The following is a 56,575-nucleotide window of genomic DNA, read 5'->3' as shown; positions in this document are numbered from 1 at the left end:
GGCACGAACGTCCCGCCGCTGCCCGCCCCCGGTGTCTACGCCCGGCACAACGCCGTGGACATCGCGGGCCTGCTGCCCGACGGGACCCCGTCCGAGCTGACCGTCAGCAAGACGCTGCGCGAACGCGGCCAGCTCCGTGACGTGTCCACGCAGGCGCTCAACGACCTGCGGGCGCTGGAACAGCGCGCGGAGGAGCGCCTGGGGCGCACGGCGATCGAGCCGGAGACGTTCAAGCGGCCCGAGGAGGCGTCGAAGTGAACCCGGTCAACTACCTCTACCTCGCCGCCCTGCTGTTCACGATCGGCGCGACCGGAGTCCTCATCCGGCGCAACGCCATCGTGGTCTTCATGTGCATCGAGCTGATGCTGAACGCCTGCAACCTCGCGTTCGTCACCTTCTCCCGGATGCACGGCAACCTCGACGGCCAGATCATCGCCTTCTTCACGATGGTCGTCGCCGCCGCGGAGGTCGTGGTGGGCCTCGCGATCATCGTGTCGCTGTTCCGTACCCGCCACTCGGCCTCGGTCGACGACGCCAGCCTGATGAAGCTGTAAGGGGTCGGAAGAATCGTGGAGAACCTGATCGCGCTGCTCATCGCGGCGCCCCTGCTCGGAGCGGCCGTCCTGCTGGTCGGCGGCCGGCGCCTCGACCGCGTCGGCCACTGGGTCGGCACGCTCCTGTCGGCCGCCTCCTTCGTGTTCGGCCTGATCCTCTTCGCCGACCTGCTCGGCAGGGGAGCCGAACACCGCACGCTCGTCCAGCACCTGTTCAGCTGGGTCCCGGTGGCCGGCTTCCAGGCGGACGTCACCTTCCGCCTCGACCAGCTGTCGATGACGTTCGTGCTGCTCATCACGGGCGTCGGCTCGCTGATCCACCTGTACTCGGTCGGGTACATGGAGCACGACGAGCGCCGCCGCCGCTTCTTCGGCTACCTGAACCTGTTCCTCGCGGCGATGCTGCTGCTCGTCCTCGCCGACAACTACCTGCTGCTGTACGTCGGCTGGGAGGGCGTCGGTCTCGCCTCGTACCTGCTGATCGGCTTCTGGCAGCACAAGCCCAGCGCCGCCACGGCCGCGAAGAAGGCCTTCCTCGTCAACCGCGTCGGCGACATGGGCCTGTCGATCGCGATCATGCTGATGTTCACCACCTTCGGCAGCTTCGCCTTCGGCCCGGTCCTCGGCCACACCGGTGACGCCTCCGAGGGCAAGCTCACCGCGATCGGCCTGATGCTGCTGCTCGCCGCCTGCGGCAAGTCCGCCCAGGTGCCGCTGCAGTCCTGGCTCGGGGACGCCATGGAGGGCCCGACCCCGGTCTCGGCCCTGATCCACGCGGCGACGATGGTGACCGCGGGCGTCTACCTGATCGTGCGCTCCGGCGCCCTCTTCAACGCGGCCCCCGACGCCCAGCTGGCCGTCACCGTCGTCGGCGCGGTCACGCTGCTGTTCGGTGCGATCGTCGGTTGCGCCAAGGACGACATCAAGAAGGCACTGGCCGGTTCGACCATGTCGCAGATCGGCTACATGGTCCTCGCGGCCGGACTCGGCCCCATCGGCTACGTCTTCGCGATCATGCACCTGGTGACGCACGGCTTCTTCAAGGCCGGGCTGTTCCTCGGCGCCGGTTCCGTGATGCACGGCATGAACGACGAGGTCGACATGCGCCGCTACGGCGGCCTGCGCACGTACATGCCGATCACGTTCATCACGTTCGGCCTCGGTTACCTCGCCATCATCGGCTTCCCGGGACTGTCCGGCTTCTTCTCCAAGGACAAGATCATCGAGGCGGCGTTCGCCAAGGGCGGCACCGAGGGCTGGATCCTCGGCGGCGCGGCCCTGCTGGGCGCGGCCATCACCGCCTTCTACATGACGCGCGTGATGCTGATGACGTTCTTCGGCGAGGAGCGCTGGAGGAACCAACCCACTCGTTCCCCGGAGGCACCGAGCGCCGAGCCCGCCGCCGAGACCCGCGGCGAGCACACCGAACCGCACCCGCACGAGTCCCCGAAGGTCATGACGATCCCCATGATCGTGCTGGCCGTCGGCTCCGTCTTCGGCGGTGCCTTCTTCAGCATCGGCGACCGCTTCCTGCACTGGCTGGAGCCCGTCACCGGCCACAGCGAGGGCGACTCTCCGCTCAGCGCCGCCACCGTCACCGGCGCGACCATGGTCTGCCTGGTCATCGGTGTCGCCATCGCCTGGGCCCAGTACGGACGCAAGCCCGTCCCGGCCGTCGCACCGCGCGGCTCGCTCCTCACCCGCGCGGCCCGCCGCGACCTGCTCCAGGACGACTTCAACCACGTGGTCCTGGTGCGCGGCGGCGAGCACCTGACGCGCTCCCTGGTCTACGTCGACCACACCCTGGTCGACGGCGTCGTCAACGGCACGGCCGCCGGCTTCGGCGGCCTGTCCGGACGACTGCGCCGGCTCCAGAACGGCTTCGTCCGCTCCTACGCGGTCTCGATGTTCGGCGGCGCGGCACTCCTGGTCGCCGCGACCCTGCTGATGAGGGCGGTCTGATACCGATGTCCTTTCCTCTGCTGACAGCGACGGCGGCGCTCCCGGCCCTCGGGGCCGTCGCCACGGCCGCCGTACCGGCCGCCCGGCGCACCGCCGCCAAATGGCTGGCGCTGGTCGCCTCCCTCGCCACACTCGCCCTGGCGGTCACCGTCCTGGTCCGCTTCGACCCGGACGGCGCCCGCTACCAGCTCACCGAATCCCACGCCTGGATCCAGGACTTCGGGGTCCGGTACGAGCTGGGCGTGGACGGCATCGCGGTGGCGCTGATCGCGCTGACCGCCGTACTGATCCCGTTCATCGTCCTCGCGGGCTGGCACGACGCCGACCCGCTGGAGACCGGAAGCCGCCGCTGGCGCCCCACCCAGGGCTTCTTCGCGCTGATCCTCGCCGTCGAGGCGATGGTGATCATCTCGTTCGAGGCCACCGACGTCTTCGTCTTCTACATCTTCTTCGAAGCCATGCTCATCCCGATGTACTTCCTCATCGGCGGCTTCGGGGACCGTGCCCATGAGCACGGCGAGGAGACGGCGGCCACGCAGCGGTCGTACGCCGCGGTCAAGTTCCTGCTGTACAACCTGGTCGGCGGCCTCATCATGCTGGCCGCCGTGATCGGTCTCTACGTGGTGGCCGGGAACTTCAGCCTCCAGGAGATCGCCGAGGCCCGCGCGAACGGCTCCCTCCACATGGCGACCAGCACCGAACGCTGGCTGTTCCTGGGCTTCTTCTTCGCCTTCGCGGTGAAGGCGCCGCTGTGGCCGCTGCACACCTGGCTGCCCAACGCCATGCAGGAGGCCACCGCCCCCGTCGCCGTCCTCATCACCGCGGTCGTCGACAAGGTGGGCACATTCGCGATGCTCCGCTTCTGCCTCCAGCTGTTCCCGGAGGCCAGCAAGTGGGCGACGCCCGTCATCCTCGTACTGGCGCTCATCAGCATCGTCTACGGAGCGCTGCTCGCCGTCGGCCAGCGGGACATCAAGCGCCTGGTGGCGTACGCGTCGATCTCGCACTTCGGCTTCATCGTCATGGGCATCTTCGCGATGACCAGCCAGGGCCAGTCCGGCGCCACGCTCTACATGGTCAACCACGGCATCTCCACGGCCGCGCTGATGCTGGTCGCCGGATTCCTCATCTCCCGGCGCGGCTCCCGGCTCATCGCCGACTACGGAGGCGTGCAGAAGGTCGCCCCGGTGCTCGCCGGCACCTTCCTGATCGGCGGCCTCGCCACCCTCTCGCTGCCGGGCCTGGCCCCGTTCGTGAGCGAGTTCCTGGTCCTGGTGGGCACGTTCACGCGGTACCCGGTGATCGGCATCATCGCCACCTTCGGCATCGTCCTCGCCGCGCTGTACGTCCTCGTCCTGTACCAGCGGACGATGACCGGCCCGGTGAAACCCGAGGTCTCGGCGATGCCCGACCTCCGCGCGCGCGAGCTGGTGGTCGTCGCCCCGCTGATCGTGCTGCTGATCTTCCTGGGCGTCTACCCGAAGCCCGTCACGGACATCGTCAATCCGGCGGTCAAACAGACCATGTCCGACGTACACAAGACCGACCCCAAGCCCGAGGTGGAGGCGGCCAAGTGAGCGCAGCAGCCGTCCACAGCCTGTGGACAACCGCGGCCGAACCGATCTCGAAGATCGACGCGCCGAAGATCGAATACGGACAATTGTCGCCGACGCTGATCGTCATCGGCGCAGCGCTGGTCGGAGTGCTCATCGAGGCGTTCGTGCCGCGCAAGTCCCGCTACTACGCGCAGGTGTTCGTCTCCGCCGTCGCCCTGTGCGCCGCGTTCGCCGCGGTCGTCGCGCTCGCGGCCGACGGGTACGGCACCACGAAGGCGCACATCGCGGCCATGGGCGCGATCGCGGTCGACGGCCCGGCCCTCTTCCTGCAGGGCACGATCCTGCTGGCCGGCCTGGTCGGCCTCTTCACCTTCGCCGAGCGGCGACTGGACCCGGAGACACACGGCAACCGGGTCGACTCCTTCGCCGCGCAGGCCGCCTCCGTGCCCGGCAGCGACAGCGAGAAAGCCGCGGTGAAAGCGGGCTTCACCACCACCGAGGTCTTCCCGCTGCTCCTCTTCGCCATCGGCGGCATGCTGATCTTTCCCTCGGCCAACGACCTGCTGACGCTGTTCGTGGCCCTGGAGGTCTTCTCCCTCCCGCTGTACCTGCTGTGCGCGGTGGCCCGCCGCAAGCGCCTGATGTCGCAGGAGGCCGCGGTCAAGTACTTCCTGCTGGGCGCGTTCGCCTCGGCCTTCACGCTCTTCGGCATCGCGCTGCTGTACGGCTACGCGGGCTCGGTGTCGTACGCGCGCATCGCCCAGGTGGTCGACGGCACCGTCACCGACGTCGACCCCGCCCTGGCCAACACCATGGGCAACGACGTGCTCCTCCTGATCGGCGGCGCCATGCTCGTCATGGGCCTGCTGTTCAAGGTGGGCGCGGTGCCCTTCCACATGTGGACGCCCGACGTCTACCAGGGCGCGCCCACCCCCGTGACCGGCTTCATGGCGGCGGCGACCAAGGTGGCCGCGTTCGGCGCGCTGCTGCGTCTGCTCTACGTCGTCCTGCCCGGGCTGCGCTGGGACTGGCGGCCGGTCATGTGGGCCGTGGCGATCATCACCATGCTGGGCGGTGCGATCGTCGCCATCACCCAGACCGACATCAAGCGGCTGCTGGCCTACTCGTCCATCGCGCACGCGGGCTTCATCCTCGCCGGTGTCATCGCCACGTCGAAGGACGGCGTGTCGTCGGTCCTCTTCTACCTGGCCGGCTACTCCTTCGTGACGATCGGTGCCTTCGCGGTGGTCACGCTGGTCCGCGACGCGGGCGGCGAGGCGACCCACCTGTCCAAGTGGGCGGGCCTCGGCCGCCGCTCGCCCCTGGTGGCGGCCGTGTTCGCGGTGTTCCTGCTGGCCTTCGCCGGCATCCCGCTGACCTCCGGGTTCGCCGGGAAGTTCGCCGTGTTCAAGGCGGCCGCGGACGGCGGCGCGGCCCCGCTCGTGGTGGTCGGTGTGATCTCCTCGGCGATCGCCGCGTTCTTCTACATCCGCGTGATCGTGCTGATGTTCTTCAGCGAACCGAAGGCCGAAGGCCCGACCGTCGCCGTGCCCTCCCCGCTGACCATGCTGGCGATCGGCGTGGGCGTGGCGGTGACACTGGTCCTCGGTGTGGCGCCGCAGTACTTCCTCGACCTGGCGGGCCAGGCGGGAGTCTTCGTGCGCTGACTTCCTTCTCCGGCGGGCCGCTGCCCGGCACCCCCGTCCACCGGGGTGCCGGGCAGCGGTCTTTCCAGGTCACCGACCCCGGGGACGCCCGCGGCGCCTCCGCATCCGGGTGCCGCTCGTCACCTCATGTGACCGAGAGGCGACGTCGCGGAACGGCAAAGCCTGTGGATAACTCCGAGGCTGTCGGTGCGGACCCCTATCGTGGAGGCAGCGGTCGAGAGACGACACACGGGGGACCGGCGGGGGACAGGACGATGAGCGTGACGGGCGGAATCAGCGAGATGCCACAAGTGACCGAGGGGCCGGGCGCGGCCGACAGCGAGGCGCTGGCCACGCTGCACCGGGTCTTCGGATACGACTCCTTCCGGGGCGAGCAGCAGGCGATCATCGAGCACGTGGTGGCGGGCGGCGACGCCCTCGTCCTCATGCCCACCGGCGGCGGCAAGTCGCTGTGCTACCAGATCCCGGCCCTGGTCCGGCCCGGCACCGGCGTGGTGATCTCCCCGCTGATCGCCCTCATGCAGGACCAGGTGGACGCCCTGCGCGCCCTCGGCGTCCGCGCCGGCTTCGTCAACTCCACGCAGGGCTTCGACGAGCGGCGCACGGTCGAGGCCGAGTTCCTGGCCGGCGAACTGGACCTGCTCTACCTGGCCCCCGAGCGGCTCCGCCTGGACTCCACGCTGGACCTGCTCTCCCGCGGCAAGATCTCCGTCTTCGCGATCGACGAGGCGCACTGCGTGTCCCAGTGGGGCCACGACTTCCGCCCCGACTACCTCGCTCTGTCCCTGCTCGGCGAGCGCTGGCCGGACGTCCCGCGGATCGCTCTCACCGCCACGGCCACCCACGCCACCCACCAGGAGATCACCCAGCGGCTCAACCTGCCGACGGCCCGCCACTTCGTCGCCAGCTTCGACCGGCCCAACATCCAGTACCGGATCGTGCCCAAGGCCGACCCGAAGAAGCAGCTGCTCGCCTTCCTCCGGGAGGAGCACCCGGGCGACGCCGGCATCGTGTACTGCCTCTCGCGCAACTCGGTGGAGCGTACGGCGGAGTTCCTCACCGCCAACGGCATCGACGCAGTGCCGTACCACGCGGGCCTGGAGGCGGCGACCCGCGCGGCGCACCAGTCCCGGTTCCTGCGCGAGGACGGCCTGGTCGTGGTGGCGACCATCGCCTTCGGCATGGGCATCGACAAGCCGGACGTCCGCTTCGTCGCCCACCTCGACCTGCCCAAGTCGATCGAGGGCTACTACCAGGAGACCGGCCGGGCGGGCCGCGACGGCCTGCCGTCCACGGCCTGGATGGCGTACGGCCTGAACGACGTCATACAGCAGCGCAAACTGATCCAGTCCGGTGAGGGCGACGAGGCGTTCCGCCGCCGGGCCGCCGCCCACCTCGACGCCATGCTCGCGCTGTGCGAGACCGCCCGCTGCCGCCGCGGCCAGCTGCTCGCCTACTTCGGCCAGGACCCCGACGCCACCGCGGGCTGCGGCAACTGCGACACCTGCCTCACCCCGCCGGAGACCTGGGACGGCACGGTCGCCGCGCAGAAGGCGCTGTCCACGGTGGTGCGGCTGCAGCGCGAACGCGGGCAGAAGTTCGGCGCGATGCAGATCGTCGACATCCTGCTCGGCAAGCGCACCGCCAAGGTGATCCAGTTCGACCACGACCAGCTGTCCGTCTTCGGCATCGGCCAGGACCTCACCGACGGCGAGTGGCGGGGCGTGATCCGGCAGCTGCTGGCACAGGGGCTGCTCGCGGTCGAAGGGGAGTACGGCACGCTGGTGCTCACCGAGGCGAGCGGCGCGGTGCTGCGCAGGGAGCGCGAGGTGCCGTTGCGCAAGGAACCGAAGAAGCCGGCCGCCTCCCGGTCGCGGTCCGCCGGTGCCTCCGGAGGCACCGGCAAGGCCAAGGCCGCCGTGGCGGAACTGCCCGACGAGCTGCTCCCCGCCTTCGAGGCGCTGCGGGCCTGGCGTGCCGAGCAGGCCCGGGAACAGGGCGTCCCGGCGTACGTCATCTTCCACGACGCCACCCTCCGGGAGATCGTGACCCGGCGGCCCGGTTCGGTGCGGGACCTGGGCACGGTGAGCGGCGTCGGCGAGAAGAAGCTGGCGACGTACGGGGAAGGGGTGATCCAGGTACTGGCCTCTCTGGACGGAGCGGCACCGGCCGCCGACGCCGCCGCCGACGTGCCGGACGCCGACTGGCCCGAGCCCGCGGACGAGCCCGAGCCCGACGACTGGATATAGCCCGGCACGACCCGGCGCGGTGCGGGACTCACCACCCCCGCGCCGCGTAGGCCCGGACGTCCGCGTCCGAGTCGGCCGTGGCCGTGGCGAGGGCCGCGCGGGCCTCCGCCGAGGTCCGGTGCCGGCCCAAGGCCAGCACCGCCGCCTTGCGTACGTCGGCGTTCGGATCGGCCAGGGCCTTGGCGAGGGCGGGCACGGCCGCCTCGGCGGATGCGGCCGACAGCGCGGTCGCGGCACCGGACCGCACCTGCCAGGCCGGATCGGACAGGGCCGCCACGATCCGGGAGACGAGCGGCGGCGGGCAGCCGGTGGCCGCCAGCGCACCGAACGCGGCGCCGCGGACCAGCGCGTCACCGTCCCCGGTGAGCCGGTCCAGGGTGACGGTGAGCAGGTCCCGGTCGGAGGCGTCGAGAGACGCCGAGCCGACGGTGGCCAGGGCCTTGGCGACGGTGACCCGGACCTCCCGGGAGGGATCGTCCGCCGCACCCGCCAGGGGCCCGACCGCGTCCACCGAGACGAGCGCCCGTACGGCCTCCGTCCGGACCGCGACGTCGGGGTCGGCCAGCGCCGCCGCGAACACCCCGGACTCACCGAGCCGCAGCGCCCGCAGCACATCCAGGGCGGCGGCACGGACCACCGGGTCGTCCTGGGCGAGCGCACCGGTGAGGGCGGCGCCCAGGGCGGGATCGGGCGGCAGCGTCTCGACGAGCTCGCGCAGTGAGGCCGCGGCACTCGCACGGACCTCGGCATCGGGGTCGGCGAGCGCACCGGCGAGGGCCTGCCCGGTGCCGGGCGGCACGGTCTCGGTCAGCACCGAGACCGCCGTACGGCGGACCGCGGGATCCGGATCCGCCAGGTACGGGTCGATCGACGCGAGTTCGGGTTCGGCCTCGGCCAGCCCCAGCAGCTCCAGCAGCCGGGGCGAGGCGGAGCCCAGGGCGTCGGTCCGGCCGGCGGAGTCGGCGGCACGCGCGGACGTGGGCCCCGCGGCCACCGGCGCCACCTCGCGCGGCCCGGCCGTGGCCACGTCCTCGGGACGGACCTCGCCCAGCTGCCGGGAGGGACCGCCGACAGGCGTGAACTCCTCCACCGGCACCAGATAGGGAGCCACGGGCCGCGCCGTGAACTCCATCGCACCCGAGGGGGACTTGTGCAGATCGAGATGGTGGAACCAGGAGACGTCGTCGCGACCGGGATGGTCGAGACGCTCGTGATAGAGGCCCCAGCGGGACTCGGTACGGGCCAAGGAGGCGCGGGCGGCCATCTCCGCGCAGTCACGGATGAAGGTGACCTCGGCGCAGCGCATCAGCTCGTGCGGGGTGTGCGCACCCATCGCGGCGATGTCGGCACGCATCCGCTCGAACGCCTCCAGCGCGAGGGAGAGCCGCGCACCGGACTTCGGCGGTGCCACGTAGTCGTTCACGAAACGGCGCAGCTTGTACTCGACCTGGGTCTGCGGCGGGCCGTCCGGGTGACGCAGCGGGCGGTAGATCAGCTCGTGCGCCTCGCGCACCTGGTCCGCGGGAAGCTCACCGGCGTACGCCGTGTACTGGGCGGCGTCCGCGCCCGCCAGGTCGCCGAAGACGAACGCGCCGATCATGTAGTTGTGCGGGACGCAGGCGAGGTCACCGGCGGCGTACAGACGGGGGACGGTCGTGCGCGCGTGGTCGTCGACACGGACCCCGGAAGCCGAGTGACCGCCGCACAGGCCGATCTCGGAGATGTGCATCTCGATGTCATGGGTGCGGTAGTCGTGCCCGCGGCCGGCGTGGAAGGTGCCGCGGGTCGGCCGCTCGGTGGAGTGCAGGATGGACTCCAGGGCGGAGACCGACTCCTCGGGCAGATGGCTGAGCTTGAGGTAGACCGGCCCGCGGTCGCTGGCGACCTCGGCGGCGAACTCGGCCATCATCTGACCGGACCAGTAGTCGGAGTCGACGAAGCGCTCACCGTGCCGGTTGACCTGGTACCCGCCGAAGGGGTTGGCGACGTAGGCGCAGGCCGGCCCGTTGTAGTCCTTGATCAACGGATTGATCTGGAAGCACTCGATACCCGTCAGCTCGGCGCCCGCGTGGTACGCCATGGCGTACCCGTCGCCGGCGTTGGTGGGGTTCTCGTAGGTGCCGTAGAGGTATCCGGAGGCGGGCAGCCCGAGCCGGCCGCAGGCGCCGGTCGCGAGGATCACCGCGCCCGCGCGGACGGTGACGAACGCGCCCGTACGGGTGTTGAAGCCGACAGCGCCCACGGCCCGCCCCTCGGCGGTGAGGACCCGCACCGGCATCACCCGGTTCTCGATACGGATCCGCTCCCGCATCTCGCGCCGCCGCAACTGCCGGTACAGGACCTTTTTGACGTCCTTGCCCTCTGGCATCGGCAGTACGTACGAGCCGGAGCGATGGACCTGGCGGACCGCGTACTCGCCGTGCTCGTCCTTCTCGAACTTGACCCCGTACGACTCCAGCCGCTGCACCATCGCGAACCCGCGCGTGGCGGTCTGGCGGACGGTGGACTGGTCGACGATGCCGTCGTTCGCGCGGGTGATCTCGGCGACGTAGTCGTCGGGTTCGGCACGGCCGGGGACGACCGCGTTGTTGACGCCGTCCATGCCCATGGCGAGCGCGCCGGAGTGCCGGACGTGGGCCTTCTCCAGCAGCAGGACGTCCGCGCCGCGCTCGGCGGCGGTCAGCGCGGCCATGGTGCCGGCGGTGCCGCCGCCGATGACGAGGACGTCGCAGGTCAGCTCCTCGGCGTCGGTGACGGCGGGAATCTCCAGGGAAGTGGGCGCGGGGGTGGTCACCGGGATGCCTTTCAGGAGCCGAGCGAGGAGAGGACGGCGCGGCGCAGCGCCACACGGGCCGGGTCGTCGAGGGCAGCACGGTCACGGGGCCGCGGCACCTCGCGTACGGCGGACACGCGCCCGGAGCCGAGCAGGGCCACCCGGTCGCCGAGGAAGAGGGCCTCGTCCACGTCGTGCGTGACGAACACGACGCTCGCGCCCGTGCCGCGCAACACCTCCACCAGCAGGTCCTGCATGCCGGAGCGGGTCTGCGCGTCGAGGGCGCCGAAGGGCTCGTCCATGAGGACCGCGCGTGGACTGTCGGCCAAGGCACGGGCCAACTGGGCGCGCTGGCGCTGCCCGCCGGACACCCGGTGCGGCAACTGCCCGGCCTGCGCGGTGAGGCCGACCCGCGCCAGCCACGACGCCGCCCGGGACCGCCGCTCCGCGCGCGGTACGCCCCTGATGGCGAGCGGGAGTTCGACGTTTCCGCGCAAGGTCCGCCAGGGCAGCAGCGCGTCTTCCTGGAAGACGAGCGCGCGATCAGCCGACGGCCCGGTCAGCGGGCCGCCGTCCACTTCGACCGTGCCGCCCAGCGGCGGCAGCAGTCCGGCGAGCGTGCGCAGCAGCGTGGACTTGCCGCAGCCGGAGGGGCCGACGACGGTGAGGATCTCGCCGGGGGCGACCTCCAGGTCGACGTCGTCGAGGACCGGCGCGTCCGGGCGGCCGAGGGCGGCGGAGCGGAAGGCGAGCCGGGTGCCCCGGGGCGTCTTTGGTGCCGGCGCGGCGGGAGCGGTGACGGTCTCAGACGAGGTGCTCATCGCGGGCCTCCTCGGGGTCGTTCTGGCCCTGCTGCTCGGACTGGGCCTGCTTCTCGGGCTCGCCGTCGGGGCGAGCGGGGGCGGTGACCGGCCGGGGTGCGCGGGTACGGCCTGCGGGGACGTACGAGGTGCGGGGCAGCCAGTGGGTCAGCCGGCGGCCGAGGAGTTCCACGGCCGTCGAGGTGATCCAGCCGAGCACGCCGATCGTGACCATGCCGACGAAGACGCCCGGGTAGTCGACCACCGTGTAGTCCTGCCAGGTGCGGTAGCCGACCCCGTACTGGCCGGAGATCATCTCGGCGGAGATCACGCAGATCCACGACACGCCGATGCCCACCGACAGCCCGCCGAAGATGCCGGGCAGGGCGCCCGGCAGCACGACCGAGCCCAGGATCCGGAACCTGCCGCCGCCCATGGTGCGCACCGCCTCCTCCCAGACCGGGGTCAGCGCGCGGACCGCGTGCCGGGTGGAGACCAGCACGGGGAAGAAGGCGGCGGTGCAGGTGATGAAGACGATGCCCTGTTCGTTCGAGGGGAACAGGAGGATCGCGACCGGGACGAGGGCGATCGCCGGGATGGGGCGGACGACCTCCAGCACCGGGCCGAGCAGGTCCTCGGCCAGGCGGGAGCGGGCCACGAGCACGCCCGTCGCCACGCCGAGGACGGCCGCCAGCGCGAAGCCGCTCAGGATGCGGGTGAGGCTGTCGGTGAGGTCGGTCCAGTAGTCGTCGCCGGACAGCCGCTCGGCGAAGGCGTGGGCCACGTCGGTGACCGTCGGGAACTGCGAGAAACGCAGCCACAGGTCGACGTCCTGGCTGGTCAGCAGCTGCCACAGCCCGAGAGCGGCGGCCAGGGACGCCACCCGCAGGGCATACCGGGACAGGGGCTGCCGGATCATGAGGCCCGCCCCAGTGCCTCGCGGTACGACACCGTACGAGCACCGGTGTGGGCGGAGACGTAGTCCCGCGCGGTGGCCGGCGCGACGAAGGGCAGCAGCTGGTCGCCGTCGGCCACCCAGACCGCCTTGTCCGCGAACCAGAGGGTGCCGGTGGTGGCGTCGGGGACGTAGGCGGCGCGGATGCCGTCGGGGTGCGCGGCGAGGTGGGCCAGCAGTTGCTTCGGGGACGTGAAGGAGAGGGTCTTCTCGCTGCCCCGGGGCCACACCTCGCTCGCGGCCGGCGGGGGCGACGCGGTGAGCCGCTTGGCGTACGACGTGCCGAGGGCCTTCTTCACGTACCGGTCGTCGACGAACGAGTCCACGTCCACGTCACCGGTCAGCTGGGCGGCCTTCAGCACGGACACGTCCTGCTTCAGGGCGGAGACGAGCTGGGGCCGGAGCGCCGGGTCGAAGGTGGCGATGCCGTGAGCGCCGTTGTACAGGTAGACGGCCTCGGCGGGCAGGCCGGTGGCCTTGGCGACCTTCTCGGCGGCGGTGACGGGGTGGCGGTCGAGGTAGTCCGTCGCCTGGGCCTGGGCCTTGAGGAAGGCGGTCAGGACGGCCGGGTGCTGCCGGGTGAAGTCCTCGCGGGCGGTGACGCCGTGGAAGGTCGGCAGGTTCAGCTGGGCGCCGTCGTACAGCGCCTTCGCCTTGCCCTGGTAGGCGAGCAGGCCCGGCCAGGCGACGAACTGGGACAGCGCGTCCACGCTGCCGGCGGACAGTGCGGAAGCACCCACCGCGGGCTGCTGGTTGAGCTTGGAGATCCCTTTTTCCGGGTCGATGCCGGCGCGCTGGAGGGCCCGTACCAGGGTGCCGTCGGCGGCCGAGCCCACACTCGTGGAGACCTTCTTGCCCTTGAGGTCCTTCAGGGACGTGAGCTGGGAGTCCGGCGCGGTGACGATGGTGTTGAGGCCGCCGCGCAGGTTGTAACCGGTGACGGAGACCAGGTGGGTGGGGCGGCCGAGTTGCTTGCCGCGGGCCGCGTTGAGCAGCAGCGGGAAGTCCCCCATCGAGCCGATGTCGATCTTTCCGGCGGTCATCTGGGCGGTGATCGGGGCGCCGGTGGCGTAGTCCTGCCAGTCGACCTTGTAGGTGTGGCCGTCGTGCAGGGAGTCGAGCTGCTTCTCGAAGTAGCCGAGAGAGCGCAGCAGGGTGCCCGCGGTGACGGTGTTGATGGTCTTGGACTGGTAGCCGACGGTGACGGTGACCGTTGAGCTGCTGCCCGCCTCGGCGCTGCCGCCGCAGGCGGACAGCGGCAGCAGAAGTGTGGCGGCGGACAGGGCGACTGCCGTGCGTTTCATGATGGTGGTACCTCTCACCGCAGCAGGTAGGGCATGTTGACCGTGACGGCTCCGGTGGGGCAGCGCGCCGCGCACGGGCCGCAGTACCAGCACTCGTCGACGTGCATGTACGCCTTGCCGCTGCTCTCGTCGATGGCGAGGGAGTCCAGCGGGCACATGTCCACGCAGAGGGTGCAGCCGTCGATGCACTTCGACTCGTCGATGGTCACGGGCACGTCGGCCCGCTGGGGCGCCAAGGGCATGGCTGTCTCCAGGAAACGTGCAGGCAGGGGTGGTTACGACCGGTGCAGCAGGCCGCTCATGGTGATGCGGTCGCCGCGGAAGCGGATGAACTCCAGGTCGACGGGGCGGCCGTCGGCCAGGTGCGTGAGGCGCTCCAGCATCAGTACGGCGGCGCCACGCGGGGCCTGGAGCACGGCCGCGGAGTGGGCGTCCGCGTTCACCGCCTCCAGGGTGATCTCGGCGTGGCCGAGAGGCTGGCCGGTGATGGCTTCCAGGAGCCGGAAGACATCGGTGTTCTCGAGGTCGGCGCCGAGCAGGGCGGTGCCGATGTCGAGCGGGATGTAGGTGAGGTCGAGGGAGAGCGGGAGGCCGTTCAGGCGGCGCAGGCGTTCGATGTAGAGGACGTCGGCGCCGGCCGGTACGCGGAGGCGTTCGGCCACGGGGGCGGGTGCGGGGGCGGGGCCCATGGTGCGGACCTCGTTGGTGACGCGGCCGTGTTCGCGGAGGGTTTCCGCGAGGCCCATCAGACGGTCGAGCCCGTGCGGGTATTTCCGGGCGACGACGACGGTGCCGACTCCGGGCAGCCGGTCCACCAGGCCTTCGGCCCTGAGCAGGTCCAGGGCCTGGCGGACGGTGTTGCGGGAGGCGCGGTAGTCGGCGGCGAGGGTGGACTCGTGGGGGAGGGTGCCGTCCTGGAAGGCGCCGGTCAGGATCTGGCGGCGCAGCAGGTCGGCGAGTTGCCGGGCCCGGTCCGCTCGCAGCCGTCGCCTCGCGCGGTGGGCGGCGACGGTGGTCGCGGCGCCCTGCCCGGCGTGGTCTCGGGGGCGGTCGGTGGGTGGCATGGCTGGAACCATACCCATGGGGTAGGGAATGGCGTGTTGCTGGAGTGTTGCGCCAGCTGAGGGCCCTGTGAGCGGGCCGCTGAGCTGGGCTTTCATACGTCGCCGGGCAAGATCTGCCACCCGGCGGGGCTGTCAGGACAGGGCCGTCAGGCCTGGCGCGAAAGTGATCAGCAGCGGCAGCAGCGGCACCAGAGCGGCCACGGTCGTCGTCAGTGCCCGGTGCCGGCGCAGCAGCCGCGGCGGCGGCTCCAGCAGGCGGTCCACGCGCTCGCCGAGGAGGCGGCGGCTGGAGTCGCAGGAGAGGACACCCCGGTGCTGGTTCAGCTCGATCAGGGCGAGGGCCGTGGTGAGGTGCCCGCAGCGCCGGGACGCCGTGTCGTCGGCGGCCAGCTCGACCAGGCGGTGCGTCTGGTCGCAGAAGTGGGCGAAGAGCGGTACGCGCGGGAAGCCCGTGGCGAGTGCGGTGGACAGGTGGAGCAGCCAGTCGTGGTGGGCGCGGGCGTGTCCGCGCTCGTGGGTGAGGACGGCGTCCAGCTGGAGGTCGGTGAGGCGGTGCAGCGCCCCCGTGGTGACGACCAGTTGCGGCGGGTGGCCCGGCATCCACCAGGCGTCCGGGTACTCGTCCTCCAGTACCAGCATCGGCCCGCGTGCCGCCGGCAGTCCGGCCGGCAGCTCGGGGGCTCGCTCGCGCAGGTGTGCCCGGGCCTGGCCGCGGCTGCGGCGGGCCTCGACGAGTTCCCGGGCCAGCATCGCCGTCGTCCAGGCGGCCCCGCAGGCCAGCAGTACGGTGAGCGCGGCGGCCCACACCGGTGCGGTGGACAGGTCGTACGCGGCGGTGACGGCGGGCGGCGCGGGGGCGAACACGTGGTCGCGGACGGTGTGGAAGACGGCCGCCGCGCCCAGGACCAGCGCGGTCAGGCAGCACAGCAGGACGGTGGCGACCAGGCACTGCCACACCCACAGGGCGACCACGGGGTCCCGTTCGGGCCAGGCGGCCCGGGTCAGTGCGCGGGGCGCCGGCACGGCGGCCGTCAGGGCGACGACGCTCAGCAGGAGCAGGCAGACGGTCATGCCGGGGCTCCGGTTCCTGGTCGGAGAGGTGTGCGGGTGTCGGTGGTGCCGGTGCACGCGGCGCACGGGAGCGCGTCGCGCGCGATGTGTGGTGCGTGTCCTTGTCAGTATGACGAAGACGGCGGTGCGAGTCAGGTGCCGGCGGCGATCCGGGGGGCCGCGGCACGCGCGCGTGGGCGGCTCTCGCCGCGTCACACGCGCGTACCCGTACCCGTGCCCGGGGCGGTGTCGCCTCGGCCGCGGCTCAGCCGGCCACGACGCGCCCGCTGACCTCGCCCAGTCCGACCCGGTGGCCGTCGGCGCCGGGGGCCCATGCGGACAGGGTCACCACGTCACCGTCCTCCAGGAAGGTCCGCTTGCCGTCGGGGAGTTCGAGCGGGTCGCGGCCGTTCCAGGTCAGTTCCAGCAGCGACCCGCGCTGGTTCTCGGCCGGGCCGCTCACCGTGCCGGAGCCGTACAGGTCGCCCGTGCGCAGCGAGGCGCCGTTCACCGTCATGTGGGCGAGCTGCTGGGCGGCGGTCCAGTACATGGTGGAGAACGGCGGCTCGGCGACCACATGGCCGTTGATCGCGACGGAGATGCGGAGGTCGTAGCCGCCGGATTCCGCGCCGGGCGCGGCGTCGTCCAGGTAGGGCAGCAGGGGGTGCGTGCGCTCCGGAGGGGTCACACGTGCGTGTTCCAGTGCCTCCAGCGGGGTGATCCACGCCGACACCGAGGTCGCGAAGGACTTGCCGAGGAACGGGCCGAGGGGGACGTACTCCCAGGCCTGGATGTCGCGTGCGGACCAGTCGTTCAGCAGGCACAGGCCGAAGACGTGGTCCCGGAAGCCGTCGAGCGGGACCGGGCTGCCCAGCGGGGACGGCACGCCCACGACGAAGCCCACCTCGGCCTCGATGTCCATCCGGATCGACGGGCCGAAGACGGGTGCGGGGTCGTCCGGGCCCTTGCGCTGCCCGGACGGCCGTACGACGTCCGTGCCCGAGACGACGACCGTGCCGGAGCGGCCGTGGTAGCCGATCGGCAGGTGCTTCCAGTTGGGGGTGAGGGAGTCCGCGGCGTCGGGGCGGAAGATCTGGCCGACGTTGCGGGCGTGGTTCTCGGAGGCGTAGAAGTCGACGTAGTCCGCCACCTCGAAGGGGAGGTGCAGGGTCACCTCGGACAGGGGGTGGAACAGCGGCTCGACCGTTTCGCGGTGGGCCGGGTCCGTGACCCAGGAGGTGAGGGCGCGCCGTACGTCCGACCAGGTGGTGGGGCCGGCGGCCAGCAGGGGGTTGAGCGTGGGCCGCGCGAGCAGCTCGTGGTGGGGCGAGCCGAGCGCGGCGGCCGCGGCGCCCGCGTCGAGGACGTGGTTCCCGAGCCGGACACCGATCCTCCGCTCCGTGCTGCCGGAGGGCGAGAACACGCCATAGGGGAGGTTGTGCGGACCGAAGGGGTCGCCCTCGGGGACGTCGAAGGGGGGCATGGGGTACTGCCTCGCTCTCATCCGGGCCATGCATGGCGCTGCGTTCCATGTGGTCGCGCCACACGTTACGGCCGACCCGCGTGTCTTGGGCAGTGCCGCACGATCTGCTCGAAAGGTTGCTCGCACGATGTCTAAAGAGTTCGCAATGTCCGGATACGCCTTGTCGGAGGCGGCAATTCCGGCTTAGCGTCCTTTGGGGACACGGACGGGGTGGGTCCGTTCCAATGGGGGACACGTGGGGGGACCCGTGGCCGGAAACACCGTCAGCGTGCCCGTGGACGCCGACCGCGACGTACCGGGACTGATCGTCAAGTTCGGTGACTACCCGCTGCACCACGGAGGTGTGGGAGCGATCCGCAGCCTGGGCCGCCTGGGCGTGCCCATGTATGCCGTCACCGAGGACCCGTACACGCCGGCGGCCTCCTCGCGCTACCTGAAGAAGGCGTTCGTGTGGCCGACGACCGGCGCGGAGGACCCCGGCCGGCTGGTCGAGGGCCTGCTGCGCATCGGCCGGCGGATCGGCCGTCCGGCCGTCCTGATCCCGACGGACGAGGAGGCCGCCGTCCTGATCGCCGAGCACCAGGGCGACCTGGCCGGATCCTTTCTCTTTCCGCGCGTGGATCCCGTACTGCCCCGACGGCTGGCCAGCAAGCAGGGGCTGCACGAACTGTGCGTCGAGCACGGCGTCGCCAGCCCCACGGCCGCGTTCCCCCGGTCGTACGAGGAGATCGTGGCCTTCGCCGACACGGCCCGCTTCCCGGTGGTGGCCAAGAACCGCGAGGCGTTCGTCCGGCGCCGGCGGCCCGCCGTGAACGGCACCACGAAGATCGGCACACGCGCGGGGCTGCTCGGCCTGGCCCGCGACTGGGGCGACGAGCCCGGCGTGATCCTCCAGGAGTACCTGCCCCGCGAGGACGCCGAGGACTGGATCGTGCACGCCTGCTTCGACCAGGACTCCAGCCCGCTCACGCTGTTCACCGGCGTCAAGGTCCGCTCCTGGCCGCCGCACGCCGGCATGACGGCGAACGCGTACGTCGTCGACAACCCGGAACTCGCCGACCTCGCCGCTCGTTTCATCAAACAGATCGGCTTCAGCGGGATCATCGACCTCGACCTGCGCTTCGACCGGCGTGACGGGCAGTACAAGCTCCTCGACTTCAATCCGCGCATGGGCGCCCAGTTCCGGCTCTTCGAGAACGAGTCGGGCGTGGACGTCGTCCGTGCGATGCACCTGCACCTGACCGGGCGCCCTGTACCGGAGGGGGAACAGCGCGCCGGACACCGCTACATCGTGGAGAACATCGACCTGGCGGCCCTTCTCGCCTACCGCCGCAGCGGCTACACGACACCGCACGCGCCGGCGAGGGCGAGCGGGACGGAACTGGCCTGGTTCGCGGGTGACGACCCGCTGCCGTTCCTCACGATGCTCGCCCGCTTCGCGCGCCCGGGCGCGAAGCACCTCTACCAGCTGTGGCGGACCACCCGCCGCGGCGGCAGCACCAGCACGGAGTAGGCAAGGCCACGACAGCGTGGCGCACCGCGTCCTGGGGAGGGACTTCGTGATCCGACCGGTTGCAGTCATCGGGGCCGGGCCGTTCGGCCTGTCCACCGCCGCGCATCTGCGGGCGCGCGGCATTTCCGTTCGCGTCTTCGGCGACCCCATGGTGAGCTGGCGGGAGAACATGCCCCAGGGCATGCTCCTCAAGTCGACGCCTGTCGCCTCGAACCTCGACTGCCCCCAGCCCGGCCACACCCTCGCCGACTACTGCGACGCGGCCGGGATCCGCCGCCTGGTGACCGACGAGGACATCATCCCGGTGGAGACCTTCATCGGCTACGGCGAGTGGTACCAGCGGAAACTGGTCCCCGACCTGGAGCAGGTGCGGGTCGTCTCCGTCGACCGCGACACGCACGGCGGCTTCGAACTGAAGCTGGACTCCGGGGAGCTGTTCACCGCGCGCGCGGTCGTCGTCGCCACCGGACTGTCCGGGCTGGCCCACCTGCCGGCCGAGCTGGCGCCGGCGGCGGCCGACGGCCCCGCCCCGGCCGGCCCGGTCTCGCACAGCTCCCAGCACCACGACCTCGGCCGGTTCACCGGCAAGGAACTGATCGTCATCGGCGCCGGCCAGTCCGCGCTGGAGACGGCGGCGCTCGCGGCGGAGGCGGGCGCACGCGTGCGCGTGGTGGCGCGCGGGCGGGGGCGGGTCGCCTTCGGCGCCCCGCCCTGGAAGCAGCCGAGGCTGCGTCCCGAGTCCCCGTTCGGCCGTGCCTGGTCGCTGTGGGCGCTCTCCTATCACCCGCACCCGTACCGCCTGCTGCCCGAGGCCACCCGCCACTATCTGGTCCGCCGGGTCCTCGGGCCGCTCGGCGCCTGGTGGCTGCGCGAGCGCTTCGAGGGCGCTGTGCAGGTGCGGGAGGTGGAGCGGGTGGTGGGTGCCGAGACCCGGGACGGCGGCCCCGTGCTCACGGTGCGCACCCATGCCGGCCGGACCGAGCGGCTCACCGCCGACCATGTCATCGCCGCCACCGGTTACCGCGTCGACATCGCGGCGATGGACTTCCTCGGCCACGAGCTGCGCACCCGGCTCGCGGTGAGCCGCGGCACCCCCCGGCTCGGCCCCGGCTACGTCTCCTCCGTGCCGGGCCTGTACTTCACGGGTCTGCCGGCGGCGTCGTCGTACGGGCCGGTGATGCGTTTCGTCTGCGGTACGGAGTTCGCCTCCCCACGGCTCGCGGCACACCTGGCCGCGGCCCACGGCTGAGCCCCGGCCGCGCGCGGGGACCGAGCGGATCGCCATCAAGGCTTCGGAGGGCCCCACTTGGGGCCGGGCAGCACGTAAGTGCGTGCAACGACAGATGAGTCGGCGCGGCGCGGTGTCCGTATTCTCTGATCATGGCACCCACCCCCGCATACGCACTGATCGCCACCGACCTGGACGGGACGCTGCTGCGTGGCGACGACACCGTCTCCGAACGGTCGCTCGCCGCGCTCGCGCGGGTGGCGCGTGCGGGTGCCCGGCACCTGGTGGTCACGGGCCGCCCGGCTCCGCGGGTCCGGCCCCTGCTCGCGCACCTCGGCTGCACCGGACTCGCGGTGTGCGGACAGGGAGCGCAGGTCTACGACGCGGGCGCCGACCGCCTGCTGTGGTCGGTCCGGCTGGACCGGGAGCTGGCCGAGACCGCGCTCGGCAAGATCGAGGCGGAGGTGGGGCAGGTCTACGCGGCGGTCGACCAGGACGGTGTGGACGGGCTCACGCTCATCGAGCCCGGCTACCGGATGCCTCATCCGACGCTGCCCGCGGTGCGGGTCGAGCGCCGGGACGATCTGTGGTGCGCGCCCATCAGCAAGGTGCTGCTGCGGCATGCCGACCTGTCCGACGACGAGTTGGCGGCGGTGGCGCGCGCGGCGGTGGGCTCGCTGGCGACGGTCACCATGTCGGGGCCGGGCACCGTGGAGCTCCAGCCGAGCGGGGTGACGAAGGCGACCGGGCTGGCGCTGGCCGCCGAACGGCTGCGGATCGGCGCCGAACAGGCGCTGGCCTTCGGTGACATGCCCAACGACATCCCGATGTTCGACTGGGCGGGGCACGGCGTCGCCATGGCCAACGCTCATCCCGAACTGAAGGCGGTCGCGGACGAGGTCACCTTGTCGAACGAGGACGACGGCATCGCCGTCGTCCTCGAAAGACTGTTCCCGAGCGGCTGACCGGGACGTCGGCCGGCTGACCGGGACGTCAGGCAGGCCTGCCGCGACCGGCCGGTCAGTAGGCGCCGAACACGTTGTCGATCGACCCGTACCGCGCGGCCGCGTAGTTGCAGGCGGCGGTGATGTTCGCGACCGGGTCGTAGATGTCGAACGAGGTGCCGGCCACGTGGTAGGCGTTGAACGTCGGGTCGATGACCTGGAGCAGGCCCTTGGACGGGATGCCCTTGGCGGCGTTGGAGTCCCAGAGGTTGATGGCGGCCGGGTTGCCGGAGGACTCGCGTATGACGTTGCGGTAGATGCCGTTGTAGGTACCCGGGATCTTCTTCTCGGCCATGATCGCGAGGGACTCGCGGATCCAGCCGTCGAGGTTGTTCGGGTATCCGGCGGGGGTGGTGGCGGCCGTGGTGGCGCTGGGGGCCGCGGAGGCGGTGGTCGCGCCGATGAGCGGCAGGACGAGGACGGCGGCGCCGGTGCCGGCGGCGACGAGAGTACGGACGAGGCGGCTGTTCCGGGTACGGCGGTGCTGAGCGGCAGCAGGCATGGGGAAGTTCCTCTCCGGCGCCTACGAGGTGAGCTGTCGGGTTCGGGCGGGGAGGTGCCCGGCCGTGCCTCGGGGAGGCACGGCTTCACCCCGAGCCGTTCCGGTGCGGCGTGTGCCGTCCGGTGCAGCGACTTACCTGGGTCCCCCGCTCCTGCCGTACGAATGAGTTCGTCGATGGGTATGCGGGCGGCGGCAGGATTAGGCGTCCGCCCGACGGCCGGAACGTATGCGAGAGCACATGTCGGGAACAAGTACTGGATTCATACAACGTGCCTTTTGGTCATGATCGACGCGGTATGAGGTGCTTGATCCTTTGCGGTTGCCAACTCTCAACTCGCCGACGGCGCAAGGGGTCCCGGGGGTCCGGTGGACGGGGTGCGCGCGGAGGGCGCGTGACCCAACTCACGAAATAGCAAAACATTTCAAATCAGACATGGGGGATTAAGGGGATTCATGTCTGAAGTCCGAGTGGTGGTGGAACCAGGGGTGTGGTGCCTGTTGTTGCATGGGCGGCCGACAGGGAAAGCGAGAGGGTGGAGAGGTCGCGACACAGCGTTCGGATTACTGTTAAGTCGATAAATGTCCGGTATTACCATGTGATCAAAACCATGCCGGTCATGCTGCGATACCGCCCAGGCTGGACCGGTGGGCGCTATCGGTGATCGAAACAGGACCGGATACGCTGACTTGAGTGATGGCAGCGACCTATCGACAAACCGTGTAATCGCCAGCAGACACCAGCAGACAGGAGACCCCTCGTGACCGTCGTCGGGCCGTTCGGGCTGAGCGTGCGGGACCAGGCTCTGGAAGCCGATGTCCAGGCCGGATTGGCGGCAGTCGAGGAAGGCTTGCTCGATGCCACCAAGAGCGAGGTCCCGTTCATCACGGAGGCCGCCCAGCACCTCGTACGGGCCGGCGGGAAGCGGTTCCGGCCACTGCTCGTGATGCTCGCGGCCCAGTTCGGCGACCCCTACGCGCCGGGCATCGTGCCGTCGGCCGTGGTCGTGGAGCTGACCCACCTGGCCACGCTGTACCACGACGACGTCATGGACGAGGCCGCCGTGCGGCGCGGCGTGGACAGCGCCAACACCCGCTGGGGCAACTCCGTCGCGGTCCTCACCGGTGACTTCCTCTTCGCCCGAGCCTCCCAGATCCTCGCCGACCTCGGCCCCGAGGCGGTCCGGGTGCAGGCCCTGGCGTTCGAACGGCTGGTGACCGGCCAGATCCTGGAGACCGCGGGTCCCTCGGACGGACGCGACCCGGTCGAGCACTACCTGGACGTGCTCGGCGGAAAGACGGGCTCCCTGGTGGCGGTGTCGTGCCGGTTCGGCGCGATGATGTCCGGCGCCGACGAGACGGTGGTCGACGTCCTCACCCAGTACGGCGAACGGCTCGGGGTCGCCTTCCAGCTCGCGGACGACGTGCTGGACATCGCCTCCGACTCCCACGAGTCCGGCAAGACCCCGGGCACGGACCTGCGCGAGGGCATCCCCACCCTGCCGGTGCTCCGGCTGCGCGAGCGGGCCGCCCGGCTGGGGCTGGCCGAGGACCTCGCGCTGTGCGAGCTGCTGGACTCCGACCTCAGCGACGACGCCCGGCTCGCCGAGGCACTGGCCGGCCTGCGGGCCCACCCCGCGCTGGAGCAGGCCCGCCGGGACACCGTCCGGTACGCGGAGGAGGCACGGGCCGCGCTGGCGCCGCTCCGGGAATGCGACGCCAAGGCGGCGCTGCTGGAGCTGTGCGACGCGGTGGTGCACCGGGCCGGCTGACCCGGCCCGACACCCGTACGGCGGTGTCCTCCCGCCCGACCCCTACGGGTCGGTGGAGATACGGCCGCCGCATGTCATACCGCAGGCGTACACGCAGTTGCCTCCGAGGGCTGACGCTTCCTCACGGCCGATTTGGTCAGATGGGAACCACGGAAATCACCACTCCTCACCGATTCGGGTGAGAATGGCGGCTCAGGTGGACCAGCGTGAGGACAGCTGCCGCCGACGACGGAGGTAAGGCACACATGGCACCGTACGAATCCGACGACGCAGTGGGCGCCGCGCGGGACGAGGAGACGCGTTCCGGCCGGCGCAGGGCCGCGCGGTACGCCGTTCCGGTCGCGGTGGTGGGGGTGGCGGCGGCCACGATCGGGCTGGTCCCGGCGCTCGCCGACTCCGGTGACCCCGACCTGCCGAAGATCAGCGCACAGCAGCTCATCGAGAAGATCGCCAAGTCGGACGTGCAGCAGCTGTCCGGCACCGTGAAGATCAGCACCGACCTCGGCCTGCCGAACCTCGGCGGCCTGGAGAGCGGCATGCTCGGCGGGGCCGGCCAGGGCTCCGGCGACGGCTCCTCCGCCGACCCGCAGGCCAAGCTCACCGAGCTGGTCTCCGGCACGCACACCCTGCGCGTCGCCGCCGACGGCCCGGACCGGCAGAAGGTGTCGCTGCTGGAGAGCGGCGCCGAGTACAGCCTGATCCACGACGGCAAGGACGTCTGGGGCTACGACAGCAAGAGCAACGAGGTCTACCACTCCACCGCGGCCGGCTCCGGCAAGGACCGCACGGCCGAGCCGCCCGCCACCCCCAAGGACTTCGCCGACGAGGCTCTGAAGTCGGTGGACGACACCACGTCCGTCACCGTCGACGGCACCGCGCAGGTCGCCGGACGCGACGCCTACAAGCTGCTGATCAAGCCCAAGCAGTCCGGGACCACGGTCGGCGCGATCAGCATCGCCGTGGACGCCGAGACGGGCCAGCCGCTGAAGTTCACGCTGACCCCGAAGAGCGGCGGCGCCGCCGTGGTCGACGCGGGCTTCACTCAGGTCTCCTTCGCCCGCCCGGCCGCCTCCACCTTCGACTTCACCCCGCCCAAGGGCGCGAAGGTGACCGAGGAGAAGGACACGGCCGGGAAGCCCCAGCACACCCCGAAGCACGGTGAGGACTTCGCCGAGGGCCTGACCGGGCTGAACGTCCTCGGCAAGGGCTGGACGTCCATAGCCACCTTCGACACCGGTGCCGAGGGCGGCCTGCCGACCGGCTCCCAGAGCGGCGACCTCGGCGGCTTCCTCGGCTCGCTCGGCGACCAGGTCTCCGGGAAGTTCGGCAAGGGCACGGTCTTCTCCACCCGCCTGGTCAACGCCCTGATCACCGACGACGGCAAGGTCTACGCCGGCGCCGTGACCAAGGACGCCCTGGTGAAGGCGGCCGACGCCGGGAAGTGACCCCGCCCGGGAACTACACGGAGTGACGGGCCGTTGACCCTTCGGGGCACGACGAATCGAGGGGGAGCCGATGGACGAACCGTCCGCCACGCAGCGGGAACCCGCCCCGCGGCGGGACCAGGGGGACGCGCCGGCGAGCGTGATCGCCACGCGCGGTCTCACCAAGCGCTACCGCGGCGGACAGCTCGCTGTGGACGGTCTCGACCTGACCGTCCCGGCGGGCAGCGTCTTCGGCTTCCTCGGCCCGAACGGCTCCGGCAAGACCACCACCATCCGCATGCTGATGGGCCTGATCGAGCCGACCGCCGGCACGGCACGGGTGCTCGACCGCCCCATGCCGCGGTCGGCCCGCACGGTCCTTCCTCAGGTCGGCGCGCTCATCGAGGGCCCCGCCCTGTACGGCTTCCTCTCCGGCCGGGACAACCTGCTGCGCTACGACGCCGCCGACCCCACCGCCGACCCGCGCACCCGGCGCGCCCGCGTCGCCGCGGCACTGGACCGGGTCGGCCTCGCCGCCGCCGCGGGCAAGAAGGCGAAGGCGTACTCGCTGGGCATGAAACAGCGGTTGGGCCTGGCCGCCGCACTGCTCCAGCCGCGCCGGCTGCTCGTCCTGGACGAGCCCACCAACGGCCTCGACCCGCAGGGCATGCGCGAGATCCGCGCCCTGATCCGGGAACTGGCCGCCGACGGCACGACCGTCTTCCTCTCCTCCCACCTCCTCGACGAGATCGAGCAGGTGTGCACGCACGCGGCGGTCATGGCACAGGGCCGGCTCGTCGTCCAGGGCGCGGTGTCCGAGCTGGCGGCCGGGGCACGCGACCGGCTGGCGGTGACCACTCCGGACACGGGCGAGGCGACCCGCGTACTGAAGGAACTGGGCGTCGGCGATGTGACCGCCGACGGCGACCGGGTCACCGGCGAACCGCCCGAGCGGGACCTCGCCGAGGTGACCGCGGCCCTGGTCACCGCGGGTGTCCGCGTCCGGGGCCTCACGGTGGAACGCGCCTCGCTGGAGGACGCGTTCGTGGCGCTGACCGGGGAGGGCTTCGATGTCGCGGGCTGATGCGCTCCAGCCGGAGAAGGTACGCCGGCGAAACCCCCTGTGGACCCTCGGGCTGCTGCGCAGCGAGCTGGTCGTCACCGTCCGCCGCTGGCGCACCCTCGCCCTGCTCGGGGTGCTGGCCGCGGTTCCGGTGCTGATCGGGATCGCGGTGAAGCTCGAGACCCGGGACGGTGCGCCGGTGGGCGGCGGCAACGGCGAGGGCCCGGCGTTCATCGCACAGATCACCAACAACGGCCTGTTCCTGGTGTTCACCGCGCTGGCCACGACCCTGCCGTTCTTCCTGCCGCTGGTCGTCGGCGTCGTCGCGGGCGACGCGATAGCCGGGGAGGCGGGCGCGGGCACCCTGCGTTATCTGCTGGTCGCCCCCGCCGGCCGCACCCGGCTGCTGCTCACCAAGTACGCGACGGTGATGGCGTTCTGCCTGCTGGCCACCCTGGTCGTCACCGTCTCGGCGCTGCTCGTCGGCGCGCTGCTCTTTCCGCTCGGCGAGCTGACGACGATCTCCGGCACCCGGATCGGCTTCACCGAGGGGCTCGGCCGCGCCCTGCTCATCGCCCTGGTCGTCGCGGCTTCACTGATCGGCATCGCGGCCCTCGGCCTGTTCGTGTCGACCCTCACCCACAGCGGCATCGCGGCGATGGCGACCACGGTCGGCCTGCTCATCACCGTCCAGATCGTCGACCAGATACCCCAGCTGCACGCGGTGCAGCCGTACTTGTTCTCGCACCACTGGCTGTCCTTCGCCGACCTGATGCGTGACCCCGTCTACTGGGACGACCTGGTGAAGAACCTCGGCCTGCAGGGCCTGTACGCGGTCGTGTTCGGCTCGGCGGCCTGGGCGCGGTTCACGGCGAAGGACATCAACGCCTAGTCCTGGGCGCCGGCCTGGGCGCCGGCGGTCTCGTGGGGGAAGCGGGCGAGGGGCGCGTCCTGGGCGAAGAACGTCTTCGCGCGTGCCAGCGCGTCGGCGTCCGCGCGCACGTCACCGGGCGCGCTGCCGTTGCCCAGCAGAACGCCGCCGAAGCGCATCCCCAGGTACGCGGCGGAGTTGTTGAGGGTGCCCACGTAGGGGTCGGCGACGGAGGGCTCGTGGTCCGCCAGCGCGGCGATGCCCCAGAGGGTGCGGCCGGCCATCGTCGCCTTGAAGTCGAGTCCCGGTGTGCGCAGCCAGGCGGACCAGTGGTCCAGGTAGGTCTTGGTGAGGCTGGACACCGAGTACCAGTACAGCGGCGAGGCGATCACGATGTCCGTGGCCGCGAGCGTGGCGTCCAGCAGCCGGCCCGTGCTGGTGTCCGCCGGGGGCCGGACGTGGTCGCTGTCGTGCCGCAGGTCCGCGAAGTCGGGCAGGGGGTCTTCGGCGAGGCGGATCCAGCGCTGCTCCACATCGCCGGACAGCTGCGCGGCCGCCTCGCGGGCCAGCAGTTCGGTGTTGCCTTCGGTGCGGGCGCTGCCCAGGACGAAGAGGAAGCGGCGGCTCATGGGTCCCCCAGGTGAGACGTTTGGAAGCTCTGAATAGAGGCGTCTGCATCTTATGCACACGCATGCAAAATTGGCCAGGGTGTGGCTGGTGCGAGGCTGTGACGTCGCGGTGACGCGGAAGCCGGGGAGAGCCGACACACTGGTGGGTAGAACGCGTACGACCGGATCGCGGCGCCGGGGGAGTGAGGGACACCGATGGCTGGACTCAGCTTCGAGAAGAAGCGGGCGCGGCAGCCCGTGGGGCATCCGGCGGCGGTGGCCGTCCGGGTGTTCGGCACGGGAGGCGCGTCGGTCGGCGGGGCGTCGGTCGTGGCGGCACCGGGCGAGGACATCCAGCAGGCCGTCCTCAACCACCTCCAGCGCCTGGCCATCAGCATCGGCGCCCCCATACGCGCCACGATCCAGGACGACCTCGCCGGCTGCGTGGTCCCGTTGGAGGTCTCGGCGGACGGCTCCAGCCGGGTGACGGGAGAGGCGGTCCGGGCGACCGAAGCGGTGCCGGGCCCGCCGGCTGTGGCACCGGGGACGGTACAGGCTCCGACGGGGCAGTTCGGACCGGCGCCCGTGATGGACATGCCGGTGACGGACCTGCCGGTGACCGGCGTGCCGGTGACGGACGTGGCCGTGAGGGGCGCGGCTGTGTCGGACGCGCTCGTGACCGACGCGCTCGTGCTGGGCGCGTCTGTGGCGGACGTGCGGGCGACGGACGTGTCCGTGATGGACCCGCCTGCGGTGGACCCGCCCGTGGTGGGCGGGCCTGCGCGTGACGTGCCCGTCGCCGACGCGCAGGTCACACACGCCCGCGTCCCCGCGGTCCCGGCCCCCCTCGTCGCCGTACCGGCCGAGCCCTCCGTCTCCACTGCCACCCCCACCCCGGCCCGTGGCTTCGACGCGGTCGCCGAGGAGGTGCTCGGAGACGGGCCGCTGACCGAGACCGCCGAGGGTGCGGAGCTGCTCGGCGAGCCGATGAGCCGTATCAACGAGGCCGTGCGTGCGGGCCGTATCGACGCGGCGACGGAGCTGGCCGACCGGACCCTCTCCGAGGCGTCCGCCGTGTTCGGCCCGCGCCACGCCGAGGTGCTGCACCTGCGGGAACTGTGCGCGTACATCGCCTACTTGGCGGGCGACCCGGTCCGCGCCTTCCGGCTGTCCCTGGACGTCGCCCGGCAGCGCCGCCAGGCCCGGGACGGGGAGGCCGCCTACGGCAACGTGCAGAGCGCGGCCACCGCCTGGCGCGCGGTGCGCGATCCCGAGGAGGGACTGCGGATGGGCAGGGACCTGATCGACCTGTGGACGGACCTCACCGCCGAGCCCGGCCCCGCCGCCGACGACCTGCGTCCGCTGGAGTCGGCCCGCGCCCGCATGGTCCGGCTGACCGACCGCGCGGCCAAGGCGGCGCAGGCGTAACGGCCGTAGCGGTCGCGGACGGGCTAGTGCACGCAGAACTCGTTGTCCTCCGGGTCCGCCATCAGGACCCACTGGCCCGAAGGCTCCTTCACCTCGCGCAGCGTCCGGGCGCCCAGGGCCTGAAGACGTGTCACCTCGTCCGCGCGCCGTTCCGGGCCCGCGTGGATGTCGAGGTGGAGCCGGTTCTTGCCGGTCTTCGCCTCCGGCACCCGCTGGAACAGCAGCCGCCGGCCGAGCCCGGTGCCGGTCTCCGGGTCGTACGGGTCGTCGGGGTGCCGTACGGCGATCAGGTCACGGAAGGCGGCCCGGCCGTGGTACTCGACGGTGGCCTCCCCGGGCAGCGCGCCGACGGAGAGCAGCCGTTCGACGAGGGCGCTGTTGTCCTCGGCCGTGTAGTGCAGCGCGGCGGCCCAGAAGTCGGCCTGTGCGTGCGGGTCGGCGGCGTCGATGACGAGCTTCCAGTGCAGCGGGGCGGGAGTCTGTGCGGTCATGCCCCCCCTTATAGACCGGACCCCTCGGTGGAGGGGTCCGTTCCGCACCGTCAGACGTCCGCCGGAGCCGACGCGGGAGCCTCGGGGACCCGGGCCACCGGTACGGCTCGCCGCGCCGGCCGCCTGGCGAAGCGCAGCGCGTCGCCCGTCAGCAGGATCAGCGCCAGCCAGACCAGAGCGAACCCGGCCCACCGCTCGGGCGGCATGGCCTCGTCGAAGTAGAGGACGCCGAGCAGGAACTGGAAGATCGGGGCCAGGTACTGGAGCAGGCCCAGGGTGGACAGCGGTACGCGGATCGCCGCCGCGCCGAAGCAGACCAGGGGCAGGGCGGTGACGATGCCGGTGGAGGCGAGCAGAGCGGCGTGTCCGGTGCCGTCGTTCATGAAACTGGCGTCGCCGTGCGAGGACAGCCACAGCAGATAGCCGAGCGCCGGCAGGAACTGGATCGCCGTCTCGGCGGCCAGCGACTCGACGCCGCCGAGGGCGACCTTCTTCTTCACCAGTCCGTAGGTGGCGAAGGAGAAGGCGAGGCAGAGCGAGATCCACGGTGGGCGGCCGTAGCCGACGGTCAGGACGACGACGGCGGCGAAGCCGATCGCGACCGCCGCCCACTGCACGGGCCGCAGCCGCTCCTTCAGGAGCAGTACGCCCATCGCGATGGTGACCAGCGGGTTGATGAAGTAGCCGAGCGAGGCCTCGACGACATGGCCGGCGTTCACCGCCCAGATGTAGACGCCCCAGTTCACGGTGATGACGCCCGCCGCCACGACGACGAGAGCGAGCCGCCGGGGCTGGCGCAGCAGCTCTCCGGCCCAGGCCCAGCGGCGTACGAAGAGCAGCGCGACGGCGACGAACACGAGGGACCACACCATGCGGTGAGCCAGGATCTCCATGGCTCCGGCGGGCTTGAGCAGGGGCCAGAACAGGGGAACGAGCCCCCACATCCCATAGGCGGCGAAACCGTTCAGCAGGCCTATGCGGTGCTCTCCGTCGGACGTCTTGGCCAAGGCCCCTCCTTCTCGCCCGCGCTCCCGGCATGGATGCGCGAGGACGAAGGTAGCGCCGGGCACCCACGGCTGTCATGCCCGTATCGCAATACGGTCATGACAGCCGGGGATCCGCACGCCTCGGCCCTTGACCACGGCGGTGGGACGGCCTCGGCCTCCGCCCAGGGCGGTGGGCGGCCTCGGTCCTTGGGTGCGTCGGCGACGGCCTCGGTCCTTGGGTGCGTCGGCGACGGCCTCAGTCCTTGAGTGCGTCGGCGACGGCCTCCGTCAGTGGGGTGGTGGGGCGGCCGATCAGCCGGGAGAGGTCGCCGGAGGAGATGACCAGCTCGCCCTTCTCGATCGACGCGTCCACGCCCGCCAGGATCCCGGCCAGCGGCGCGGGCAGACCGGCGCCGGTCAGGATCTCGGTGAGGGTCTCCGTCGGGACCGGGCTGTAGACGATCTCCTTGCCGGTCTGTCGGCTCAGCTCGGCCGCGTACTCGGCGAAGCCCCACGCCTCGTCGCCGCCCAGCTCGTACGTCGTGTTCTCGTGTCCCTCGCCGGTCAGCACGGCGACCGCGGCGGCGGCGTAGTCGGCGCGGGAGGCCGAGGAGATCCGGCCGTCACCGGCGGACTGGACGACGGCGTTGTGCTCCAGCACGGGCGCCAGGTTCTCGGTGTAGTTCTCGTGGTACCAGCCGTTGCGCAGCAGGCTGTAGGGCAGACCGGAGGCGAGCAGTACCTTCTCGGTCGCCCGGTGGTCGTCCGCCAGCGCGGCCGTCAGGGACCCCGGGGCGCTGGTGTAGGCGAGCAGGGCCACGCCGGCCGCCTTCGCCGCCTCGATGACGACCGTGTGCTGTCCCACCCGGCCCTTGTCGAACTCGTTGCCGGAGATCAGCAGGACCTTGTCGCCGGCGGCGAACAGGTCGTCGAAGGTCTCGGGCGCGTTGTAGTCGGCCACGGCCACCCGCACGCCGCGGGCGGCGAAGTCGGCGGCCTTCGCCTCGTCACGCACGACGGCGGTGATCCGCTCCGCCGGAACCTTCTCCAGCAGCTGCTCCACCACATGACGGCCGAGGTGTCCGGTGGCTCCGGTGACGACGATGCTCATGGTGTGAAAACTCCTTCTCCGATGGGTATGGGACTCACCGTAGGAGCTGCACTAACCAAGCGAAAGTACCCACTTTGAAGTAAGGTACTTCCATGTCGGTAACCAAGGATGCGGGGGACGCCGAGGCGATGTGCCCCTACCGCCTGGTCCTGGAGCACGTGACCAGCCGCTGGGGCGTCCTCGTCCTCATCGAGCTGCTGGACCGGCCGTACCGGTTCAGCGAACTGCGCCGGGCGATCAGCGCCTACGGCGGCCGGGGCGTCAGCGAGAAGATGCTCACCCAGACCCTCCAGACCCTGGAGCGCGACGGCCTGGTGCACCGCGACGCCAAACCGGTCATCCCGCCCCGCGTCGACTACTCGCTCACCGCCCTCGGTCGCGAGGCGGCGGAGCAGGTGCGGACCCTGGCCCAGTGGACGCACGCGCGCATGAGCAGGGTCGAACAGGCCCGCCGCGCATACGACGAGGCCCGGGAAATCCAGTCCCGGGCCTCGTGATCAGCGGACGCCGTCAGCCGACGACCGTCCAGGTGTCCCCGCCCGCCAGCAGCGCGGCCAGGTCGCCCTTGCCGTGCTGTTCGATCGCGGTGTCGAGCTGCTCGGCCATCTGCGAGTCGTAGACCGGCCGCTCCACGGATCGGAACACGCCGATCGGGGTGTGGTGCAGGGTGTCCGGGTCGGCCAGCCGGGACAGCGCGAAGGCCGTGGTGGGGGACGCGGCGTGGGCGTCGTGCACCAGCACGTCCGCCTCGTTCTCCGGGGTCACCGTCACCACCTTCAGATCGCCGGTCCGCCCGTCCCGTACGACCCCTCTCGCCCGGTCGGCGCCGAAGAGGATCGGCTGCCCGTGCTCCAGCCGGATCAGCGCCTCCTCGGCCTGCTGCTTGTCCTTCAGGGCGTCGAAGGCGCCGTCGTTGAAGATGTTGCAGTTCTGGTAGATCTCGATCAGCGCGGTGCCCGGGTGGTCGGCGGCGGCGCGCAGCACCTCGGTCAGGTGCTTGCGGTCGGAGTCGATCGTGCGCGCCACGAAGGACGCCTCCGCGCCGATCGCCAGCGACACCGGGTTGAACGGCGCGTCCAGCGAGCCCATCGGCGTCGACTTGGTGATCTTGCCGACCTCGGAGGTCGGTGAGTACTGGCCCTTGGTCAGGCCGTAGATCCGGTTGTTGAACAGCAGGATCTTCAGGTTGACGTTGCGGCGCAGGGCGTGGATCAGATGGTTGCCGCCGATGGACAGGGCGTCGCCGTCACCGGTGACGACCCACACGCTCAAGTCACGGCGGGAGGAGGCCAGACCGGTCGCGATCGCCGGGGCGCGGCCGTGGATGGAGTGCATCCCGTAGGTGTTCATGTAGTACGGGAAGCGGGACGAGCAGCCGATACCGGAGACGAAGACGATGTTCTCCTTCGCCAGGCCCAGTTCCGGCATGAAGCCCTGCACGGCCGCGAGGATCGCGTAGTCACCGCACCCCGGGCACCAGCGCACCTCCTGGTCCGACTTGAAGTCCTTCATCGACTGCTTGGCCTCCGCCTTGGGGACCAGCTGCAGCAGCCCGTTGGTGGCGTCAGTCATCGATGGCCTCCTTCAGCGCCGCGGCGAGCTGTTCCGCCTTGAACGGCATGCCGTTGACCTGGTTGTAGGAGTGGGCGTCGACCAGGTACTTCGCCCGGATGAGGGTGGCGAGCTGCCCGAGGTTCATCTCGGGGATCACGACCTTGTCGTAGCTCTTCAGGACCGTGCCGAGATTGCGCGGGAAGGGGTTGAGGTGGCGCAGATGGGCCTGGGCGACGGACTCGCCGGCCGCCCGCAGCCGCCGTACCGCCGCCGTGATCGGGCCGTAGGTGGAGCCCCAGCCGAGGACCAGGATCTTCGCGCCGTGCGGGTCGTCGACCTCCACGTCCGGCACGTCGATGCCGTCGATCTTGGCCTGCCGGGTACGGACCATGAAGTCGTGGTTGGCCGGGTCGTAGGAGATGTTGCCCGTGCCGTCCTGCTTCTCGATGCCGCCGATACGGTGCTCCAGGCCCGGGGTGCCCGGGATCGCCCACGGCCGGGCCAGGGTCTGCGGGTCCCGCTTGTACGGCCAGAAGACCTCGGTGCCGTCCTGGAGCGTGTGGTTCGGACCCGAGGCGAACTGCACCCGCAGGTCGGGCAGCTCCTCCACGTCGGGGATGCGCCACGGCTCGGAGCCGTTCGCCAGATAGCCGTCCGACAGCAGCATCACCGGCGTGCGGTACGTCAGCGCGATCCGGGCCGCCTCCAGAGCGGCGTCGAAACAGTCGGCCGGGGTCCTCGGGGCGACCACCGGCACCGGGGCCTCGCCGTTGCGGCCGTACATCGCCTGGAGCAGGTCCGCCTGCTCCGTCTTGGTCGGCAGACCCGTCGACGGGCCGCCGCGCTGGATGTCCACCACCAGCAGCGGCAGCTCCAACGACACCGCGAGGCCGATCGTCTCGCTCTTCAGGGCGACACCCGGGCCGCTCGTCGTGGTCACCGCCAGCGAGCCGCCGAACGCCGCGCCCAGCGCCGCGCCGATGCCCGCGATCTCGTCCTCGGCCTGGAAGGTACGGACGCCGAAGTTCTTGTGCTTGCTCAGCTCGTGCAGGATGTCCGAGGCCGGCGTGATCGGGTACGAGCCCAGGAACAGCGGCAGATCCGCCTGCCGGGACGCCGTGATCAGACCGTAGGCCAGGGCCAGGTTGCCGGAGATGTTCCGGTAGGTGCCGACGGGGAAGGCCTTGGCGGCCGGGGCGACCTCGTAGGAGACCGCGAAGTCCTCCGTCGTCTCGCCGAAGTTCCAGCCCGCGCGGAACGCGGCGATGTTCGCCGCGGCGATGTCCGGCTTCTTCGCGAACTTCGACCGCAGGAACTTCTCGGTGCCCTCGGTGGGCCGGTGGTACATCCAGCTGAGCAGGCCCAGCGCGAACATGTTCTTGCTGCGCTCGGCCTCTTTGCGGGAGAGGTCGAACTCCTTCAGCGCCTCCACCGTGAGCGTGGTCAGCGGCACCGGGTGGAGGCTGTAGCCGTCGAGCGAGCCGTCCTCCAGCGGGGAGCTGTCGTAGCCCACCTTCTGCAGGGCGCGCTTGGTGAACTCGTCGGTGTTGACGATGATCTCGGCTCCGCGCGGGAGGTCGCCGATGTTGGCCTTCAGGGCGGCCGGGTTCATCGCGACCAGAACGTTCGGCGCGTCTCCGGGAGTGAGGATGTCGTGGTCGGCGAAGTGGAGCTGGAAGGACGAGACACCCGGCAGGGTGCCGGCGGGGGCGCGGATCTCGGCGGGGAAGTTCGGCAGGGTGGAGAGGTCGTTGCCGAAGGAAGCGGTCTCCGAGGTGAACCGGTCACCGGTGAGCTGCATGCCGTCACCCGAGTCCCCCGCGAACCGGATGATCACCCGGTCCAAGCGCCGCACGTCCTTCGCGCCGCCCGGTTTGCGCTGCTCTCCCACGACGGTTCCGTCGGTCTGCTCCGCTGGGCTGCTGACCTGGCTGGTCACTGAACTGGACCTCCTTCGAGGCGGCTGTCCGGGGCCGGTCGTCCCACGGACCATCCCAGGATCAACCCTACGTCGGTTAGGGTCGCCTTCCCGAGGTCATCCGTGGATTGGACGACATTTCGAGACGGCCTGTCGCGCTGACTTCACATCATGTCCCGCATCGCCGAAGCGCCGGTCAAGGCGCTCCCCGCGCGTTCCCAGGTTCTCTCCTCCGGCTCCCGCCGGGATCCCCACACGCCCCCTACGGGCTTCAACGACCTCCCCTCCGGGTCTCGGCGGCGTCGGCCCGCGCTCTCCTCCGGGTCTCCGTCCGGTCCACCCCCGAGTACCCGCCCCCGCGCGAAGGCCGGACGGCCCGGGGGACCGCCCGGCTAGGAGTTGAGATAGGTGAGAACGGCCAGAACCCGACGGTGGTCGCCCTCGCTCGGCGCCAGGCCGAGCTTCAGGAAGATGTTGCTGACGTGCTTCTCCACCGCACCGTCGCTGACCACCAGCTGCCGGGCGATCGCCCCGTTCGTACGCCCCTCGGCCATCAGCCCGAGCACCTCGCGCTCCCGGGGCGTCAGCCCCGTCAGCACATCCTGCTTGCGGCTGCGCCCCAGCAGCTGCGCGACCACCTCCGGGTCCAGCGCCGTACCGCCGTCGGCCACCCGCACCACCGCGTCGACGAACTCCCGTACGTCCGCGACCCGGTCCTTGAGCAGATAGCCCACGCCCCGGCTGGAACCGGCCAGCAGTTCGGTGGCGTAACGCTCCTCCACATACTGCGACAGCACCAGCACCCCCAGCTCGGGGTGCAGCCGGCGCAGCAGTACGGCCGCCCGGACGCCCTCGTCGGTGTGCGTCGGCGGCATCCGCACGTCCGCCACGACCACATCGGGCAGCTCGCCCCGGCCGTCCAGGTCGGCGATGGTCTTCACCAGCGCGTCGGCGTCGCCGACACCGGCCACGACCTCGTGTCCGCGGTCGGTCAGCAGCCGGGTCAGGCCCTCCCTGAGCAGCACTGAATCCTCGGCGATGACCACCCGCACTCTGTCCTCCACGATGTTCCGGCCCCCACAGCCCGATGCCGCGAACGCGGTACGCCGGTGCCGTACGCCCCCTGCGGGCGGCCGTGCCGTCCGCCGGTGCCGTCCGTCCGTGACGTGCGTTCGCGGTGTCCCCGTCGTCCGTGACGCCCGCCGGCCGCGGCATGTGCCTGCCGGCCGTGAGGGGCGTCCGTGACGTCCTACGGTGGTCCAGCATTCCAGGAAACGTGCCGGACCGCCGCCGTACCGGGGGGAATGCCGTGCGGCGGGCGAACGGCCGCGCTCAGCCGCCCTGGCGCCAGGGCAGTTCCGCGATCACCCGGGTGGGGCCGCCGGCCGGGGAGTCCACCACCAGGGCGCCGTCCACCGCGTCCAGGCGCGCGGCGAGACCGGCCAGTCCGGAGCCCCGCCCGACATCGGCGCCGCCCACGCCGTCGTCGGTCACCTGAAGCATCAGCCGGTCCTCCGCGCGCCACACGTCGACCGAGGCGGAGCGGGCCCGGCTGTGCTTGCTGATGTTCTGGAGCAGCTCGGAGACGGTGAAGTAGGCGATGCCCTCGATGGCCGGTGCCGGGCGGGCCGGCAGCTCGACCTCCACCTTCACCGGGACGGTGCAGCGGGAGGCGACGGCCGACAGCGCCGCGTCCAGGCCGCGGTCGGTGAGGACGGCCGGATGGATGCCCCGGGCGAGGTCGCGCAGCTCCTGGAGGGCCGTCTTCACCTCGCCGTGCGCCTCCTCCACCATGCGCGCCGCCGTCCGCGGGTCCTCCCGCAGCTTCTCCTTCGCCAGCCCCAGGTCCATCGCCAGGTTGACCAGCCGGGCCTGCGCCCCGTCGTGCAGGTCCCGCTCGATGCGCCGCAGATCGGCGGCGGCCGTGTCGACCACCGTCCCCCGGTCCGACTCCAGCTCCACCACCCGCGCCGACAGCGGCGACGGCCCGAGCAGCCCGCGCACCAGGAGCCCGTCCACGGTGGTCAGGGCCCGGACGAGCCACGGCGTGGCCAGCGTGAACACCAGCCCGACCAGCGCGGTCACAGTGATCTCGAACGGGTTGTCGAGGTAGACGCTGTGGTGGGTGTCGCCGTACAGCTGCAGGCCGCCCTCTCCGGCGTACGCCGGGAACACCCAGAACCACAGCGGGTAGCTCAGCAGCGCCCAGCCGCACGTCCAGAAGCTCACCGCCACGGAGAACGAGAACACCGCCCACGGGAACTGCACCAGGGCGTACACCACGTGCCGCCAGGAGGCGCCGCTCTTGAGCGTCGCGCCCATCCAGGCCGCCGCGCCCGGCCTGCGCATCCGCAGCGGTTCCGGGTCGGCCACGTCGATACCGAGCAGCCCGCGCGCCCGCGCCCGCTCCAGCACGCCGAAGCCCCGGCAGCCGGCGAGCGCCGCCGCCAGCACCGGGATGCCGAGGAAGGTCACCAGCAGGCCCGCGCCGAGGGCGACCATCGTCACCGTCCAGGTGAACAGCACCAGGGAGACCGGCAGGCTCAGCAGCACATAGGCGAACGCGCGCCGGCTGCGCGCCTCGAACGGCGCCCGCAGGGCGGCGGGAATGCGGGGGCCGGTTCCGGCCGTGCGCCCGTGCTCCCGCCCGTACCCGTGTCCGTACTCCATGGCCATCGATGCCGTCCTGTTCTCCTCGTACGAGCGGCGGTTCAGCCGTATCCCCAGAGTCGCCCGCGCGGAGCCGCCGGGCCATGGAGTCCGTCGGCGTCTCGAGCGGGGGGTTTTCCCCACCCCGGCGCTCCGCCGGGGCGGCTGTGAGGGGCGGTGGGGGCTGCCTGGGTTTCCGGCGTGGCCGGGAGTTTCCGGCCCGCACGGATTTCCTGCCCGCTTCCGGATTTCTGGCCCGCTTCCGGATTTCCGGCCTGCACGGGTTTCCGGCGTGCGGCGTGGCCGCGGGGTTCCGGCCCGCACGTGCTTTTCCGGCCTGCACGCGCGTGTGGGGCTTTTTCCGGGTTCCACGCGCGCGTGGAACCGTCCACGCGGCTCCACGCGCGCGGGGACGGGCGTTTGCCGCGTGGACACGCCTCCCGTGTCGCCGAGCCGCGTGGACACGCGTCCCTTACCGGCGGCTACTCCTGCCGGTCCCGCCACGGCAGTTCCGCGGTGACCACCGTGGGGCCGCCGGCCGGGGAGTCGACGACGAACAGGCCGTCCACCGCGCCCAGCCGGTCCGCCAGGCCCCGTATGCCGCTGCCGCCGTCCAGCCGGGCGCCGCCCCGCCCGTCGTCCCGGACCTGGATGAGCAGCCGGTCCTCCGCGCGCCACACCTCGACCGAGGCGGTCCGGGCCCCGCTGTGCTTGCTGATGTTCTGGAGCAGCTCGGACACCGTGAAGTAGGCGATGCCCTCGATGGCCGCCGTCGGCCGGGCCGGCAGGTCCGCGGTCACCGTGACCGGCACCGTGCAGCGCGAGGCGACCGACGACAGCGCCGCGTCCAGTCCGCGGTCCGTGAGCACGGCGGGATGGATGCCCCGGGCGAGGTCGCGCAGCTCCTGGAGGGCCAGCTTCACCTCGCCGTGCGCCTCCGCCACCATCGCCGCCGCCGTATCGGGATCCTCCAGGAGCTTCTCCTTGGCCAGGCCGAGCCCCATGGCCAGATTGACCAGCCGGGCCTGGGCACCGTCGTGCAGATCCCGCTCGATCCGGCGCAGATCGGCCGCCGCCGTGTCGACCACGATCCCGCGGTCGGACTCCAGTTCGGCGATGCGGCGTTCCAGCTCGTCCGAGGGCGACAGCAGCCCCCGCACCATCGCCCGGTCCACGTTCGCCAGGCCCCGCGTGAGATACGGCAGCACCGGCCACAACACGAACAGCGAGGTCAGCACGGTGCAGAAGGTGAGGATGCCCCACGGCAGCCGGATGACGTCGTACAGCAGCGTCCGCCAGCCCACCGGGTCCTTCAGCGCCATCCACAGCCGCTGCATCAGGCCCCCGCTCCTCGCGAGCGGCAGCGGCGTCGGCTCCTCCACCCGCACCCCGAGCAGCCTCCGGGCCCTGGCCCGCTCCAGCTTCCCCAGCTGTCGCGAGCCCGCCAGGCAGAGCGCGAGCAGCGGGAGACCGATCGCGGTGAGACTCAGGATGCCGCCGGCCACCAGCACGGTGAAGGCGTAGGTGAACCCGAGCACGGCCACCGGCAGATTCAGCAGGAGATACAGGATCTCCTTCCAGGTGTGCGCGTCGTAGGCCGGCCGGGGCGGAGGCAGACGGTGCAGGCCGTCGTGTCCGTCACGTTCGTCGGTGCCGTCGGTGCCGTCGGTCCGGTCGGCGGCGGGGCTGGGAGCGGTCATGCTGGTCAGCCTGCCGTGTGCGGCCCCCCTCACGCCATGCGGTACGCCGCCCTCCGCCGACGGGGGAAAACCCCACCCCCACCGCCTCCGGCCGTCTCACGGCGTGACGGGCTGCTTACCGTCTCTTTATCAGGGCCTAGACTCCCGTGCGTACAGATCCTCGAATCACGTTGCATCACAGAGTTCACTAAGGTCACGAGGTCAGGGAGCGAGGGACGACGGTGCGTGAGACGTTGGGGGACTCGTCGGTCACCGCGGCGCACGCCGTCGCGGCCGGCTACTTCCAGTCCTACTCGGTGGTCGGACTGCTCGCCCTCGTCGGCGTGCTGTTCGTCGCGGTCGCCTTCGGCGCGGGCCGCCTGCTGCGTCCGGTCGTGCCCACGCCGGAGAAACTCCTGACCTACGAATGCGGCGTCGACCCCGTCGGCGAGGGCTGGGCCCACACCCAGGTCCGCTACTACGTCTACGCCTTCCTGTACGTGATCTTCGCGGTCGACTCGATCTTCCTGTTCCCCTGGGCGACGGTCTTCGCCGCCCCCGGCTACGGCGCGACGACCCTTGTGGAGATGTTCATCTTCCTCGGCTTCCTCGCCGTGGGCCTGCTGTACGCATACAAGAAGGGCGTCCTGTCATGGACGTGAACCCGGACCCCGTCCACCTGCCGGAGCCGAAGCGGCTGGGCACCCTGGCCCGCCTGGCACCCGAGCCGATGAAAGTGGTCCTGAACTGGGGCCGCCGCTACTCGCTCTGGGTGTTCAACTTCGGCCTGGCCTGCTGCGCCATCGAGTTCATCGCGGCCTCGATGGCCCGCCACGACTTCATCCGGCTCGGCGTCATCCCCTTCGCGCCCGGCCCCCGCCAGGCCGATCTGATGATCGTCTCCGGCACGGTCACGGACAAGATGGCCCCGGCCGTCAAGCGCCTGTACGAGCAGATGCCCGAGCCGAAGTACGTCATCTCCTTCGGCGCCTGCTCCAACTGCGGCGGCCCGTACTGGGACTCCTACTCCGTCACCAAGGGCGTCGACCAGATCATCCCCGTGGACGTCTACGTCCCCGGCTGCCCGCCGCGCCCCGAGGCGCTGCTCCAGGGCATCCTCAAGCTCCAGGAGAAGATCGCCCGGGAGTCGCTGGGGGAGCGGTACGACAACGGATCCGGGGACGAGTCCGGTGCCGGGTCCGCCCGGCCGTCGGCCGCCGCCCTGCAGAGCGGCCTGGTACGGCCCCCGGCGCCCGCGTCCACCCCGTCCGAGGGGGATGCCCGATGAGCACGGCCGGCTGGCTGCCCGCTCCCGCCGAGGAACTCTTCGGCACGGACGCCACGGCCGAGGAGTCGTACGACCTCCTGACCGTGGACGTACCGCCGTCCGCCTGGCTCACCGCCCTGGAGACGGCCCGTACGACCCTGTCCTGCACCTATTTCGACTGGCTGAGCGCGGTCGACGAACCGGGCACCGGCTACCGCGTCTCCGCCCACGTCGTCGCCCTGAACCCGGTCCGCCGCCTCCTCGTCCGTACGACGGTTCCGCACGACGCCCCGGCGCTGCCCTCCGCCGTCGGCGTCTACGCGGGCGCCGCCTGGCACGAGCGCGAGACCCACGAAATGTTCGGTGTCGACTTCGAAGGCCACCCGGGGCTGGACCACCTGCTGCTCCCCGAGAACTTCGAGGGCCACCCGCTCCGCAAGGACTTCGTCCTCGCCGCCCGCGTCGCCAAGGCCTGGCCCGGTGCCAAGGAGCCGGGCGAGTCCGAGCACGGCGGCCCGAAGCGCCGGCAGATGCTGCCCCCGGGCGTGCCGGACCCCAACGAGTGGGGCCCCCTCAAGGGCCAGCTGCCGCCCGCCCCGGCCCGCCCGGCCCGGGCGGCGGGACGCGCCGCGGGAGACCGCCCGGCGCGCGCGGCGGGAGACCGTCCGGTACGGCGTACCCGTTCGGCCGCGGAGGGCTCGGCCAGCCAGGCGGCCCAGCCGGGCCAGCCGGTGCCGGGTGAGCCGGTTCAGCCGACCGAGGCTGCTGGTGCTGGTGCTGGTGCTGGTGCTGGTACGGGTACAGGTGCCGCTGCCCGGCCGCGCCGGATGCGGAGCGTGAGCGAGGGCTCGGCGAGCCAGCAGGCGGCGGGGGCCGAGGACGCGGCGACGCGCAAGCAGGCCGCGGCCGAGGGCGATGCCAGCCGAGCGGCGACGGCGGGGCCGACGGAAGGCCCGGCCGCCGAGGCCGCGGTGGCGCACGAGCCCGGCCCGACGCCCGCACCCGCCCGGCCGCGCCGCGCGCGCAGCACCTCGGACGCCCCGTGGCACCACGCCCGCCCGGCCTTCGACGAGCCCGAGCGGACACCCGAGCAGGAGCAGTCCCCCGAGCCGGAACCGCGACAGGCGGCCGAGCCGGAGCAGTCACTCCCGCCCGAGCCGAAGCCGGCACGCGGCCCCGAGCCGGAGCCCGTACGCGCCCCCGAGCCCGACCAGGCGCGCGCCCCCGAGCCGAGCCCCGAGAACCCCCAAGCCCCGGGCCGGACTCAAGACCCGAGCAAGCCCCAAGACCCGAGCAAGCCCCAAGACCCGAGCAAGCCCCAAGACCCGAGCAGCCCCGGCGACCCCACAGGAGGCCCGCAGTGAACGACGTGCTGGACGTCGCCCTGCGACTCCTCGTCGTGTTCGTCGTCTTCCTCACCTTCCCGCTGATCGTCGGCCAGACCGAGCACAAGGTGATGGCCCACATGCAGGGCCGCCTCGGCCCGATGTACGCGGGCGGTTTCCACGGCTGGGCCCAGCTGATCGCGGACGGCGTGAAGTTCGCGCAGAAGGAGGACGTCGTCCCGGCGGGCGCCGACCGCCGTGTCTTCCAGCTCGCCCCCGCCGTGGCCCTGCTGCCGTACCTCCTCGTCCTGCTCGCCATCCCGATCGGCCCGAGCGAGGGCGCCGTCGGCCAGGTGCTGGACGCCGGCGTGTTCTTCGTGCTCGCGGTGATGGGCGTGGGCGTGCTCGGCTCGCTGATGGCCGGCTGGGCCAGCGCCAACAAGTTCTCCCTGCTCGGCGGCCTGCGCACGGCCGCCCAGCTGCTCGCCTACGAACTCCCCATGCTGCTGGCGGCGGCCTCGGTCGCGATGGCCGCGGGCACGGTCTCCCTGCCCGGCATCCTGCACGCCTTCCACTGGTGGTGGGTGCCCTGGCAGATCGTCGGCGCGCTCGTCTTCTTCATCGCCGGACTCGCGGAGCTGCAGCGCCCGCCGTTCGACATGCCGGTCGCCGACTCGGAGATCATCTTCGGCGCGTACACCGAGTACACCGGCCTGCGCTTCGCCCTCTTCCTGCTGGCCGAGTACGCCGGCATCGTCGTCCTGTGCGGTCTGACCACCGTCCTCTTCCTGGGCGGCTGGCACGGCCCGTGGGGTGCCGACGGCCTCGGCTGGGTCTGGACCCTGCTGAAGACCGCGGTCCTCGCCTTCCTGGTCATCTGGCTCCGCGTGACCTATCCCCGGCTGCGCGAGGACCAGCTCCAGAAGCTCTCCTGGACCCTCCTCGTCCCCCTCTCCCTCGCCCAGATCGCCCTCACCGGCATCGTCAAGGTGGTGATCTCCTAGTGGCCCCCGTTCCCGGCGCCGGCCTCGCCAAGGGCCTGGCCGTCACCCTGCGCACGATGACGAGGAAGTCGGTCACCGAGCAGTACCCGGACGCCCTGCCCGAGCTGCCGCCCCGCACCCGCGGAGTGATCGGCCTGTTCGAGGAGAACTGCACGGTCTGCATGCTGTGCGCCCGCGAGTGCCCCGACTGGTGCATCTACATCGACTCCCACAAGGAGACGGTGCCGCCCGCCGCCCCCGGCGGACGCGAGCGCAGCCGCAACGTCCTCGACCGGTTCGCCATCGACTTCTCCCTGTGCATGTACTGCGGTATCTGCATCGAGGTCTGTCCTTTCGACGCGCTGTTCTGGTCCCCGGAGTTCGAGTACGCCGAGACCGACATCCGCGACCTCACCCACGAACGCGACAAGCTCCGCGACTGGATGTGGACCGTGCCGGCCCCGCCCGCCCTGGACCCCGGCGCGGAGGAGCCCAAGGAGATCGCCGCGGCCCGCAAGACCGCCGAGAAGCTGGCCGCCGCCCAAGCCGAGGCCCAGGATCCGCAGGAGGGTGAGTCGTGACCCTCGCCGCACCCGCCCTCACCGCACCCGCCCTCGCGGCCGGGCATCCCGCGCACCTCGCCGCGGCCGGGCACGGCTTCCTGTCCCCGACCGGCGTCGAGATCGCCTTCCTGCTCGTCGGCCTGGCCACCCTCGGCGCGGCCCTGGTCACCGTCACCACCCGGCAGCTGGTGCACGCCGCCCTGTGGCTGGTGGTCACCCTCGGCGGCCTCGCCGTCGAGTACCTGCTGCTCACGGCCGAGTTCATCGCCTGGGTGCAGGTCCTGATCTACGTGGGCTCCGTCGTCGTCCTCCTCCTGTTCGGCCTGATGCTCACCAAGGCCCCCATCGGCCGCTCCCCGGACGCCGACTCCGGCAACCGCTGGGCCGCCCTGACCGTCGCGGCCGCCGCCGCCGTCGCCCTGGTGTGGGTGGTCGTGGACGCCTTCCGCACCACCTGGATCGACCTGGACGGCCCGGCCGCCGGCACCACCCGGGTCACCGGCGCCAGCCTGTTCCGGCACTGGGTGCTGCCGTTCGAGGCCCTGTCCGTGCTGCTCCTCGCGGCCCTGGTCGGCGCGATCGTCCTGTCCCGCAAGGCCACGGCGGACGCGGACGCCGCACCCGCGGCCCCCGGGAAGGAAGGCGCGCGCTGATGCACCTCGCCTACCCCGCCGTACTCTCCGCCCTCCTCTTCTGCACCGGCCTGTACGGCGTCCTCGCCCGCCGGAACGCGATCCTGGTCCTGATGTCGGTCGAGCTGATGCTCAACGCCGTCAACCTCAACCTGGTCGCCTTCGACGTCTGGCTCAGCCGGACCGCGAAGGAGACCCTGCACTCCGGCCAGGCGCTGACCCTGTTCACCATCGCCATCGCCGCCGCCGAGATCGGCATCGGCCTGGCGATCGTGCTCGCCGTCCATCGCAACCGCGGCACCTCCGACATCGACAAGCTCCGCGACACCGCCGAGGGCCCCGAGCCCGCAGGCCCCGACACCGAGGGCCCCGGCACCTCCGCGGCCGAGAAGGCTGAGGCCTCCGCGTGACCACGACCACCCTCGCCGTCCTCGTCCCCCTCCTGCCGTTCCTGGGCGCCGCGGCCGGCCTGCTGCTCGGCCGCACCGCCCCCGGCTTCGTCCGCCCGCTCGCCGTGCTGCCGCCGCTGGCCTCGCTCGTGCTGGCCGCGCTGGTCGCCGTACGGCAGGGCGGCGACGCGGCCGTCGACGCCCACACGGAGCTGACGCCCACCGGATCCGTGCCGATCGAGCTGGCCCTGCACATCGACGGCTTCGCCGCGCTCGTCGCCGTCCTGGTCGCCTTCGTCGCGACCTGCGTGCAGATCTACTCCACCGGCTACCTGCGCGACGACCCCCGCTACCCCTCCTACGCCGCTCTCGTCTCCCTGTTCACCTCCGCGATGCTCCTGGTCGTCTACTCCGGCGACCTGATCGTGCTGCTGGTCGGCTGGGAAGTCATGGGCATCTGCTCCTACTTCCTGGTCGGCCACTACTGGGAGACCCCCGAGGCCCGCGCCGCCTCCCTGAAGGCCTTCCTCGTCACCAAGCTCGGTGACGTGCCGTTCCTCATCGGCCTGTTCGCCCTGGCCACCGACGCCGGCTCCTTCCGCATCACCCGCGTCCTCGGCGCCGTCGCGAGCGGCGACCTGCACCACCCGACGCTGATCGCCCTGCTGCTCCTCGCGGGCGTCGCGGGCAAGTCGGCGCAGTTCCCGCTGCACACCTGGCTCCCGGACGCGATGGCGGGCCCGACACCCGTCTCGGCGCTGATCCACGCCGCGACGATGGTCGCCGCCGGTGTCTACTTCGTCGCCCGTCTCCTCCCGGTCTTCGAGGCATCCCGGGCCGCGATGGTGGTCCTCGCCGTCATGGCCGCCGTCACCATGGCCGGCTCCGGTCTCGCCGCGCTCGCCCAGGACGACATCAAGCGCGTCCTCGCCTACTCGACGATCGGCCAGCTCGGCTACATGACCGGCGCCCTCGCCGTCGGCGACCGCGGGGCCGCCGTCTTCCACCTCCTCTCGCACGGTGCCTTCAAGGCGCTGCTGTTCCTCGCGGCCGGCGTGATCATCCACGCGGCCGGCACCAACTCGCTGGCCGCCATGTCCCGCATGCACGGGCTGCGCGACCGGATCCCGGACGCCTACTGGACGATGACCGTGGCGCTGCTCGCGCTCGCCGCGATCCCTCCCTTCAGCGGCTTCTTCTCCAAGGAGTCCGTCCTCGGCGCCGCCGAGCACGTGACCACCGGCCACACCGAGCTCGTCCCCGGCGCCGCCGGCTGGATCGTTCTCGTCGCCGGCCTGCTCACCGCCCTGCTGACCGCCGCGTACGCCACCCGGCTGTGGCTGCTGGCCTTCCGCGGGCGGGGCACCGAAGCCCCCGACCACGGCCGCCAGCCGCTCACCATGACCGTGGTGCTCTGGGTCCTGGCGATCCCCTCCCTCGCCTTCGGCGGGTTCGCCTACCGTTCGCTGCCCGGCTGGTTCGACGGCCGCGACCTGACCCCGACCCTCCTCACCTCGATCCTCGGCACGGGCCTCGCCGTGGTCGGCGGGCTGCTCACCTACGGCGCCTGGCAGCGCACCTCCGCACTCGCCGCCCGCACCCCGCTGGGCGCCGTCGCCGCCCACCCCGAGGGCGACGCCGGCCTGGTGGAGGCCGAGGCCATCGCCACCCACCGTCCGGCCTACGGCGACCTCGCCTACGCCCCCGACCCGGCGGACCCCGGGCGGCTGCTGCTCGGCCCCCTGCACCGGCCCGCGGCCCACGGATTCCACCTGGACGCCGTGTACGCGGCCCTGTTCGTCCGCCCGGTCCAGGCCGCGGCCAGTCTCGTCCGGTTCCTCGACCGCGAGGTCGTCGACACCTACGTAGGCGCCGCCGCCGCCCTGCCCCGGCTGCTCGGGGCCGCCGTACGGCGGGCCCAGACCGGCAATGTGCAGACCTATGTGAGCGCGCTGCTCGCCGGCACCGTCGTCCTGGCGGTCGCCGTCCTCCTCGTCGCCACGGGAGCGTGAGCAGGCGTGATCGATATCAACGAGTCCGTGATGCAGTTCCTTCTGGCATTCCTCGTCGCCGGCCCGCTCCTCGGTGCCGTCGCCGCTCTCCTCCCGGCCCCGCCCGGACTGAAGGGGAAGTCACCCGAGCAGGCCGTCCTCCGGCACGGCGTGACCGTCACCGGCGCGATCCTCGTCGCCGCGATCGCCCTCGCGCTCGGCTTCGACCACGACCATCCGTCGAAGATGCAGGCCACGACCGACATCAGCTGGATCCCCGCACTCGACGTGCGGATCCACCTCGGCATCGACGGCATCTCCCTCCCTCTTCTGGTCCTGACCGCGCTGCTGACCTTCCTCTGCGCGCTGTACTCCTACTTCAAAATGCCGTCGGGCCCGTCCCCGAAGGCCTTCGTCGCCCTGCTGCTCGTCCTGGAGTCCGGCACCCTCGCGACCTTCGCCGTCCTCGACCTGCTGCTGTTCTTCCTCGCGTTCGAGATGGTGCTCATCCCGATGTACTTCCTCATCGCCCGCTGGGGCGGCGAGGGCCGGACCCGGGCCGGGTGGAAGTTCATCCTCTTCACGCTGCTCGGCTCCGTGGTCATGCTGCTCGGCCTGCTCCTGATCGGCGTCAAGGCGGGCACGTTCGACATGGTGGCACTCGCCACTGACAACGGCCGGTCGCTCACCGCATCCGTGCAGGTCATCGCCGTTCTGGCGATCGGGATCGGGCTCGCGGTGAAGACGCCGATGTGGCCGCTGCACAGCTGGCTGCCCGACGCCCACACCGCCGCTCCCACGGTCGGCTCGGTACTGCTGGCCGGTGTCCTGCTGAAGATGGGTACGTACGGGTTCGTCCGGATCCTGTTGCCGATCGCGCCGCACGGCTTCCACACCTTCGCGCCGTACCTCGCCGCGTTCGCCGTCGTCGGGATCATCTACGGATCCCTGGCCTGCCTGGCCCTCGCCAAGCAGGGCGCGAAGGGCGACCTCAAGCGGCTGATCGCCTACTCCTCCGTCGGCCACATGGGCTTCGTCCTGCTCGGCGTCGCCACCATGACCCCGACCGGCGTGAACGGCGCCCTGTTCGCCAACATCGCCCACGGCCTCATCACCGGCCTGCTGTTCTTCCTGGTCGGCGCGTTGAAGGACCGTACCGGCACCACCGACCTCGACACCCTCGCGGAAGAGACGGGCGCCGCGCTGTACGGCAGGGCCCCGCGCCTCGGCGGACTGCTCGCCTTCGGCGCCGTCGCCTCCCTCGGCCTGCCCGGACTCGCCGGCTTCTGGGGCGAGATGCTCGCGCTCTTCGGCGCCTTCCGGCCCGCCGCCGACCTCGGCCGGCCGGCCTTCCTCACCTTCATGGCGATCGGCGCGTTCGGCACCCTGCTGACGGCCGCGTACATGCTGATCGTGGTCCGCCGGGTCTGCATGGGCGGCGTCGAACAGGAGGTCCCGAAGCTCGCCGACGTCCACGGGTACGAGTTCGCCGCCTGGACCCCGCTCGTCGCCCTCACCGTCCTCGCCGGACTGTGGCCGAAGGCCCTGCTCGGCCTGACCGACCCGGCCGTGCAGCAGCTCCTCGCAGGAGGCACCCGATGAGCGCCCAGCCGCTTGCCGAGTCGCTGGTCCAGTCCGTCGACTGGCTCGCGATCGCCCCGCCCACCGTCGCGGCCGTCGTGGCGCTCGTCGTCCTCGTCGCCGACCTGTTCGTGCCGGAGCCCCGGAAGGCGGTACTCGGCTGGGTCTCGGTCGCGGGCCTCGCCGCGGCGGCCCTGACGCTCCTGCCGCTCCTGGACGGCGACCGCAGCACCTTCTGCCTCACCGGCCCCACGCGCGCGTGCAGCTACACCGCCGACCACTTCACCCTCGTCATCCAGTTCCTCGTCCTCGGCGGCGCCCTCCTCGCGGCCCTGCTCTCGGTCACGAACCTCGACGACGACCGGCGACGCGTCCCGGCGGGCGAGTTCTGGTTCCTGCTGCTGTCCTCCGCGGCCGGCGCCGCCCTGCTGCCCGCCTCCCGCGACCTGGCCACCCTGATCGTGGCCCTGGAGGTCGCCTCCCTGCCCGCCTTCGCCCTCGTCGGCATCCGGCACGGCGACAAGCGGTCCTCCGAGGCCGCCCTGAAGTTCTTCCTGTCCTCGGTCACCGCCACCGCGGTCAGCCTGATGGGCATCAGCTTCGTCTACGCCTCCACCGGCACCCTCCATCTCACCCAGGTCGCCCAGCGCCTGCCGCACGTCGACGGACAGCTGCACACCCTCGCCCAGGCCGGTGTCGTCCTCACCCTCGTCGGCTTCGCCTTCAAGACGGCCGCCGTCCCGTTCCACTTCTGGGTGCCCGACACCTACGTGGGCGCGCCGCTGCCCGTCGCCGCCTACCTGTCCGTCGTCGGCAAGGCGGTCGGCTTCTCCGGCCTGATCCTCGTCACCGTCGTCGCGTTCCCGTCGTACGCCGACGTCTGGGGGCCCGCGCTCGCCGCCCTGGCCGCCCTCACCATGACCGTCGGCAACGTCGCCGCCCTGCGCCAGCAGGCCACGCGCGCGTACAGCGCCGTACGGCTGCTCGCCTGGTCCTCGGTCGGCCAGGCCGGCTACCTGCTGGTGCCGATCGCCGCCGCCGGATACGGCAAGGACGCCGAGAAGGCGATCGGCTCCACGGTCGCGTACGCCCTGATGTACGCCGCCGTGAACCTCGGTGCCTTCGCGGTGGCCGCCCTGGTGGGCCGCGGCCGGGCACTGAACCGGATCAGCGACTACCGGGGCCTGTACGCCACCAACCCGGTCACCGCGCTCCTGCTGGCCTTCTTCCTGCTGTGCCTGGCCGGGCTGCCGCCGGGTGTCATCGGCCTGTTCGCCAAGGTCACCGTGTTCTCGGCGGCCGTCGACGCGGGCCTCGGCTGGCTCGCCGTCGTCATGGCCGTCAACGTGGTCATCGCCCTCTTCTATTACCTCCAGTGGACGGCCCTGCTGTTCCGCACCCCCGAGGGCGAGCCCGCCCGGCACCGCGTCCCCGCCCCCCTCACGGCCGCCCTCGCACTCACCGGAGTCCTCGGCGTCGCCCTGTCCGGGGCACCCCAGCTGGTCCTCCGCTTCGCGGCCACGGGGCTGTTCTAGGAGTCGTCACGCGCGCGTGGGGCACCCGTGCCACCCCACGCGCGCGGAGCCGAACCAGCACGTCACCCACGCGGCCGACGCGCGCCACCGCACGCACCAGGGAACTCGTGGCCGTCGCCTGGCGTTGTCACGAACAGGAGGGTCCACTGGACCAAAGTGTTCCCCTGCCGCACGACTTGGAGGGCGCACCGTGCACCGCCGGCACAACGGGCTCAGGACCGCCGTACTCCTCGGGGGACTGTCCGCACTCATCATCGTCATCGGCAGCTTCTTCGGCCGCACGGGACTGATCGTCGCGGTCCTCGTCGCCCTGGGGACGAACGCGTACGCGTACTGGAACAGCGACAAGCTGGCGCTCCGCGCCATGCGCGCCCGCCCGGTCAGCGAGTTCGAGGCCCCGGCCCTGTACCGGATGGTGCGTGAGCTGTCCACGCAGGCCCGCCAGCCCATGCCCCGGCTGTACATCTCGCCGACGGAGGCCCCCAACGCCTTCGCCACGGGCCGCAACCCGCGCAACGCCGCCGTGTGCTGCACCGAGGGCATCCTGCGTCTCCTGGACGAGCGCGAGCTGCGCGGCGTCATCGGCCACGAGCTGAGCCACGTCTACAACCGGGACATCCTCATCTCCTCGGTCGCCGGCGCACTCGCCTCAGTGATCATGTTCCTGGTGAACTTCGCCTGGCTGATCCCGGTCGGCCGCTCGGACGACGACGAGGGCCCCGGCCTCTTCGGCATGCTGCTGATCATGATTCTGGGCCCGCTCGCCGCCACGGTGATCCAGCTGGCCATCAGCCGTTCCCGGGAGTACGAGGCGGACGCCTCCGGCGCCCAGCTCACGGGCGACCCCCTGGCCCTCGCCAGTGCCCTGCGCAAGCTGGAGACCGGCACCCAGCAGCTTCCCCTGCCGCCCGAGCCCCGCATCGAGACGGCGAGCCACATGATGATCGCCAACCCCTTCCGCCGGGGCCAGGGACTGGCCAAGATGTTCTCCACGCACCCGCCGATGGCGGAGCGCATCGCCCGGCTGGAGAAGATGGCAGGTCACCCGTGAAGACCATCCTGAACGTCATGTGGCTCGTCCTGAGCGGCTTCTGGCTCTTCCTCGCCTACCTGCTCGCCGGCGTCCTGCTGTGCGTCACGATCATCGGCATCCCCTTCGGGATCGCCGCCTTCCGCATAGGTGTCTACGCCCTCTGGCCGTTCGGTTACACCACGGTCGAGCGGCATGACGCGGGCGCGCCCTCCTGCGTCGGCAACGTTTTGTGGCTGATCCTGGCCGGCTGGTGGCTGGCGCTCGCCCACATCGCCACCGGCATCGCGCTGTGCATCACGATCATCGGCATCCCGTTCGGCATCGCCAACTTCAAGCTGATCCCGGTCTCCCTGCTGCCCCTGGGCCGCGAGATCGTCCCCACCGACCAGCCGTTCGCGACCCGCTGAGCCGACCGGCGCCGTACGCCCGCATCGGCCCGCCGCGGACGCCTCACGTCCCGCGCCGGCCCGTGTGCGGGCGCCGTACGCCGTAGGCCGCCACGCCGACCGCGAGCACGCCCGCGCCGACGGCCACCGAGGTCACGGGCAGGGCGAACGCCAGCGTGGCGCAGCCCAGCAGGCCCACCGCGGGCACCACGCGGGACAGCGGGGCCGCGCTCAGCGTCCAGGCCGAGGCGTTGGCGACGGCGTAGTAGGCCAGCACGCCGAAGGACGAGAAACCGATCGCGCCGCGCACGTCCACCGTGGCGGCCAGCACGGCGACCACCGCGCCCACGGCCAGCTCCGCCCGGTGCGGCACCCGGAACCGCGGATGCACGGCTGCCAGCACCCCCGGCAGATGCCCGTCCCGGGCCATGGCGAGCGTCGTACGGGACACGCCGAGGATCAGCGCGAGCAGCGAGCCCAGCGCGGCCACCGCCGCCCCGGCCCGCACCACGGGCACGAGTCCCGGCGCCCCGGCCGCCCGTACCGCGTCGGCCAGCGGTGCCGTCGCGTGCCCGAGCCGGTCCACGCCGAGGACACTCAGCACCGCGACGGCCACGCACGCGTACACCACCAGAGTCATCCCCAGGGCCAGCGGGATCGCCCGCGGAATCGTGCGCGCCGGATCGCGCACCTCCTCCCCGAGGGTGGCGATCCGCGCGTACCCGGCGAACGCGAAGAACAGCAACCCGGCCGCCTGGAGCACCCCGCCCGCACCCGACGACAGGCCCACCTCCAGCCGCCCCGCCCCGCCCCGCCCGGAGGCCAGGCACGCCACGACCACGGCCGCGAGAACGGCCAGCACGGCCGCCACGATCCCCCGCGTCAGCCAGGCCGACTTCTGGATGCCGCCGTAGTTCACGGCGGTCAGCGCCACCACGGCCGCGACCGCCACCGCGTGCGCCTGCCCCGGCCACACGTACACGCCGACGGTGAGCGCCATGGCCGCGCAGGACGCCGTCTTGCCCACCACGAAGGCCCAGCCCGCGAGATAGCCCCAGAAGGCGCCGAGCCGCTCCCTGCCGTACACGTACGTGCCGCCGGAGGCCGGGTACCGGGCGGCGAGCCGGGCCGAGGACATGGCGTTGCAATAGGCCACCACGGCGGCGAGAGCGAGCCCGAGGAGCAGTCCGGAGCCGGCGGCGCGCGCGGCCGGTCCCAGGGCCGAGAAGACGCCGGCGCCGATCATCGAGCCGAGGCCGACGACCACGGCGTCCCGCACGCCGAGGGTGCGGCGCAGAGCGGCGTCGGTGGGTGTCATGGGCCGCACCCTACTGACCGCGGCAACCGGCGGGTGGCCCCGTGACGTCCTCTTCATCGACACGGCACGAACACGCGCGCGACGTACAGCGGGGCCGCACCGGAAAATCAGGCCCCGGACAGTGCGGACACAGCGCGGAAGGGCAGGTTCACGGCATGAGCATCATCGGTTGGATCATCCTGGGGCTGCTGGCCGGAGCCATCGCCAAGGTCCTCCTGCCGGGACGTGACCCCGGCGGCTTCATCGGTACGACCCTCATCGGTGTCGCGGGCGCGTTCATAGGCGGCTGGATCTCGGCCCGCTGGCTGGACCACCCGGTCACCAAGAACTTCTACGACGGCGCCACTTGGGCCGCGGCCATCGGCGGTTCCCTGGTGCTGCTGATCGTCTACCGCATCCTGTTCGGCAACTCACGCGACTGAGCGCGCGGCGACTCACGCGACCCGGCACACGGCCGGTCACGGGGCCGGGCACGCGACTGAGGAGGGTGCTGAACACGCGGCACGGGGCGGCAGCCGCGGGCGCGACACAGTACGCGGGGGTGGGCACCGCCGGGTGCCCACCCCTCTTCCGCTTACCGCTGGTTCCCTCTGCCTGCCGGCGCCTGCGGGTGCCTACCGGTAGTTCACGAACTGCAGCGCGAAGTCGAAGTCCTTGCCCTTCAGGAGGGCGATGACGGTCTGCAGGTCGTCGCGGCTCTTGGAGCTGACGCGCAGTTCGTCGCCCTGCACCTGGGCCTTCACGCCCTTCGGGCCCTCGTCACGGATGATCTTCGCCACCTTCTTGGCGTTCTCCTGGGAGATGCCCTCCTCGATCGACGCGAAGATCTTGTACTCCTTGCCGGAGAGCTGCGGCTCGCCCGCGTCCAGCGCCTTCAGCGAGATGCCGCGCTTGATGAGCTTGGACTGGAAGACGTCGAGGACAGCGTTCACCCGGTCCTCGGAGTTGGCCTCCATGAGGATCTTGTCGCCGGACCAGGAGATCGAGGCCCCCACGCCCTTGAAGTCGTAGCGCTGCGAGATCTCCTTGGCGGCCTGGTTGAGGGCGTTGTCGACCTCCTGCCGCTCGACCTTCGAGACGATGTCGAAACTGGAGTCGGCCATGTCCTGTGGCTCCTTGTATCGGGGGCGTATCGGGTGCGTGCCGGCGTGCGCGGCGGCGACCGCCGGGCCCGGTGGAGCACCGGGCCGCATCCGCACCAGCCTAGCCACCCCGGGACCCGAGGGGTGGAGATCAATCGGGTGGCGAAGCACCCCTCTGCATCGGGTATTGTTTACGTCGTCGCCAGGGAGCACCGCCGAAAGCGGGTTCGACTGGCTGCACAACCCGGCGGTGTGCCCGAGCGGCCAAAGGGAGCAGACTGTAAATCTGCCGGCTCAGCCTTCCCAGGTTCGAATCCTGGCGCCGCCACGCTGAGAGAAACCCCCTCTGATCAGGAGAAAAGCCTGATCAGAGGGGGTTTCTCGTTGTCGGCACCTGCTCACTTCGCCGTGGGCGGATTGCGGCCGTGACTCACCCCGTACCGCGCGTATCCCGACGTCAGTCAGTGTGTGTCCCCCCGGGAGGAGAGGATGATCACTCTGGCTCGTTCCACTCCCGAAGGGCCGCATCGATCCGGCTGCCCGGCGGTGGACGGCGATGCCCGGGAGGGCGGCCGTCTTCATACCTGTCCGGCGGTTCGGTCGGATCGCGTACCAGTCTTGTAGCACTCCCACCGTGGGTGCCCCGTCGACCTGTTGACCCGACATCATCCCGCCATGCAACCTGAACTGATCAGCGCGCTGGTCGGCGCGGGGGCCGCGACCCTGGTCGGCGGCCTTGCCCTGTACGGCGCGTTACGTCAGGCGCACGCCGCCCGTTGCTCCGCCGAACTCGCCGCCGAGGTCTCCCAGCAGGCGGCCGAGCAGGCAGCCCATGCCACGTACGAACAGTGGCGCCGTGCCAGTCAGCGCGATGCCGCCCTGGCCTTCGCGCTGGCTGCAGACGCGGCCGTAATCGCCGCCCGCGACCTGCTGCATGGCTGGAACTCGATTACTCTGAGTGACGAAGAATCGGCCTATCGCGCCATGTTCCGGACCTTCTCCGTCGTTCGCGCCGAAGGTCCGCAGGCACTGATCGACCACGGCGAGGAGGTCACAGGCGTCGTGGCCGTCCTCTCGGAGTCGGCTGCGCTCTTCCGCGTGGCGGTCGACGAAGGAAGGGCCGATCCGGACGATGGGTGGACCCCGGACTACGGCGGCTGTGAGAACGAGTACCGGCTGAAGATGGAAGAGTTCCGGCAAGCGCTGCGCGCGTACCTGGATACGCCGCCCACCGACCGTCCCGAGGGCGATGACCGGCAAAGGCCCCTTCCCGCACCCCGCCGCGCTTCCGTGTGACGCCGACCATGAGCGGGCGACGTCGCTCATGGAGGTCGGCAGTGAACGGCCAACTCCCCGTCGGCAGGGGTGCGTCGAGGGGGCGCCGTCCAGCGGCGTCCGATTCGTCTCGGAACCGGACGCCGGCGCTCACGAGCAGAGCTTCACGTGCCGGACGGCCAGGACGTGTCCCGCCGCGTCGATGAGGCGGCTGCGGGAGAGGTGGCCGCCGGCCACCGCCTTGGTGATCGCCGTGGCGATGGCGGACGTCTGGGAGCTGACGTTGCTCCCCAGGTCGAACATCACCATGTCGGCGCCCGAGCGCAGGGCCTGGACGGCGGCGGCGGGGACGCTGAAGCCGGCGGCGGAGATCGCCTTGGCGCTGAGCGAGTCGGTGACCACCAGCCCCTTGAATCCCATCTTGCCGCGCAGCTGGGTGCTGATGGCGGTGGGGGACAGGCTCGCCGGGTTGGTGCCCAGGCCCGGAATGATGTTGTTGGAGACCATGATGGCCGGGGCACCGGCCTTGATGGCCGCTGTGAACGGCGGAATGGCCACCTTTTGCAGTGTGGACCAGGGCAGGGTGCGGGCGGGGCCGAAGTCGGAGTTGTACGTGGAGCCGCCGATGCCCGGGAAGTGTTTGACGACGGGTATCACGTGGCCGTCGCGGAGCCCGTTCATGTACGCGACGCCGTCCTTGGAGACCACCGAGGTGCTGCCGCTGAAGGACCGCCAGCCGTCGGGATTGGTCTTGCCGGGGGCCACGTTCCGGCCGTCGACGTCGACCACCGGCGCGAGGTCCATGTTGACCTGGGCGGCCGCCATCTTGGTCGCCACCTTGGCGACGTTCTGCTGGATCTGGGCCGGGGTCCAGTGCGTGCCCATGTACGCGGCCCAGGGCAGGGATCCGACGAGGTTGGCCATGCGCTGGATGCCGCCGCCCTCCTGATCGGTCATCACCAACAGGCCCAGATGGCCCGGCACGTGGGTCTTCAGGGTGGTCAGCCGGGAGCCGAGGTCGGACGGCGCCTTGTTGCCGAACAGCAGGACACCGCCCGCACCGGCGCTCACCTCGGAGGTGACGTCGGACACCGAGGTCTCCGACACCGGCACGGCGATGGTCAGCATGGCCAGCCGTCGGTTCGACCACCCGGCCAGCTTCGTGCTGTTGGTGCATGCGGCGGCTGTGGTGGGGGCTGTGGTGGCGAGGCTCGGAGTGAAGGACGAGCGGGAGTGGGAAGGCGCGGCGGGCGGGGCGAGGGACATGCCGGGGCCACCGGAGTGCGGGGCCGCCTCGGGCATGCCCGCGCTCCAGCCCGTCAGGAGCATCGCCGCCACGGCGGCGGTGCCCAGTCTTCGCGCGTTCCCGGCCCGGCCGGAGAGCCGTGGCGGTGTCGTCGCGCTGCTGCGGTAACGGTACGACGGGAGATTCATCGCCCGTCCTCCTTCGGGAAGTCGCGACGGTGGCCGTCGCGCTGGGGGTCGTCAGAGCATGAGGGGCTGTGCGACCCATGAGATGCGGACCAGCCCGAATTTGTTCGCCGGTCCGCGGTCGGAGTACCAGGATCTCGCGCCTCGCAGCCGGACGAAACTCCAGCCGACGTGAGTCCGGACGGAACTCCAGCCGACGTGGGTGGGGGCCGCTCGCGACAGCGCCGGGGCCGCTTCCGTCGGCATGGCCACCGTCTCCAGCCCTGGGGAACGGTGTCTCAGAGGCTGCGGGCGGTGATGTTGCCGTAGGCGGTGGTGGCGTGGAGGTGAAGGGCGGCGGTGTCGTCGTCGGTGTTCTTGAGGGTGTTGTGGATGCGGCCGTAGGCGGTGCCGGCGTCGAGGGTGGCGGAGACTCCGCGGGCGGCGCCGGCTTCGATCTCGCCGTGTTCGGTGCGCAGGGTGACCGTGCCGCGAACGGCCTCGGTGATGCGGATGTCGCCCTTCTGGGTGGTGATCTCGGCGGGGCCGCCGAGGCGGCCGACGGTGATGTCGCCGGCGGCGAGGGTGAG

General features: G+C 71.6%; 51 protein-coding genes, 1 tRNA gene and 1 riboswitch (1 of these 53 cut by a window edge). Of the genes, 30 read left to right on the top strand and 22 right to left on the bottom strand.

The window, feature by feature from the left end; all coding sequences use genetic code 11:
- The 6 genes from ACZ7KF_RS32215 to recQ all read left to right on the top strand — a co-directional run.
- A protein-coding gene (locus ACZ7KF_RS32215) for an NADH-quinone oxidoreductase subunit J (protein WP_471082945.1) crosses the window boundary here: on the top strand, nt 1-258 show its end. It extends 585 nt beyond the left edge of the window; only the last 258 of its 843 coding nucleotides appear in the window; the start codon falls outside the window, past its left edge; its stop codon occupies nt 256-258.
- The gene (gene nuoK, locus ACZ7KF_RS32210; protein WP_023547474.1) at nt 255-554 is read left to right on the top strand and encodes an NADH-quinone oxidoreductase subunit NuoK; all 300 of its coding nucleotides are present in this window, start codon (nt 255-257) and stop codon (nt 552-554) included. Before ACZ7KF_RS32215 ends, nuoK (ACZ7KF_RS32210) begins: the two co-directional genes overlap by 4 nt.
- A 15-nt stretch (nt 555-569) precedes the next feature.
- Complete coding sequence (gene nuoL, locus ACZ7KF_RS32205) at nt 570-2,516, top strand: NADH-quinone oxidoreductase subunit L (protein WP_471082942.1); 1,947 nt, start codon at nt 570-572, stop codon at nt 2,514-2,516.
- A gap of 5 nt (nt 2,517-2,521) precedes the next feature.
- Complete coding sequence (locus ACZ7KF_RS32200) at nt 2,522-4,093, top strand: NADH-quinone oxidoreductase subunit M (RefSeq protein WP_471082939.1); 1,572 nt, start codon at nt 2,522-2,524, stop codon at nt 4,091-4,093.
- Entirely contained in the window at nt 4,090-5,739 is a 1,650-nt protein-coding gene (nuoN, locus tag ACZ7KF_RS32195) for an NADH-quinone oxidoreductase subunit NuoN (RefSeq protein ID WP_471082936.1), read from the top strand. The genes ACZ7KF_RS32200 and nuoN overlap by 4 nt, the downstream gene beginning before the upstream one ends.
- A gap of 254 nt (nt 5,740-5,993) precedes the next feature.
- A complete protein-coding gene (gene recQ / locus ACZ7KF_RS32190; RefSeq protein WP_471082933.1) occupies nt 5,994-7,988 on the top strand; it encodes a DNA helicase RecQ in 1,995 nt (664 codons plus the stop codon).
- Nucleotides 7,989-8,016: 28 nt separating this feature from the next.
- Here the strand turns inward: recQ and ACZ7KF_RS32185 are convergent, their stop codons facing one another.
- The 8 genes from ACZ7KF_RS32185 to fahA all read right to left on the bottom strand — a co-directional run bounded on the left by ACZ7KF_RS32185 (nt 8,017) and on the right by fahA (nt 17,417).
- Entirely contained in the window at nt 8,017-10,782 is a 2,766-nt protein-coding gene (locus ACZ7KF_RS32185) for a fumarate reductase/succinate dehydrogenase flavoprotein subunit (protein ID WP_471082930.1), read from the bottom strand.
- A gap of 11 nt (nt 10,783-10,793) precedes the next feature.
- Nucleotides 10,794-11,582: an ABC transporter ATP-binding protein gene (locus ACZ7KF_RS32180; RefSeq protein WP_471082928.1), complete on the bottom strand. Its 789-nt coding sequence runs from the start codon at nt 11,580-11,582 to the stop codon at nt 10,794-10,796.
- Nucleotides 11,566-12,480, bottom strand: coding sequence for an ABC transporter permease (locus tag ACZ7KF_RS32175; RefSeq protein ID WP_471082925.1), 915 nt, complete (start codon nt 12,478-12,480; stop codon nt 11,566-11,568). Before ACZ7KF_RS32175 ends, ACZ7KF_RS32180 begins: the two co-directional genes overlap by 17 nt.
- Nucleotides 12,477-13,820 (bottom strand): ABC transporter substrate-binding protein, encoded by a 1,344-nt coding sequence (locus tag ACZ7KF_RS32170; RefSeq protein WP_471082922.1) that lies wholly within the window; start codon nt 13,818-13,820, stop codon nt 12,477-12,479. Before ACZ7KF_RS32170 ends, ACZ7KF_RS32175 begins: the two co-directional genes overlap by 4 nt.
- A gap of 14 nt (nt 13,821-13,834) precedes the next feature.
- Nucleotides 13,835-14,062, bottom strand: a complete 228-nt coding sequence (locus ACZ7KF_RS32165; RefSeq protein ID WP_030347217.1) for a 4Fe-4S dicluster domain-containing protein — start codon at nt 14,060-14,062, stop codon at nt 13,835-13,837.
- Between the two features lie 33 nt (nt 14,063-14,095).
- Entirely contained in the window at nt 14,096-14,884 is a 789-nt protein-coding gene (locus ACZ7KF_RS32160) for a GntR family transcriptional regulator (RefSeq protein WP_471082919.1), read from the bottom strand.
- Between the two features lie 132 nt (nt 14,885-15,016).
- Nucleotides 15,017-15,955: a M56 family metallopeptidase gene (locus ACZ7KF_RS32155; protein ID WP_471082916.1), complete on the bottom strand. Its 939-nt coding sequence runs from the start codon at nt 15,953-15,955 to the stop codon at nt 15,017-15,019.
- Between the two features lie 244 nt (nt 15,956-16,199).
- The gene (gene fahA / locus ACZ7KF_RS32150) at nt 16,200-17,417 is read right to left on the bottom strand and encodes a fumarylacetoacetase (RefSeq protein WP_471082913.1); all 1,218 of its coding nucleotides are present in this window, start codon (nt 17,415-17,417) and stop codon (nt 16,200-16,202) included.
- 268 nt (nt 17,418-17,685) lie between these two features.
- On the opposite strand from fahA, the gene ACZ7KF_RS32145 reads away from it, so the two are divergent.
- The 3 genes from ACZ7KF_RS32145 (at nt 17,686) to ACZ7KF_RS32135 (ending at nt 21,123) form a co-directional block, all read left to right on the top strand.
- Entirely contained in the window at nt 17,686-18,930 is a 1,245-nt protein-coding gene (locus tag ACZ7KF_RS32145) for a carboxylate--amine ligase (RefSeq protein WP_471083250.1), read from the top strand.
- A gap of 46 nt (nt 18,931-18,976) precedes the next feature.
- Nucleotides 18,977-20,179 (top strand): FAD-dependent oxidoreductase, encoded by a 1,203-nt coding sequence (locus tag ACZ7KF_RS32140; protein ID WP_471082910.1) that lies wholly within the window; start codon nt 18,977-18,979, stop codon nt 20,177-20,179.
- Between the two features lie 131 nt (nt 20,180-20,310).
- Nucleotides 20,311-21,123, top strand: a complete 813-nt coding sequence (locus ACZ7KF_RS32135) for an HAD family hydrolase (protein ID WP_471082907.1) — start codon at nt 20,311-20,313, stop codon at nt 21,121-21,123.
- 55 nt (nt 21,124-21,178) lie between these two features.
- Here ACZ7KF_RS32135 and ACZ7KF_RS32130 read toward each other — a convergent pair whose 3' ends face one another.
- Nucleotides 21,179-21,664 (bottom strand): transglycosylase SLT domain-containing protein, encoded by a 486-nt coding sequence (locus tag ACZ7KF_RS32130; RefSeq protein WP_471082904.1) that lies wholly within the window; start codon nt 21,662-21,664, stop codon nt 21,179-21,181.
- Between the two features lie 3 nt (nt 21,665-21,667).
- Nucleotides 21,668-21,848: riboswitch (cyclic di-AMP (ydaO/yuaA leader) on the bottom strand.
- Between the two features lie 574 nt (nt 21,849-22,422).
- On the opposite strand from ACZ7KF_RS32130, the gene ACZ7KF_RS32125 reads away from it, so the two are divergent.
- The 4 genes from ACZ7KF_RS32125 to ACZ7KF_RS32110 all read left to right on the top strand — a co-directional run bounded on the left by ACZ7KF_RS32125 (nt 22,423) and on the right by ACZ7KF_RS32110 (nt 26,812).
- Nucleotides 22,423-23,433, top strand: a complete 1,011-nt coding sequence (locus ACZ7KF_RS32125; RefSeq protein WP_471082901.1) for a polyprenyl synthetase family protein — start codon at nt 22,423-22,425, stop codon at nt 23,431-23,433.
- 245 nt (nt 23,434-23,678) lie between these two features.
- Entirely contained in the window at nt 23,679-24,878 is a 1,200-nt protein-coding gene (locus ACZ7KF_RS32120) for a LolA family protein (RefSeq protein ID WP_471082899.1), read from the top strand.
- Nucleotides 24,879-24,948: 70 nt separating this feature from the next.
- Entirely contained in the window at nt 24,949-25,941 is a 993-nt protein-coding gene (locus ACZ7KF_RS32115) for an ABC transporter ATP-binding protein (RefSeq protein ID WP_471082896.1), read from the top strand.
- Nucleotides 25,928-26,812 (top strand): ABC transporter permease, encoded by an 885-nt coding sequence (locus tag ACZ7KF_RS32110; protein ID WP_471082893.1) that lies wholly within the window; start codon nt 25,928-25,930, stop codon nt 26,810-26,812. Before ACZ7KF_RS32115 ends, ACZ7KF_RS32110 begins: the two co-directional genes overlap by 14 nt.
- Here ACZ7KF_RS32110 and ACZ7KF_RS32105 read toward each other — a convergent pair.
- Entirely contained in the window at nt 26,809-27,420 is a 612-nt protein-coding gene (locus ACZ7KF_RS32105) for a flavodoxin family protein (protein ID WP_471082890.1), read from the bottom strand. The two genes, ACZ7KF_RS32110 and ACZ7KF_RS32105, sit on opposite strands and share 4 nt — an antisense overlap.
- Before the next feature lie 195 nt (nt 27,421-27,615).
- Here ACZ7KF_RS32105 and ACZ7KF_RS32100 point away from each other — a divergent pair, with 195 nt between their 5' ends.
- The gene (locus ACZ7KF_RS32100; protein WP_471082887.1) at nt 27,616-28,827 is read left to right on the top strand and encodes a tetratricopeptide repeat protein; all 1,212 of its coding nucleotides are present in this window, start codon (nt 27,616-27,618) and stop codon (nt 28,825-28,827) included.
- Nucleotides 28,828-28,850: 23 nt separating this feature from the next.
- Here ACZ7KF_RS32100 and ACZ7KF_RS32095 read toward each other — a convergent pair whose 3' ends face one another.
- From ACZ7KF_RS32095 to ACZ7KF_RS32085, 3 genes are all read right to left on the bottom strand, one after another.
- Nucleotides 28,851-29,318, bottom strand: coding sequence for a VOC family protein (locus ACZ7KF_RS32095; protein ID WP_471082884.1), 468 nt, complete (start codon nt 29,316-29,318; stop codon nt 28,851-28,853).
- A 50-nt stretch (nt 29,319-29,368) separates the two neighbouring features.
- Nucleotides 29,369-30,325, bottom strand: a complete 957-nt coding sequence (gene rarD / locus ACZ7KF_RS32090; protein ID WP_471082881.1) for an EamA family transporter RarD — start codon at nt 30,323-30,325, stop codon at nt 29,369-29,371.
- Between the two features lie 235 nt (nt 30,326-30,560).
- Nucleotides 30,561-31,415: an SDR family oxidoreductase gene (locus ACZ7KF_RS32085; RefSeq protein ID WP_471082878.1), complete on the bottom strand. Its 855-nt coding sequence runs from the start codon at nt 31,413-31,415 to the stop codon at nt 30,561-30,563.
- Between the two features lie 92 nt (nt 31,416-31,507).
- Here ACZ7KF_RS32085 and ACZ7KF_RS32080 point away from each other — a divergent pair, with 92 nt between their 5' ends.
- Complete coding sequence (locus ACZ7KF_RS32080; protein ID WP_471082876.1) at nt 31,508-31,912, top strand: winged helix-turn-helix transcriptional regulator; 405 nt, start codon at nt 31,508-31,510, stop codon at nt 31,910-31,912.
- A gap of 13 nt (nt 31,913-31,925) precedes the next feature.
- On the opposite strand, the gene ACZ7KF_RS32075 is transcribed toward ACZ7KF_RS32080, so the two are convergent.
- The 5 genes from ACZ7KF_RS32075 to ACZ7KF_RS32055 form a co-directional block, all read right to left on the bottom strand.
- A complete protein-coding gene (locus ACZ7KF_RS32075) occupies nt 31,926-32,987 on the bottom strand; it encodes a 2-oxoacid:ferredoxin oxidoreductase subunit beta (RefSeq protein WP_471082873.1) in 1,062 nt (353 codons plus the stop codon).
- Nucleotides 32,980-34,908 carry a 2-oxoacid:acceptor oxidoreductase subunit alpha gene (locus ACZ7KF_RS32070; RefSeq protein ID WP_471082871.1) on the bottom strand — a complete coding sequence of 643 codons (1,929 nt, stop codon included), beginning with the start codon at nt 34,906-34,908 and terminating at the stop codon, nt 32,980-32,982. The genes ACZ7KF_RS32075 and ACZ7KF_RS32070 overlap by 8 nt, the downstream gene beginning before the upstream one ends.
- Nucleotides 34,909-35,279: 371 nt before the next feature.
- Nucleotides 35,280-35,939 carry a LuxR C-terminal-related transcriptional regulator gene (locus ACZ7KF_RS32065; protein WP_471083247.1) on the bottom strand — a complete coding sequence of 220 codons (660 nt, stop codon included), beginning with the start codon at nt 35,937-35,939 and terminating at the stop codon, nt 35,280-35,282.
- A 280-nt stretch (nt 35,940-36,219) separates the two neighbouring features.
- The gene (locus ACZ7KF_RS32060; protein ID WP_471082868.1) at nt 36,220-37,563 is read right to left on the bottom strand and encodes a sensor histidine kinase; all 1,344 of its coding nucleotides are present in this window, start codon (nt 37,561-37,563) and stop codon (nt 36,220-36,222) included.
- Nucleotides 37,564-38,018: 455 nt separating this feature from the next.
- Nucleotides 38,019-39,236 (bottom strand): sensor histidine kinase, encoded by a 1,218-nt coding sequence (locus tag ACZ7KF_RS32055; protein WP_471082865.1) that lies wholly within the window; start codon nt 39,234-39,236, stop codon nt 38,019-38,021.
- 221 nt (nt 39,237-39,457) lie between these two features.
- Here ACZ7KF_RS32055 and ACZ7KF_RS32050 point away from each other — a divergent pair, with 221 nt between their 5' ends.
- The 12 genes from ACZ7KF_RS32050 (at nt 39,458) to ACZ7KF_RS31995 (ending at nt 50,921) form a co-directional block, all read left to right on the top strand.
- Nucleotides 39,458-39,877, top strand: a complete 420-nt coding sequence (locus ACZ7KF_RS32050; protein WP_225825868.1) for an NADH-quinone oxidoreductase subunit A — start codon at nt 39,458-39,460, stop codon at nt 39,875-39,877.
- Nucleotides 39,868-40,503, top strand: coding sequence for an NADH-quinone oxidoreductase subunit B (locus ACZ7KF_RS32045; protein ID WP_471082862.1), 636 nt, complete (start codon nt 39,868-39,870; stop codon nt 40,501-40,503). The genes ACZ7KF_RS32050 and ACZ7KF_RS32045 overlap by 10 nt, the downstream gene beginning before the upstream one ends.
- A complete protein-coding gene (locus tag ACZ7KF_RS32040; protein WP_471082859.1) occupies nt 40,500-41,846 on the top strand; it encodes an NADH-quinone oxidoreductase subunit C in 1,347 nt (448 codons plus the stop codon). Before ACZ7KF_RS32045 ends, ACZ7KF_RS32040 begins: the two co-directional genes overlap by 4 nt.
- Nucleotides 41,843-42,811 (top strand): complex I subunit 1/NuoH family protein, encoded by a 969-nt coding sequence (locus ACZ7KF_RS32035; protein ID WP_471082856.1) that lies wholly within the window; start codon nt 41,843-41,845, stop codon nt 42,809-42,811. The genes ACZ7KF_RS32040 and ACZ7KF_RS32035 overlap by 4 nt, the downstream gene beginning before the upstream one ends.
- Nucleotides 42,811-43,371 (top strand): NuoI/complex I 23 kDa subunit family protein, encoded by a 561-nt coding sequence (locus ACZ7KF_RS32030; RefSeq protein WP_471082853.1) that lies wholly within the window; start codon nt 42,811-42,813, stop codon nt 43,369-43,371. The genes ACZ7KF_RS32035 and ACZ7KF_RS32030 overlap by 1 nt, the downstream gene beginning before the upstream one ends.
- Nucleotides 43,368-44,006 carry an NADH-quinone oxidoreductase subunit J family protein gene (locus tag ACZ7KF_RS32025; protein ID WP_471082850.1) on the top strand — a complete coding sequence of 213 codons (639 nt, stop codon included), beginning with the start codon at nt 43,368-43,370 and terminating at the stop codon, nt 44,004-44,006. Before ACZ7KF_RS32030 ends, ACZ7KF_RS32025 begins: the two co-directional genes overlap by 4 nt.
- Nucleotides 44,006-44,395, top strand: a complete 390-nt coding sequence (nuoK, locus tag ACZ7KF_RS32020; RefSeq protein ID WP_471082847.1) for an NADH-quinone oxidoreductase subunit NuoK — start codon at nt 44,006-44,008, stop codon at nt 44,393-44,395. The genes ACZ7KF_RS32025 and nuoK (ACZ7KF_RS32020) overlap by 1 nt, the downstream gene beginning before the upstream one ends.
- The gene (locus tag ACZ7KF_RS32015) at nt 44,392-46,386 is read left to right on the top strand and encodes an NADH-quinone oxidoreductase subunit 5 family protein (protein WP_471082844.1); all 1,995 of its coding nucleotides are present in this window, start codon (nt 44,392-44,394) and stop codon (nt 46,384-46,386) included. Before nuoK (ACZ7KF_RS32020) ends, ACZ7KF_RS32015 begins: the two co-directional genes overlap by 4 nt.
- A 6-nt stretch (nt 46,387-46,392) precedes the next feature.
- Nucleotides 46,393-47,967 carry an NADH-quinone oxidoreductase subunit M gene (locus ACZ7KF_RS32010; protein WP_471082841.1) on the top strand — a complete coding sequence of 525 codons (1,575 nt, stop codon included), beginning with the start codon at nt 46,393-46,395 and terminating at the stop codon, nt 47,965-47,967.
- Nucleotides 47,964-49,481 (top strand): NADH-quinone oxidoreductase subunit N, encoded by a 1,518-nt coding sequence (locus ACZ7KF_RS32005; protein ID WP_471082839.1) that lies wholly within the window; start codon nt 47,964-47,966, stop codon nt 49,479-49,481. The genes ACZ7KF_RS32010 and ACZ7KF_RS32005 overlap by 4 nt, the downstream gene beginning before the upstream one ends.
- A gap of 190 nt (nt 49,482-49,671) precedes the next feature.
- Nucleotides 49,672-50,532 (top strand): zinc metalloprotease HtpX, encoded by an 861-nt coding sequence (gene htpX, locus ACZ7KF_RS32000; protein ID WP_471082836.1) that lies wholly within the window; start codon nt 49,672-49,674, stop codon nt 50,530-50,532.
- Nucleotides 50,529-50,921 carry a YccF domain-containing protein gene (locus tag ACZ7KF_RS31995; RefSeq protein WP_471082833.1) on the top strand — a complete coding sequence of 131 codons (393 nt, stop codon included), beginning with the start codon at nt 50,529-50,531 and terminating at the stop codon, nt 50,919-50,921. Before htpX ends, ACZ7KF_RS31995 begins: the two co-directional genes overlap by 4 nt.
- A 43-nt stretch (nt 50,922-50,964) precedes the next feature.
- On the opposite strand, the gene ACZ7KF_RS31990 is transcribed toward ACZ7KF_RS31995, so the two are convergent.
- Nucleotides 50,965-52,218, bottom strand: coding sequence for an APC family permease (locus tag ACZ7KF_RS31990; protein WP_471082830.1), 1,254 nt, complete (start codon nt 52,216-52,218; stop codon nt 50,965-50,967).
- A 155-nt stretch (nt 52,219-52,373) separates the two neighbouring features.
- Between ACZ7KF_RS31990 and ACZ7KF_RS31985 the strand changes: the two genes are divergently transcribed.
- Nucleotides 52,374-52,640, top strand: a complete 267-nt coding sequence (locus ACZ7KF_RS31985) for a GlsB/YeaQ/YmgE family stress response membrane protein (RefSeq protein WP_470770928.1) — start codon at nt 52,374-52,376, stop codon at nt 52,638-52,640.
- A 192-nt stretch (nt 52,641-52,832) separates the two neighbouring features.
- Here ACZ7KF_RS31985 and ACZ7KF_RS31980 read toward each other — a convergent pair whose 3' ends face one another.
- Nucleotides 52,833-53,321 (bottom strand): YajQ family cyclic di-GMP-binding protein, encoded by a 489-nt coding sequence (locus ACZ7KF_RS31980; protein ID WP_077796815.1) that lies wholly within the window; start codon nt 53,319-53,321, stop codon nt 52,833-52,835.
- Nucleotides 53,322-53,546: 225 nt separating this feature from the next.
- Here ACZ7KF_RS31980 and ACZ7KF_RS31975 point away from each other — a divergent pair.
- Together ACZ7KF_RS31975 and ACZ7KF_RS31970 are read left to right on the top strand one after the other, a co-directional pair.
- A tRNA-Tyr gene (locus tag ACZ7KF_RS31975) sits at nt 53,547-53,628 on the top strand.
- Between the two features lie 347 nt (nt 53,629-53,975).
- Nucleotides 53,976-54,596: a hypothetical protein gene (locus ACZ7KF_RS31970; RefSeq protein WP_471082827.1), complete on the top strand. Its 621-nt coding sequence runs from the start codon at nt 53,976-53,978 to the stop codon at nt 54,594-54,596.
- Between the two features lie 129 nt (nt 54,597-54,725).
- Here the strand turns inward: ACZ7KF_RS31970 and ACZ7KF_RS31965 are convergent, their stop codons facing one another.
- On the bottom strand, nt 54,726-56,009 hold the full coding sequence (locus ACZ7KF_RS31965; protein ID WP_471082824.1) for a glycoside hydrolase family 3 N-terminal domain-containing protein: 1,284 nt from the start codon (nt 56,007-56,009) through the stop codon (nt 54,726-54,728).
- A gap of 275 nt (nt 56,010-56,284) precedes the next feature.
- Nucleotides 56,285-56,575 (bottom strand): DUF4097 family beta strand repeat-containing protein (locus ACZ7KF_RS31960; protein WP_471082821.1); only part of this gene is annotated, 291 nt, incomplete at its 5' end.

The sequence above is a fragment of the Streptomyces sp. NPDC038200 genome, assembly GCF_055600785.1.
Note: the sequence above shows the minus strand (reverse complement) of the source record. Positions and strands in the feature narration are given on the sequence as shown.

Excerpts from the sequence above, each read along its gene's own strand:
- ACZ7KF_RS31980 (WP_077796815.1), bottom strand. The coding sequence starts at position 53,321 with ATGGCCGACTCCAGTTTCGACATCGTCTCGAAGGTCGAGCGGCAGGAG.
- ACZ7KF_RS32160 (WP_471082919.1), bottom strand. The coding sequence starts at position 14,884 with ATGCCACCCACCGACCGCCCCCGAGACCACGCCGGGCAGGGCGCCGCG.
- ACZ7KF_RS32175 (WP_471082925.1), bottom strand. The coding sequence starts at position 12,480 with ATGATCCGGCAGCCCCTGTCCCGGTATGCCCTGCGGGTGGCGTCCCTG.
- ACZ7KF_RS32110 (WP_471082893.1), top strand. The coding sequence starts at position 25,928 with ATGTCGCGGGCTGATGCGCTCCAGCCGGAGAAGGTACGCCGGCGAAAC.
- ACZ7KF_RS32200 (WP_471082939.1), top strand. The coding sequence starts at position 2,522 with ATGTCCTTTCCTCTGCTGACAGCGACGGCGGCGCTCCCGGCCCTCGGG.
- ACZ7KF_RS32055 (WP_471082865.1), bottom strand. The coding sequence starts at position 39,236 with ATGACCGCTCCCAGCCCCGCCGCCGACCGGACCGACGGCACCGACGGC.
- ACZ7KF_RS32180 (WP_471082928.1), bottom strand. The coding sequence starts at position 11,582 with ATGAGCACCTCGTCTGAGACCGTCACCGCTCCCGCCGCGCCGGCACCA.
- ACZ7KF_RS32165 (WP_030347217.1), bottom strand. The coding sequence starts at position 14,062 with ATGCCCTTGGCGCCCCAGCGGGCCGACGTGCCCGTGACCATCGACGAG.
- ACZ7KF_RS32135 (WP_471082907.1), top strand. The coding sequence starts at position 20,311 with ATGGCACCCACCCCCGCATACGCACTGATCGCCACCGACCTGGACGGG.
- ACZ7KF_RS31985 (WP_470770928.1), top strand. The coding sequence starts at position 52,374 with ATGAGCATCATCGGTTGGATCATCCTGGGGCTGCTGGCCGGAGCCATC.
- nuoK (WP_471082847.1), top strand. The coding sequence starts at position 44,006 with ATGCACCTCGCCTACCCCGCCGTACTCTCCGCCCTCCTCTTCTGCACC.
- ACZ7KF_RS32115 (WP_471082896.1), top strand. The coding sequence starts at position 24,949 with ATGGACGAACCGTCCGCCACGCAGCGGGAACCCGCCCCGCGGCGGGAC.
- ACZ7KF_RS32005 (WP_471082839.1), top strand. The coding sequence starts at position 47,964 with ATGAGCGCCCAGCCGCTTGCCGAGTCGCTGGTCCAGTCCGTCGACTGG.
- ACZ7KF_RS32095 (WP_471082884.1), bottom strand. The coding sequence starts at position 29,318 with ATGACCGCACAGACTCCCGCCCCGCTGCACTGGAAGCTCGTCATCGAC.
- ACZ7KF_RS32155 (WP_471082916.1), bottom strand. The coding sequence starts at position 15,955 with ATGACCGTCTGCCTGCTCCTGCTGAGCGTCGTCGCCCTGACGGCCGCC.
- ACZ7KF_RS32130 (WP_471082904.1), bottom strand. The coding sequence starts at position 21,664 with ATGCCTGCTGCCGCTCAGCACCGCCGTACCCGGAACAGCCGCCTCGTC.
- ACZ7KF_RS32085 (WP_471082878.1), bottom strand. The coding sequence starts at position 31,415 with ATGAGCATCGTCGTCACCGGAGCCACCGGACACCTCGGCCGTCATGTG.
- ACZ7KF_RS31965 (WP_471082824.1), bottom strand. The coding sequence starts at position 56,009 with ATGAATCTCCCGTCGTACCGTTACCGCAGCAGCGCGACGACACCGCCA.
- fahA (WP_471082913.1), bottom strand. The coding sequence starts at position 17,417 with ATGCCCCCCTTCGACGTCCCCGAGGGCGACCCCTTCGGTCCGCACAAC.
- ACZ7KF_RS31970 (WP_471082827.1), top strand. The coding sequence starts at position 53,976 with ATGCAACCTGAACTGATCAGCGCGCTGGTCGGCGCGGGGGCCGCGACC.
- ACZ7KF_RS32080 (WP_471082876.1), top strand. The coding sequence starts at position 31,508 with ATGTCGGTAACCAAGGATGCGGGGGACGCCGAGGCGATGTGCCCCTAC.
- ACZ7KF_RS32170 (WP_471082922.1), bottom strand. The coding sequence starts at position 13,820 with ATGAAACGCACGGCAGTCGCCCTGTCCGCCGCCACACTTCTGCTGCCG.
- ACZ7KF_RS31990 (WP_471082830.1), bottom strand. The coding sequence starts at position 52,218 with ATGACACCCACCGACGCCGCTCTGCGCCGCACCCTCGGCGTGCGGGAC.
- ACZ7KF_RS32040 (WP_471082859.1), top strand. The coding sequence starts at position 40,500 with ATGAGCACGGCCGGCTGGCTGCCCGCTCCCGCCGAGGAACTCTTCGGC.
- ACZ7KF_RS32120 (WP_471082899.1), top strand. The coding sequence starts at position 23,679 with ATGGCACCGTACGAATCCGACGACGCAGTGGGCGCCGCGCGGGACGAG.
- recQ (WP_471082933.1), top strand. The coding sequence starts at position 5,994 with ATGAGCGTGACGGGCGGAATCAGCGAGATGCCACAAGTGACCGAGGGG.
- ACZ7KF_RS32105 (WP_471082890.1), bottom strand. The coding sequence starts at position 27,420 with ATGAGCCGCCGCTTCCTCTTCGTCCTGGGCAGCGCCCGCACCGAAGGC.
- ACZ7KF_RS32045 (WP_471082862.1), top strand. The coding sequence starts at position 39,868 with ATGGACGTGAACCCGGACCCCGTCCACCTGCCGGAGCCGAAGCGGCTG.
- ACZ7KF_RS32075 (WP_471082873.1), bottom strand. The coding sequence starts at position 32,987 with ATGACTGACGCCACCAACGGGCTGCTGCAGCTGGTCCCCAAGGCGGAG.
- ACZ7KF_RS32060 (WP_471082868.1), bottom strand. The coding sequence starts at position 37,563 with ATGGCCATGGAGTACGGACACGGGTACGGGCGGGAGCACGGGCGCACG.
- ACZ7KF_RS32100 (WP_471082887.1), top strand. The coding sequence starts at position 27,616 with ATGGCTGGACTCAGCTTCGAGAAGAAGCGGGCGCGGCAGCCCGTGGGG.